Annotated in this window: 47 protein-coding genes, 2 tRNA genes and 2 pseudogenes; 23 read left to right on the top strand and 28 right to left on the bottom strand. The window is 49.9% G+C overall.

The window, feature by feature from the left end:
- Positions 1–97: 97 nt before the first annotated feature.
- Positions 98–1381, top strand: a complete 1284-nt coding sequence (locus DEF47_RS00430) for a hypothetical protein (RefSeq protein WP_012189086.1) — start codon at positions 98–100, stop codon at positions 1379–1381.
- A gap of 126 nt (positions 1382–1507) precedes the next feature.
- Here the strand turns inward: DEF47_RS00430 and DEF47_RS00425 are convergent, their stop codons facing one another.
- Positions 1508–3538, bottom strand: coding sequence for a hypothetical protein (locus DEF47_RS00425; protein ID WP_012189085.1), 2031 nt, complete (start codon positions 3536–3538; stop codon positions 1508–1510).
- Between the two features lie 166 nt (positions 3539–3704).
- Here DEF47_RS00425 and DEF47_RS00420 point away from each other — a divergent pair, with 166 nt between their 5' ends.
- From DEF47_RS00420 to DEF47_RS00410, 3 genes are all read left to right on the top strand, one after another.
- Positions 3705–6311 (top strand): CHAT domain-containing protein, encoded by a 2607-nt coding sequence (locus tag DEF47_RS00420; protein WP_012189084.1) that lies wholly within the window; start codon positions 3705–3707, stop codon positions 6309–6311.
- A gap of 86 nt (positions 6312–6397) precedes the next feature.
- Positions 6398–7177 (top strand): RNA polymerase sigma factor, encoded by a 780-nt coding sequence (locus DEF47_RS00415; protein ID WP_012189083.1) that lies wholly within the window; start codon positions 6398–6400, stop codon positions 7175–7177.
- A 57-nt stretch (positions 7178–7234) separates the two neighbouring features.
- Positions 7235–7834, top strand: a complete 600-nt coding sequence (locus tag DEF47_RS00410; protein WP_287044901.1) for a hypothetical protein — start codon at positions 7235–7237, stop codon at positions 7832–7834.
- Positions 7835–7916: 82 nt separating this feature from the next.
- On the opposite strand, the gene DEF47_RS00405 is transcribed toward DEF47_RS00410, so the two are convergent.
- The 8 genes and pseudogenes from DEF47_RS00405 to DEF47_RS00365 form a co-directional block, all read right to left on the bottom strand.
- Positions 7917–8561 carry an HD domain-containing protein gene (locus tag DEF47_RS00405; protein WP_012189081.1) on the bottom strand — a complete coding sequence of 215 codons (645 nt, stop codon included), beginning with the start codon at positions 8559–8561 and terminating at the stop codon, positions 7917–7919.
- A 1-nt stretch (position 8562) separates the two neighbouring features.
- Positions 8563–9693, bottom strand: coding sequence for a glycosyltransferase family 4 protein (locus DEF47_RS00400; RefSeq protein ID WP_041305758.1), 1131 nt, complete (start codon positions 9691–9693; stop codon positions 8563–8565).
- Positions 9694–9877: 184 nt separating this feature from the next.
- On the bottom strand, positions 9878–11611 hold the full coding sequence (locus tag DEF47_RS00395; RefSeq protein WP_012189079.1) for a zinc-binding dehydrogenase: 1734 nt from the start codon (positions 11609–11611) through the stop codon (positions 9878–9880).
- Positions 11611–13722, bottom strand: coding sequence for a phosphoenolpyruvate--protein phosphotransferase (ptsP, locus tag DEF47_RS00390; RefSeq protein ID WP_012189078.1), 2112 nt, complete (start codon positions 13720–13722; stop codon positions 11611–11613). Before ptsP ends, DEF47_RS00395 begins: the two co-directional genes overlap by 1 nt.
- The gene (locus tag DEF47_RS00385; RefSeq protein ID WP_012189077.1) at positions 13709–14182 is read right to left on the bottom strand and encodes a PTS mannitol transporter subunit IIA; all 474 of its coding nucleotides are present in this window, start codon (positions 14180–14182) and stop codon (positions 13709–13711) included. Before DEF47_RS00385 ends, ptsP begins: the two co-directional genes overlap by 14 nt.
- A gap of 1 nt (position 14183) precedes the next feature.
- Positions 14184–15608, bottom strand: a pseudogene (locus tag DEF47_RS00375) (PTS mannitol transporter subunit IIBC).
- Positions 15609–15961: 353 nt separating this feature from the next.
- Positions 15962–17503 (bottom strand): BglG family transcription antiterminator, encoded by a 1542-nt coding sequence (locus tag DEF47_RS00370; RefSeq protein ID WP_012189074.1) that lies wholly within the window; start codon positions 17501–17503, stop codon positions 15962–15964.
- Between the two features lie 285 nt (positions 17504–17788).
- Positions 17789–18691, bottom strand: a complete 903-nt coding sequence (locus DEF47_RS00365) for a hypothetical protein (protein WP_012189073.1) — start codon at positions 18689–18691, stop codon at positions 17789–17791.
- A 184-nt stretch (positions 18692–18875) separates the two neighbouring features.
- Here DEF47_RS00365 and DEF47_RS00360 point away from each other — a divergent pair, with 184 nt between their 5' ends.
- Complete coding sequence (locus DEF47_RS00360) at positions 18876–19436, top strand: SH3 domain-containing protein (protein WP_012189072.1); 561 nt, start codon at positions 18876–18878, stop codon at positions 19434–19436.
- A 48-nt stretch (positions 19437–19484) separates the two neighbouring features.
- On the opposite strand, the gene DEF47_RS00355 is transcribed toward DEF47_RS00360, so the two are convergent.
- Together DEF47_RS00355 and DEF47_RS00350 are read right to left on the bottom strand one after the other, a co-directional pair.
- Entirely contained in the window at positions 19485–19754 is a 270-nt protein-coding gene (locus tag DEF47_RS00355; RefSeq protein ID WP_012189071.1) for a DUF2277 domain-containing protein, read from the bottom strand.
- Positions 19755–19760: 6 nt separating this feature from the next.
- On the bottom strand, positions 19761–20297 hold the full coding sequence (locus DEF47_RS00350) for a dihydrofolate reductase family protein (RefSeq protein ID WP_012189070.1): 537 nt from the start codon (positions 20295–20297) through the stop codon (positions 19761–19763).
- A gap of 128 nt (positions 20298–20425) precedes the next feature.
- Between DEF47_RS00350 and DEF47_RS00345 the strand changes: the two genes are divergently transcribed.
- The 3 genes from DEF47_RS00345 to DEF47_RS00335 all read left to right on the top strand — a co-directional run bounded on the left by DEF47_RS00345 (position 20426) and on the right by DEF47_RS00335 (position 24404).
- Positions 20426–21082 carry a winged helix-turn-helix transcriptional regulator gene (locus DEF47_RS00345; RefSeq protein ID WP_012189069.1) on the top strand — a complete coding sequence of 219 codons (657 nt, stop codon included), beginning with the start codon at positions 20426–20428 and terminating at the stop codon, positions 21080–21082.
- Between the two features lie 207 nt (positions 21083–21289).
- Positions 21290–23494, top strand: coding sequence for a pectate lyase-like domain-containing protein (locus DEF47_RS00340; protein WP_012189068.1), 2205 nt, complete (start codon positions 21290–21292; stop codon positions 23492–23494).
- Between the two features lie 127 nt (positions 23495–23621).
- A complete protein-coding gene (locus DEF47_RS00335; RefSeq protein ID WP_012189067.1) occupies positions 23622–24404 on the top strand; it encodes a tryptophan 2,3-dioxygenase in 783 nt (260 codons plus the stop codon).
- 12 nt (positions 24405–24416) lie between these two features.
- Here the strand turns inward: DEF47_RS00335 and DEF47_RS00330 are convergent, their stop codons facing one another.
- The 8 genes from DEF47_RS00330 to DEF47_RS00295 all read right to left on the bottom strand — a co-directional run bounded on the left by DEF47_RS00330 (position 24417) and on the right by DEF47_RS00295 (position 32858).
- Entirely contained in the window at positions 24417–25058 is a 642-nt protein-coding gene (locus tag DEF47_RS00330) for a hypothetical protein (protein WP_012189066.1), read from the bottom strand.
- Between the two features lie 64 nt (positions 25059–25122).
- Positions 25123–26898 (bottom strand): right-handed parallel beta-helix repeat-containing protein, encoded by a 1776-nt coding sequence (locus tag DEF47_RS00325; protein WP_287044900.1) that lies wholly within the window; start codon positions 26896–26898, stop codon positions 25123–25125.
- Positions 26899–27005: 107 nt separating this feature from the next.
- Positions 27006–27095: transfer RNA gene (locus DEF47_RS00320), tRNA-Ser, on the bottom strand.
- Between the two features lie 10 nt (positions 27096–27105).
- Positions 27106–27195: transfer RNA gene (locus DEF47_RS00315), tRNA-Ser, on the bottom strand.
- 201 nt (positions 27196–27396) lie between these two features.
- The gene (locus DEF47_RS00310; protein ID WP_287044899.1) at positions 27397–29523 is read right to left on the bottom strand and encodes a serine hydrolase domain-containing protein; all 2127 of its coding nucleotides are present in this window, start codon (positions 29521–29523) and stop codon (positions 27397–27399) included.
- Between the two features lie 288 nt (positions 29524–29811).
- On the bottom strand, positions 29812–30957 hold the full coding sequence (gene dnaN, locus DEF47_RS00305; RefSeq protein WP_012189063.1) for a DNA polymerase III subunit beta: 1146 nt from the start codon (positions 30955–30957) through the stop codon (positions 29812–29814).
- Between the two features lie 81 nt (positions 30958–31038).
- Complete coding sequence (locus tag DEF47_RS00300; protein ID WP_012189062.1) at positions 31039–31668, bottom strand: PNPOx family protein; 630 nt, start codon at positions 31666–31668, stop codon at positions 31039–31041.
- A gap of 14 nt (positions 31669–31682) precedes the next feature.
- On the bottom strand, positions 31683–32858 hold the full coding sequence (locus DEF47_RS00295; RefSeq protein ID WP_012189061.1) for an alpha/beta hydrolase: 1176 nt from the start codon (positions 32856–32858) through the stop codon (positions 31683–31685).
- 254 nt (positions 32859–33112) lie between these two features.
- Here DEF47_RS00295 and DEF47_RS00290 point away from each other — a divergent pair, with 254 nt between their 5' ends.
- Together DEF47_RS00290 and DEF47_RS00285 are read left to right on the top strand one after the other, a co-directional pair.
- On the top strand, positions 33113–33916 hold the full coding sequence (locus tag DEF47_RS00290) for a DUF899 domain-containing protein (RefSeq protein WP_012189060.1): 804 nt from the start codon (positions 33113–33115) through the stop codon (positions 33914–33916).
- A gap of 46 nt (positions 33917–33962) precedes the next feature.
- A complete protein-coding gene (locus tag DEF47_RS00285; RefSeq protein WP_012189059.1) occupies positions 33963–34748 on the top strand; it encodes an alpha/beta fold hydrolase in 786 nt (261 codons plus the stop codon).
- A 46-nt stretch (positions 34749–34794) separates the two neighbouring features.
- Here the strand turns inward: DEF47_RS00285 and DEF47_RS00280 are convergent, their stop codons facing one another.
- Positions 34795–35469: an HNH endonuclease gene (locus DEF47_RS00280; RefSeq protein ID WP_012189058.1), complete on the bottom strand. Its 675-nt coding sequence runs from the start codon at positions 35467–35469 to the stop codon at positions 34795–34797.
- 124 nt (positions 35470–35593) lie between these two features.
- On the opposite strand from DEF47_RS00280, the gene DEF47_RS00275 reads away from it, so the two are divergent.
- The 5 genes from DEF47_RS00275 (at position 35594) to DEF47_RS00255 (ending at position 41585) form a co-directional block, all read left to right on the top strand.
- Positions 35594–36517 (top strand): GNAT family N-acetyltransferase, encoded by a 924-nt coding sequence (locus DEF47_RS00275; RefSeq protein ID WP_012189057.1) that lies wholly within the window; start codon positions 35594–35596, stop codon positions 36515–36517.
- A gap of 130 nt (positions 36518–36647) precedes the next feature.
- Positions 36648–39218, top strand: a complete 2571-nt coding sequence (locus tag DEF47_RS00270) for a winged helix-turn-helix domain-containing protein (protein WP_287044898.1) — start codon at positions 36648–36650, stop codon at positions 39216–39218.
- Positions 39219–39339: 121 nt separating this feature from the next.
- On the top strand, positions 39340–39603 hold the full coding sequence (locus DEF47_RS00265) for a DUF8691 family protein (protein WP_287044897.1): 264 nt from the start codon (positions 39340–39342) through the stop codon (positions 39601–39603).
- A 21-nt stretch (positions 39604–39624) separates the two neighbouring features.
- Positions 39625–40626, top strand: a complete 1002-nt coding sequence (locus DEF47_RS00260; RefSeq protein ID WP_012189054.1) for an NAD(P)-dependent alcohol dehydrogenase — start codon at positions 39625–39627, stop codon at positions 40624–40626.
- Entirely contained in the window at positions 40623–41585 is a 963-nt protein-coding gene (locus DEF47_RS00255; protein ID WP_012189053.1) for an NAD(P)-dependent alcohol dehydrogenase, read from the top strand. The genes DEF47_RS00260 and DEF47_RS00255 overlap by 4 nt, the downstream gene beginning before the upstream one ends.
- Here the strand turns inward: DEF47_RS00255 and DEF47_RS00250 are convergent.
- Positions 41582–43267, bottom strand: coding sequence for an adenylate/guanylate cyclase domain-containing protein (locus DEF47_RS00250; RefSeq protein WP_012189052.1), 1686 nt, complete (start codon positions 43265–43267; stop codon positions 41582–41584). The genes DEF47_RS00255 and DEF47_RS00250 overlap by 4 nt on opposite strands.
- Positions 43268–43433: 166 nt before the next feature.
- Between DEF47_RS00250 and DEF47_RS00245 the strand changes: the two genes are divergently transcribed.
- The 6 genes from DEF47_RS00245 to DEF47_RS00220 all read left to right on the top strand — a co-directional run bounded on the left by DEF47_RS00245 (position 43434) and on the right by DEF47_RS00220 (position 48716).
- Positions 43434–43742: an NUDIX hydrolase gene (locus DEF47_RS00245; RefSeq protein WP_012189051.1), complete on the top strand. Its 309-nt coding sequence runs from the start codon at positions 43434–43436 to the stop codon at positions 43740–43742.
- A gap of 215 nt (positions 43743–43957) precedes the next feature.
- Positions 43958–45283 (top strand): FAD-dependent oxidoreductase, encoded by a 1326-nt coding sequence (locus tag DEF47_RS00240; RefSeq protein WP_012189050.1) that lies wholly within the window; start codon positions 43958–43960, stop codon positions 45281–45283.
- A 197-nt stretch (positions 45284–45480) separates the two neighbouring features.
- On the top strand, positions 45481–47193 hold the full coding sequence (locus DEF47_RS00235) for a formate--tetrahydrofolate ligase (RefSeq protein ID WP_012189049.1): 1713 nt from the start codon (positions 45481–45483) through the stop codon (positions 47191–47193).
- A 123-nt stretch (positions 47194–47316) separates the two neighbouring features.
- Entirely contained in the window at positions 47317–47697 is a 381-nt protein-coding gene (locus tag DEF47_RS00230) for a hypothetical protein (RefSeq protein ID WP_012189048.1), read from the top strand.
- The gene (locus DEF47_RS00225) at positions 47694–47909 is read left to right on the top strand and encodes a helix-turn-helix transcriptional regulator (protein WP_012189047.1); all 216 of its coding nucleotides are present in this window, start codon (positions 47694–47696) and stop codon (positions 47907–47909) included. Before DEF47_RS00230 ends, DEF47_RS00225 begins: the two co-directional genes overlap by 4 nt.
- A gap of 84 nt (positions 47910–47993) precedes the next feature.
- Positions 47994–48716, top strand: a complete 723-nt coding sequence (locus tag DEF47_RS00220) for a hypothetical protein (RefSeq protein ID WP_012189046.1) — start codon at positions 47994–47996, stop codon at positions 48714–48716.
- 25 nt (positions 48717–48741) lie between these two features.
- On the opposite strand, the pseudogene DEF47_RS25245 reads toward DEF47_RS00220, so the two are convergent.
- Both DEF47_RS25245 and DEF47_RS00215 read right to left on the bottom strand, forming a co-directional pair.
- A pseudogene (locus DEF47_RS25245) lies at positions 48742–49041 on the bottom strand (immunity protein CdiI family protein).
- Positions 49042–49049: 8 nt separating this feature from the next.
- Complete coding sequence (locus tag DEF47_RS00215) at positions 49050–49664, bottom strand: TetR/AcrR family transcriptional regulator (RefSeq protein WP_012189045.1); 615 nt, start codon at positions 49662–49664, stop codon at positions 49050–49052.
- 511 nt (positions 49665–50175) lie between these two features.
- Here DEF47_RS00215 and DEF47_RS00210 point away from each other — a divergent pair.
- Together DEF47_RS00210 and DEF47_RS00205 are read left to right on the top strand one after the other, a co-directional pair.
- Complete coding sequence (locus tag DEF47_RS00210; protein WP_012189044.1) at positions 50176–50730, top strand: DUF7010 family protein; 555 nt, start codon at positions 50176–50178, stop codon at positions 50728–50730.
- 407 nt (positions 50731–51137) lie between these two features.
- Entirely contained in the window at positions 51138–51887 is a 750-nt protein-coding gene (locus DEF47_RS00205) for an SDR family NAD(P)-dependent oxidoreductase (RefSeq protein WP_012189043.1), read from the top strand.
- Between the two features lie 49 nt (positions 51888–51936).
- On the opposite strand, the gene DEF47_RS00200 is transcribed toward DEF47_RS00205, so the two are convergent.
- From DEF47_RS00200 to DEF47_RS00180, 5 genes are all read right to left on the bottom strand, one after another.
- The gene (locus DEF47_RS00200) at positions 51937–53631 is read right to left on the bottom strand and encodes a CotH kinase family protein (RefSeq protein ID WP_012189042.1); all 1695 of its coding nucleotides are present in this window, start codon (positions 53629–53631) and stop codon (positions 51937–51939) included.
- Positions 53632–53715: 84 nt separating this feature from the next.
- Positions 53716–54354 carry a DUF4956 domain-containing protein gene (locus DEF47_RS00195; RefSeq protein WP_012189041.1) on the bottom strand — a complete coding sequence of 213 codons (639 nt, stop codon included), beginning with the start codon at positions 54352–54354 and terminating at the stop codon, positions 53716–53718.
- Positions 54351–55193 (bottom strand): polyphosphate polymerase domain-containing protein, encoded by an 843-nt coding sequence (locus DEF47_RS00190; RefSeq protein ID WP_012189040.1) that lies wholly within the window; start codon positions 55191–55193, stop codon positions 54351–54353. The genes DEF47_RS00195 and DEF47_RS00190 overlap by 4 nt, the downstream gene beginning before the upstream one ends.
- A 113-nt stretch (positions 55194–55306) precedes the next feature.
- A complete protein-coding gene (locus tag DEF47_RS00185) occupies positions 55307–56704 on the bottom strand; it encodes a sensor histidine kinase (protein ID WP_012189039.1) in 1398 nt (465 codons plus the stop codon).
- Between the two features lie 8 nt (positions 56705–56712).
- The gene (locus DEF47_RS00180; protein WP_012189038.1) at positions 56713–57399 is read right to left on the bottom strand and encodes a response regulator transcription factor; all 687 of its coding nucleotides are present in this window, start codon (positions 57397–57399) and stop codon (positions 56713–56715) included.
- Between the last annotated feature and the right edge of the window lie 272 nt (positions 57400–57671).

Genomic DNA, 57671 nt, shown 5'->3' with positions numbered 1-57671 from the left:
TTCTCACAACCAAGCCATGTGAGAAAAGTCACGCCATTGCTAGCCACAATTTGCTAGGCTGAAGCATCGGTTAATTGCTTGCTGAAACGAGGATGCGATGCATGTGCCCAGCCAAACCTATAACCACGCCCGCAATGTGTTGACTCTGCTGCTAATTGCTCAAGGATTTTTGCTGGTTTGGGCCAGTTTGCAAAGGCTGATTGCGCCGCAGTTGATTGGCTTCCCCTATAGCCCCAACATCTTAAGTTTGACCCACTTGATCACACTTGGCTGGGCTAGCTTAATTTGTTTGGCGGCCTTATATCAACTCTTGCCAGTGCTGTTACAGCAACCCTTGGCTTGGCGCGGCATGGTCGATTGGAGCTTTGGCGCATTTGTGGTTGGCAGCGGCCTGTTTAGTTGGGCATTTAGTCAAGCGGCAGCTCATTGGCTAATTAGCGGGGCAGTTTTGCTGAGTCTTGGCTTGCTGGGCATTTTGGCGAGTTATGGCCGCACGTTATGGGTTGCGCAACAGTGGGATGTGACGACGATTGGAATCAGTTTAGCATTAACGACCTTAACAATTCAACTTCTCATCGGGATCGCCTTGGTCATCAATCGCTCAATGCTCGTTTGGCCGAGTTTGGTGGCCTATGGTCCGTTGGGTCATGCCACGTTGGGCGTTTTGGGTTGGTTTAGCACGCTCACCTTGGCGCTTAGTTATCGCTTGTTGCCAATGTTTACTTTAGCTCACGGCTACGTTTGCCGTTGGCGCTGGGTCGCGGTGCTTAGCATGAACTTTGCGGCCTATGCGACTGGTTTAGCCTTGTGGTATCAAGCTCCACAATGGATTATGTTGAGTTGTGTAAGTTTAATCGTGCTCAGTATCAGCGCATGGTTGGCTGATGTACAAACTATCCTCAAGCATCGGATTCGCCGCCACGTTGAAAGCCCGATTAAATTGTTTGTTGTAGCAGGAGCATGGCTGCTCATTTGTAGTGGCTGGGCGATTGCTGCTAGCCTAGGTTGGTTATCAAACAGTGGGGTTAAGCAATTTCAGGTGTTATTTATGGCAGCCATGCAAGGCTGGATTGGCCTGGCAATCATGACCATGTTGCACAAAATTATTCCATTTTTGATTTGGATTGCCCGTGCTAATAACTCCAAACAGCATGTTCCAAGCACTGCCCGTGAGCTATTTTGGCCGCAATTGAGCAGCATCTCGATTATAAGTTATGGCTTGGGCAGTGGCTTGGCGATTATTGCGGTGGTAATCAACAATGTTTGGCTTTTGCGCTTAGGCAGTGGGTTGATTGCTGCCAGCGCGATGGCCCTATTGCTCAACTGCTGGCATGGGCTACGCTTAGAGCAAAGCACAAAGCAGATCGGGATGAGGCTATAGGATAAAGGCTATAGGCTATCGCACAAAGAACCCATGCCCTCGCCCGCAGGCGAGGGCATATCAATCGACAGCGTATCACACCCCTCAAGGACAGTTCGCGAGTCGAATTCTATGGGTATGCTGCAATTAAATCGTAAATTGCTGACCATACAATCGAAAGAATTCAGGTGTTGGGTTGCTTGCGAATAAACCGCTAGCACTGGTGGCGTTCAATGCCAAAGCCACATACCCGCGATCAACAAAATGCTTGGAAGCTTCAGCTTGCGGCGTGGCTCCATTAGCACTGTACACCTGCAAAACGCCAGCAATTCCAGCGGTTGTACCAAGGCTGAGCAAGGCCGCATTATCATAGTTCAACACCAGAGTTGGTTTGAGCGGCACACTCGCACCCACATCGCTGGGCAAGGCGGCATTGCTGGCCAGGGCAAAAATATAGCCACGACTGAGAGCGCCACCAGTGGCATTAGGCAAATTACTGCACGAACCATACATCGTGGTGGTAATCACCCGTAGATGGTTAAGTTCACTGGCGCGGCTTTCGGCGGCTTGATTGAAAAAGACCATCAAGTTGCCTTCCGAGGAGCCAGCAGTTAACGGAATCGGCGCAGTTGGATTGTGGCTGGGTGGATTGCCGCCCTCGGAATAGGCTGCGACTGCCAGTTGAATCCCAGTTTGGCCTTCAAACACCAGCAGGGCAGTGCCATCAAGCGAGGGCAAATTGCTGACCACCCCATTGACATCAACCGCATAGGCATTTTGTTCGCCAGCAGCGGCAACATAAATCGCCGTTGGAGTTAGGCCCGATTCAGTTACAACTTTGACGCTATACGAGCCTTGAGTTACTGAGCCATAGGGCATCACCGCCACCAGCGGAAATTGGCTGGGCGTGCATTCAAGCCAGTTACATTCAGGTGGATTACCCTCAAGCTGCGCGACATAGACCGCCGTGGAACCATTCGCTTGATCGCCAATTACCACCACATAATCATCGGAATTTGCGCCCAGCAACTTGAAGCCCTGCGAATTCACCCGCGAATCAAGGCTACCCTGGGGAATAATCGTGCTAGGATCGTTCAGGCTGCCACGCAACACATACACCCAACCATGTTTGAGGCCAGCCAACGGGGTTTCAGCAATTGGTAAGTTGATCACTTCAGCAGTTGGATTGCTGCCAAAACTATGCTGAAACAAGGGCAATGGCAAGGGCAGACGTTCGGGGCCAACTCGTGGCTGATCAAATGGGGCAGTTGCCATGGCGCTATAGGGCAAACCAGCGCCAGTTTGGGCACGGAATGGCTGCCAAACATCATCGCCACCCTCGATCCGCATGACTTCGCTCGAACCAACCAAGTGGGCCATAATCGACTCAGCCGTTGGGTTGAATGAAGGCAGCGCCAAATCTGGGTGCTCAGCATTATTTGAATTGATATATTGATCGCGCAAACCAATGGCGTAGTGCATCCATTCGTGCACAATCACGCGATAGCCTTCTGGCTCGTGCCAAGGAATACTAAAGCTGCCTTGGCGCTCCCACATACCACGCCCCAGGCGAATCGGCATATGCTTGGCATCGGTGTAGAGGCCTTCGCGCCAACTGCGAGGGTGATAGCGGTTTGAGGCCAGAATTTGAATATCGGCAGCTCGCATATGCTGCACACCACCAAAAACCACCTGACCAAAAGCCATCGTGCCGTTGCTCACGTCGAACAAGAAATCTGAAGCTCGCCGAAAAGCCCATTGCAATTGATTGAGTTCGATAGCACTCGGCACCCATTCGATCGCCACCAACACATTAAATAAACAAACTTTGGTTGCAATCGTGCTTTGGGTGGTATTGTGAGTTGCTTGGACTTGGGCATAAGCTAGCGGCGCATTCGGCAAATCATCGGCATTGGCGCTCGTAGCTAATTGTTGTTGAAGATCATAAACACAAAAAGCCCAATTGAGGTCTTGCAGCCCGAGCAAATTGGCATTTGGCAACGACCAATTGGTCAGCAACGCTGTTTGGCTTGGCACGCGTTGAGTCAATTGCGGGTTGCTCAGTTGCATAATTGGTTGGTTGGTGTACCAATCGGTATTGCCGCTTGGGGCTGGGTTGGGCGTAGTGTTAAAAAGATTGTAGCGGTTGAAATAAACTTGGGCGTGTGGTGTGGACATGATCGCATTCCCCCAATGTCACAAAACAAGGGCTACTCTGGTAGCAAAGCCGATCAAAATCGAGTATAGTAGCACTAGAATGTTGCTTCAATTACGCGGATAGTTTGCCTGGCCTCTCACAAACCTAGGCATGCTGGATGGCGTTGCATACACCAAGGGTGATGGTATGGTTTTACTTGATGATGCCTTCGAATCAACGGTTACACCGGCACTTACGTCTTACATCTGGCTCCTGCGTTGGTGTGATTCGGCTCAGTTGGCTCACCTAACGCCTTATTCACCCGAACAGATCGAACGCTTTTGGCAAAGCGCCTTGGTCATTGAACACCCCCATCATGGTTGGTATCAACTACGCGAAGCACCTAGCTTAAATGAACGACCTTATCGTGAGCACGAAGTCTTTGCTGCCGCCTTTGAGTATAGCCAGCAACAACTCAATCGTCTAGAGGCTGAAGCTTGGCAATTTGAACTCCAACGCTGGCTCTACTACCTTGAGGAATATTTGGAAGTGCTTTCGGCTCGCCGCGATTGGCCAACCATCGCCGCAGTGCTCGAAAAAGCCACCAGCATTCCGCAAGTCAATCTGCGCCAACAGCAACTGCTGATGCTCTACAAGGCGATTATCACCATGCGGCTTGAACGTCAGTATGATACCGCCCAAAGCTTATTACAACAATTACGCGATGATATCCAGCTTGAAGCCGATTTAGTGCCGATGGTGATCAACAGTATGGGCACATTAGCATGGTTTCGCGGAGCCTACGATCAGGCGATTCAACATTATATTGAGCAACATCAACACGCTCAGCAGGTGCAAAATTGGCTCTATCAAGGCCACAGTTTGCTCAATCAGAGCATTTTATCCAACCAACTACAACGCCCAGAATACGCCTTGGAGCTAAGTTTACAAGCGCTCGAAGCCTTACAACGGGCGGGCAATCGCTATCGCGAGGCGCATGCGCTCTACGAAGTTGGCTCGAATTTGCTCTATTTGTGCCGTTGGGATGAGGCCGATAGCTATTTTTCACGCTCGGCGGCGCTCTACGAAACCCTCGATACGATCGGCGATTTGGCCAATTTGTATTGGCATATTGGCTTTTTGAAGCATTTAGCAGGCGATTTGCCGGCCAGCGAACAAGCCTATCAAATTAGTATTGAGGCGGCGCGGGCCAGCGTTGTGCCCAATGATGATAGTCTGCGCGATTCGTTGGCATTTTTGGGCTTGCTCTATTGCAGTATGCACGAGTATCAAACGGCCTTGGAAATTTATGCTCAAGCCGAAGCCTTAGCCCGCCAACACAACAATCGCCATGAATTAGCCCTGATTCTCAATCAGCGCGGCGATGCTGAACGGCGGAGCGGGGCAATTGATGCAGCCTACGCCGCCTTTGCCGAATCGATCGCAATTATTGAAGATTTACGCACCTCGTTCGGCGATGAAGATACCAAATTGGGCTTGATTAGTACAGCCCAACAGGTTTATGAGCATATGGTTGTGCTATGTATTGAGCGCGGCGATGCGGCTCAAGCAGTCAATTATATCGAGCGAGCACGTTCGCGAGCCTTCCTTGATGCGCTGCAAGCTGGCGATGAAAGTACCGCAATTGAGCTTTCGCAGCAATGTGCCGATTTGGCCGAAATTCAAGCCCAACTTGACCAACGCACAGCGGTGATCGAATACTTTACGGTTGGCGTATTAGGTCGATCATTGCGTTTCTTGGCAGCGTTGGCCGAACGCAAATCACCCATTTTACATCATTTCAGCCTTGATCCAGCCTTGTATAGTGTGGCAATTACGGCCAACAATGCCACGATTCATCAGCATAGCTTCAATCCATTGAATCTAACGCGCGGCCATGGCGGGCATCATCGCTTGCTACAACCTCGGATTTTGAAGGCCATTTCGCAAGCATTAATCGAGCCATACGAAGCCATGTTGGCGACAGTTGATTTGGTGTATGTTGTGCCGCATGGTCCGCTACACGATGTACCATTTATGGCCTTGCAAACTAGCGACGGCAATTGGTTGGTGCGCGAAGAAAACCCAGCGATTGCCTTGGCTCCTAGTGCCACTATTTTGGTGCGCTATGCCTTAGGTCGCGCCGCCAGCAGCCAAACTCAGCACTATTGTTTTGGCTACAACAGCGTCGGAGCCGAAGCCCTGACCTATGCTGAACACGAAGCCCAAGAAATTGCCAAATTAGTGGGTGGGCAAGCATGGACAGGCGCATTAGCCACCGATCAGTTTTTGCGCTATGCCCACGATGCGCGAATTATTCACATCGCCTCGCACTGTGTGTACGATGCTCAACAGCCATTAAATTCGCACTTGATTCTTGGCCACGAAACGCTAAGCGCCCAAACGATTATGGATCAGGTTGAAATTGACACAGATTTGGTAGTGTTAAGTGCTTGTGTCAGTGGACGCAGTTTTGTGGCGGTCAGCGACGATCAATATGGCCTACAACGGGCATTTTTATATGCCGGAACCCGTAGTTTACTCTGCTCGTTGTGGAACGCCTCGGATGTAGCGGCGTTGTTCGTGATGGATCGTTTTTACCGTGAATTGCAGGCCGGAGTACGCATTGCTATAGCACTCAAACATGCCGTCATCGCTGTACGTGACTTGACGCGGGCTGATATTATTAAACAGTTCCAGCTTTGGCAGCTACCAGCTAGCGCAATTCCGCTCGAACCAGACGGCCAGCACAGCGAAAGCCCTTTGGCAGACCCGCGCTTTTGGGCTGGCTTTATGGTGATTGGCAAAGCCTAAAGTGTAAGCGGCCATTGTTCGTTTGACCATTGTAAAATGTTTACGATGCTTCTCAAAGCATCCGCCTGAAAGCAAAGGTGCGCACCATGTTCGAGACCCAATTATCTGATAGCGAGCAGCTCTATACCGAACGTGCAACTCTTCTCATCAAAAAATATGGATGGACACTGCTCTCAATCGACGAGCTGGTACAACGAACTGTGCGCCGTCGCGCGACCGATTTTCAAGGAACCCTTGATCAAGCCTTGATCTGTACCTACATGGTGTCGTTATACGATGCCTGTTCTGGACGCGAAGGGCTAAGTCGGCGCGAGGATGGCTATACGGAGCTTTTCCGCATGGTCTATAGCTATGCCATGCTTAAACGTTTTGAACCAGCCGAGGAAATCGCCCAAGCTACGATCGAACGTGTCCTCAAACATTTTGACGATTGCCGCAAGCCTGGCGCATTTTGGGAGTTTGTGCGTTTACAAATGAACAATGCCTTGCGCAGCTTACGCCGTTGGACAAAATATCCCGCTGATTCATTAGATCAACCGAGTATGAATGATGAGGGTCAAAACCGTTACGATGTGTTGGAAGACACCCAAAGCATCGCTCCCGCAACGGTGGTGATTCAACATGAAACCAAGGAGCGAATCTCAGCCTGTTTAAATGCATATCTACGTGAACACCCACGTTCACACAATCAATTAGCCGCATTGTGGCTCAAATATATTACTGGCCTTGATGACAATGCGATTAGCCGGACGTTGGAAACTACCGTAAGCCATGTGCATACCCTGCGCAGCCGAGCAATCAAGCGGTTGCGTGACGATCCACGCTGGCAAGCTGTTGCCACTGATCTAGGGATTGCTTACGAATAACTATTTTGGTGAGGAACTACCATGAACACGCCACTTCCGACCGCATCTCACGAGATTATGCGTCAACGTCTTGTTGAGTATGCCCATGCTGTTGCGCTCGGTGCGCCACTTGATGCCGCGCTCCAAGTCGTCGCCGACCATGTTGAAACATGCGCAAGCTGTCGCGCCGAGTTGTTTGATGCCTTGGATGCGAGTTATGCGTTGTACAGCAATTCGCTCTCGCTGGTTGATAACATTCCTGCGCCGTCATTGAAGTTCTTGCGCCAGCATTCGTTGATAACTAGCGCTGCGCCCGAAACCGTGGGCTACCGTTTTATGATTGAGTTCTCCGACGAAATGCTCAAACATATGCAAATTCAATTGCAATATACGGGCCAAATGCGCGGTCAACGTTTGATCGGCACCTATCGCCAATCATCGGTGAGCATTCCCGATGTGACGATTGAAATGTATGAGAGTATGCAACCCAAACATGCGGTTTTGCACTGCTACATTCAAGTGCCCGAGCGCGATCCCTTTGATCAAGCTGGAACCCAAGTGATGGTGGTTTCGCCAACCTATGAAAATAACGGCACAACCGATGCCGATGGGTTTGTCTTGTTTGATCGAATCCCGATTGAAGAATTGGCTCGTTTGAAGATCAAAATTCTCAATTAGCACGCGTGGGTAGTACGGGTTGTGTTGTGTTCTACCCACGGCTACTAAGCGAGCAAAAGCTAAACCAAAGAGAGAATCATTGCTACGATTCCCCAACTTCTTGCGCTAATTGATCTAGGAATTGGTTGAGAATACCAGTTCGTTGTTCTGCTAATGCACGGCCTGTGGCTGTTTGCATTGTTTGTGGCAGTTTTAAGAGTTTGGTATAAAAATGGTCGATACTGTTAATTTGATCATCGGCTGGGCGGGTGCGCGGAATTGGCTGCTGCGGATCGTAGAGCCGTCGGCCAAGCTCAACACTGAGCATCAAACAACGGGCTAAGCCAATCGCGCCAAGCGAATCAAGCCGATCGGCATCTTGAACGATTTGCGCCTCTAAAGTTTCTGGCTGAATGTTGGCAGAGAAGCTGTGAGCAGCAATCGCATGGTTGATCGCTGGCAAATACTGTTCGGGATAGCCTTGGCTGGCCAGCCATTGGGTTGCGTGTTCGGCGGCCATGCGTGAGGCTTGGCTGCGTAACGGCGAGGCCTTAGAAACAACCACACAATCGTGTAACCAAGCAGCCGGAATAATGACCGCTAAATCGCCGCCCGCTTCAGCCTGAATTAATTGAGCATTGCGCACGACCCGCCGAATATGTTCAGGATCGTGCGAAACATCAGCCTGACCAAGCTCTTGCTCAATCCAGGTTGCAAACCGCGCTTGCCATTGGTTCAAATCCAACATTCTATTCGCCCCCAACCTTGCGATAAACCTCAAGCGTGGCTTTGGCCAAATTCTCCCACGAGAAGGCTTGGGCACGCAGCAAACCGCGTTCACGCAGATCGTCGCGCAAACTGGCATCGTTGGCAATCCGCACTAATTCTTGGGCCATCTGCTCAAGATTATCGGGGTCAACTTGAATCGCCGCATCGCCCACGACTTCGGGAATGCTGGTGGCATTGGTAGTCAGCACGGGTGTGCCCGAAGCCATCGCCTCAAGCGGCGGAATCCCAAAGCCTTCGTAGCGCGATGGATAGATAAAGGCTGTCGCGGCGTTATACCACAACGGTAATTCCTCGCCTGGCACATAGCCCAAGAAACTGACACTATCGTGCAATTGTAATTGCTCGTAAGTACTGAAAATTTCGTCAAAATTCCAGCCTTTGCCACCACCAATTAACAATGGCATGCCAATTTCGTGTTTAACTTTGGCATAAGCTCGCAGCAAATTGGGAATATTTTTGCGTGGCTCTAAGGTGCCAAGATACAGTAGAAATTGCTCAGGCAGTTGCTTTTGCTGCTTCCAAGCATGAATTTCAGCGGTCGAACGCGGGTGATACTGCGCTCCAGCCGCATTATAGGCAATGCTAATTTTAGCGGGATCAAGCCCAAGCCGATCGACCATCGCGGCCTTGGTATACTCAGAAACCGCAAATAGATGGGCAGCTTGACGCACACCTTGGCGAGTTGCTGCCGCCAAATAACGCCGATTGGCCTTGCGATGCGAACCAGTCACATCCATAAATGCCAAATCATGAATCGTGACGATGGTTGGTACTGGCGAAAGCAACGGCGAGATATTCAACAAGCCATGAAACAAATTGACTCGGCGTTTGGCTAATAACCAGGGTGCAATCAATTGCTCCCAAGGAATGCGATATTTGGGCTGAATTGTGGGCAAGCGCGATTCGACAATCTCCCAGTTGGCTGGCAAATTGAGGTGTTGGCGCACATTTGGCCCTACAAATAGGGTGTATTGGTTATCGTGGTCGAGCTTGGCTAAGTTTTCAATCAAAAAACGGGTGTGATTAGAAACCCCAGCCTGCCGAAAAGAGCTATCAAATGAGAGCAAATGACCATTAATTGTAAAATGCATAAACTCTATTTCTAAACCTGCAAACAAACGATTATCCAGCGAGTATAACATAACTCACTTTGGCCCTATTCTACGTCAATTGCTCTCATTTCCACGATTGTTAAAAACTCACATTTGGCTGATCCAATGAAATAGCCGCTCGCTAAATCGAATCAACGAGCGGCTATTGTCGATGAATGATCAACTAGCGCTGCCAGAAGGTTTCGATTAAAGCTTGTTCGGCCTCAGGATTCCAAACATTGCCCTCGCCAAGTTTGGCGGCAACTTCGGGGAAATTTTTGTGCAATTCATCAATTCCGGTCAGTGGCAAGCCACTGAGTTGCGGGAAGATCACGACTTTGCCAGCATAGGTTCCGGCCATCATGGCTTTGACCCCATCAAGCGCGGCTTCGATGCCACCAACCGCCGCAACCGAGCGATTAGGCGAGAGTTCACCAGCCACGGTTTTTTGAATCACGGTGGCTTGGTCGATAATTCGCGAACCAGATGTACCAGTGAATTGGGCATTAGCCAAGTAGACATTGCTCAAATTCAATGGAGCAAAGGTACCATTGGGCACGCCTGCAAACAACACCAGCATGCCGTTGGGAGCCATCAAAGTAGCGGCATCGCCCATCAAAGGGCCGCTAGGCACGCTCACAATTACATCATCAGCACCAAGATCGTCGGTTTCGAGCATGACCGTGGCATGCAACGAGTTTTCAACAGTTGGGTTGATCAACAGCAAGCGTTTGCCGCGTGATTCGGCCAAACCACGGAATAAACGATCTAAGGCACGTAAGCGATCATCGTTCACGTCGGTAGCGATAATTGTGCGTGGGCCATTCGGCAATTCAATCGCCCGTTGAACGTGCATTTGCCCCATCGGACCACCAGCACCCACAAACACAGCTACGCCATTTGGCTGCAAATCGCAGCGATTGCGAGCTTCACCATAGGCTGCGCTAATATCTGAGTTGTTTGTGCCAACGTAAGCAATATAATCGTAGTGAATTCGGCCAACATCAATTTCAGGCAAGCCATCAAGCGCAGTTTGGCCAACCAAATTGAATGTGCCACGGCGGGCCACCAAACCCGCAGCAGCACTAACTTGGCTCGCCGAGCGTGGATCAAGCATAACCACGTCATCAAAACCTTGGTTGCTGGTCAGATCGTTGCGTAACTCAAGATAATCGTCAACGCTCAAACCATCGCGCACAATAATTTGGGCTTTGCTGGTTTGCTGCAATTGTTGCTGCAACTGTTGCGGTACATCGGTCAAAATAATGCGGGCTGGAGCATCGAAGCCGCTGCTGAAGCTGTAGCTGCGTTGATCGCCAGTTTGCCCGATAATCCATAATGTGCCACCCTCTTTGGGGTTGAGCCGCCGACGCTGAGTATACGCACCCTCAACACAAGCCCATGGCTCGGTCAAAGCGGTTTCAGCATAGCCCATGCCTTCGCCAACTGGCAAAACATAGGCTCCATCATCGGCATTCAGCACTTCAGCGCCAATCAAGTGAAACTGAGTCAAGCCACCAGGAATGGTATAGCCATAGGCGGTGCTCATGCCATCTTGATAAATATCGGGCTGAATCGCCAAACGCTGGCCTGGTTGATACTGGTTTTGTAAATGAGCGCCAACTTTGAGCACGGTCAAAGCCGCTTCATGGCCCAACCGCGTTGGCTCAGTCGCCAAATCGCGGTTATACAGTTTGGGATGGCGACCGCCTTGCTGAATCAGTTTTACATCGGAGAAACACATGCCCACCGCATCGACCCGCACCAACAGTTGATCGGCGGCAGGCTCAGTGACAGCAAAGGTTTCTGGTTGGGCATTGCGCCCGATATGTTCGACCCCAGCCCCATACATATTCCAAGCAACCGTGGTTGCGGCAATTGGGGCATCAGGGGATCGATAGTCGTCAAACGTTGTCATTAGTCGAACGCTCCTTGGCGTACTTCGGCGGCAGTGGCACAGACCAACGCCCGCCGAGCAGATGTTTGGCACTGAGCAAAGTTCAATGCCCGGATTTGGGCTTTAACAGTTGGAATGGCGGGCACGCTGACGCTGAGTTCATCAACCCCAAGGCCCACCAAAATTGGCACAGCTTGCGGATCAGCGCCCAACTCGCCGCAAACTCCGACCCATTTGCCAGCAGCATGGGCCGCCTCAACCGTTCGAGCAATCAGGCGCAACACCGCTGGATGCAAACCATCGGCTTGAGCCGCCAGCGTCGGGTGCGTCCGATCCATAGCTAAGGTGTATTGGGTCAGGTCGTTGGTGCCAATTGAGAAGAAATCAACTTCAGCCGCCAAAATATCGGTCATCAAAGCGGCTGAAGGCACTTCGATCATAATCCCGATTTCGATTGGAGCTACTTGCAATTCGTTGCGAATCCGCTCGATTTCGGCTTTGGCAGCGCGTAACTCACCAGCATCGGCAATCATTGGGAACATAATTCGCAAGCGGCCAAAGCTGGCAGCACGTAAAATTGCCCGTAATTGGGTTTGTAGCAATTCAGGGTGTGCTAGGCACAAGCGAATGCCACGTTCGCCCAAAAATGGGTTTTCTTCAGCAGGCAAGGCCAGATAGGGCAGTGGCTTGTCGCCGCCAATATCCAAGGTGCGCACAATCACTGGGGCATCGCCCATGGCTTGGGCAATTTCGCGGTAGGTTGCAAACTGCTCATCTTCGGTTGGGGCTTGGGTGCGCTCCAAGAACAAAAATTCGGTGCGCAACAAACCCACCCCATCAGCACCTAAAGTTGTGGCTTGCTGAGCTTCGCTCAGGCCACCAATGTTAGCAACCACTTCGATATGCTGACCATCAACGGTTGTGGCTGGCTCGTTAGCGCTGCGCATAGCCCATGCTTGATGCTCACGCTCGCGCTGCTGGGCAGTTTTGGCCGCCACAATGGCTTCAGGCGCTGGGCAGATCAACAAGGTGCCAGCCGTACCATCGAGAATTACTTCGGTTCCGGTGGCAAGTTCAAGGACGCTTGGGCCAGCACTAATCACCGCTGGTAAACCCAAGGCACGAGCCAAAATCGCGGTGTGGGCATTTGGGCCACCTACCGCTGTGCAAAAACCCAGCACTTTGGCTGGATCAAAAGCAGCGGTTTCTGAAGGTGTCAGATCATAGGCCACGACAATCATCGGCTGATTGGCCTTTGCCCAGTGGGCATCAAGCGTCGAAGCTTCGGCTCCCACCAAAAGGCGCAGCACCCGATCGCCTACATCACGAATATCGCTAGAACGCTCGGCAAGTAGGGCATCGTTGAGTTGAGCAATCGCGTTAGCCTGTTGATTGATCACCTGTTGCCAAGCGACTTCGGCCCCTTGCCCAGCACCAATTGAGCCATGCACAGCCTCAAGCAAGGCAGGATCGGCCAAAATATCGCGGTGAACATCAAAAATGGCGGCTTCGCTGGCATCAGCCCGTAACAATACCTGTTCGCGCAGCGCCACCAATTGCTGTTGGGCGGTGGTCAAGGCCGCTTGCAAACGCTGGAGTTCGTTATCCACCCCACTAAATCGGTGGCTAATTTCGATTCGCGCACGTTCGTAGCGCAAAATTGTGCCAACCGCAATGCCAGGTGCGCCAGCAATCCCTTGGATGATCGCGCCAGCTTTGAGTGGCTCAGCGCGAGTTGGGGCTGGCGCAGGCGGCGGTTCGGCCACAGCAACGGTGGTTTCAAGCTTGGCATGGCCATTGAGATTGGCATGGCCATTGCGAGCCGCAACCAAAGCATCATTAACGCTATTGGCGGCTGGTGTGCCATGACCTTCGCCCAAACCTTCGTGCACCGCAGTTGTAATCGCCTCGGCAGCGGCGGCTTCATCTTCGCCGTTAATCTCGATTTGGATCGCCTGACCACAGACTACGCCGAGGGTCAACAGCGCGATCATGCTTTTGGCATTGACCCGCTTGCCGCCAGCACGAATCGAAATCGTCGATTTGAATTGTTTTGCAAGGTCAACTAAGACTCGGGCAGGCCGCGCATGCAGGCCTGCCGAGTTATGAATGACCAAATCAAGCTCCTGCATGATGCCTTTCCTCGTCGTAGGCTTCTTCCTCACGCGCTCGCCCTAATTGCTCAAGAATCTGCGATGGATCGCTAGTTTGAGCCAATTGCTGCACAATCGCCTCATCCTCGATCACTTCGGCCAAATTTGCTAACACACCCACATGCTCATCGGCGTTGGCAGCAATCCCAATCACCAAATAGGCCAATTCGCCTGGCTCCCACTCAACGCCAGCGGGAAACTGCACCACAGCAATGCCAGTGCGAATCACATCGGCCATATTTTCGTGCTGACCATGGGGAATTGCGACCCCATTGCCCAGATAGGTTGAGATAACTTGTTCGCGTTTCAACATACCATCGACATAGTTGGCAGCGACACAACCACTGGCAACTAACAACGCTCCGGCCTGCTGAATCGCCTCTTGTTTGCTAGCAGCGCTAGCTCCTAGCCGAATCGTTTCGCTCGATAAGATTGCCATTTTAGGCCTCCACAAGATCAGTGCCATCCTGCAAGCTTTGAACCACTTGATCAAACACAGGATCATTGAGGAATTGGGTAAAGGCAATCACGACGGCATTAGGCGCTTGCTTCCGCGCAAAATCGGCTAAGCCTTTGTGCACCAACACCAGCTTGGCATCGGTTGGCAACGAGCGCACCGATTTATGCACCACCGTGATGCTCAAATTGGCTTGTTTGAGTTTCTTTTTGAGTGCCGTAACACCCATAAAACTTGAGCCAATGCCTGCTTCACAGGCAAACACAATCGTTGTAACATCGGCAGCGGCAATTGATTGAGCCATGACATACCTCCTTCAGTTGAGATTCAAGCGCAATTAGTGGGCGGTTGCAGCGGTGCCAGTCATTTCTGAACTGGTTTGCTCATCTGCCACAGTTTCTTCGCCCGGGAAGAGTTTGAGCAACATCGAGCCAGCCACAAACGAGCCAACAATCCCGACGAAAACCCCACCTAAGACCGCAAAGTGACCGCCACGTGGAATAACCGCCAAGTAGGCAAAGATCGAGCCAGGTGATGGCGTAGCAACCAAACCTGCATCAAAAATCACAAACCACAGGTCGGCTAAGATCCCGCCAGCCCACATTGCCACAATCATCACAGGACGAGCCAAAATGTAGGGGAAATAGATTTCGTGAATCCCACCGAGGAAGTGAATTACTGCAGCACCTGGTGCTGATTCTTTGAGGTTGCCTTTGCCAGCAAACCAGAAGGCCAAGAGCAAGCCTAAGCCAGGGCCGGGGTTACTTTCGAGCAAAAAGTGAATCGCTTTACCATTTTCGCCAACTTCAGCCACGCCTAAGGGGCCAAGAATCCCGTGATTGATGGCGTTATTGAGGAAGAGTACTTTGGCTGGTTCAATAATAATATCGGCCACAGGCAACAAGCGTGAGTCGATCAGGAATTGAACGCCAGAGCCTAAGCCCTCACTTAACACTTGGACAACAGGGCCAATCGCCGCATTCGCCAATAGCACCAAGCCCATCACAAGGAAGCCTGCCGAGAAGTTATTGACCAACATTTCAAAGCCAGTTGGCACGCGATCTTCGAGGAATTCGTCAATTTTCTTCATCAGGTAGCCGCCAAGTGGCCCCATGACCATGGCCCCGATAAACATTGGAATATCGGCTCCGACGATTACACCCATGGTTGCGGCGGCCCCAACCACCCCGCCACGGGTATCGTGAATCATCTTACCGCCAGTATAACCAATCAAGGTGGGCAAAAGGTAAGTAATCATTGGGCCAACGAGCTTGGCAAAAGTTTCGTTCGGAATCCAACCAGTTGGGATGAACAGAGCGGTGATTAAGCCCCAAGCGATGAACGCACCGATATTGGGAACAACCATTGCAGCCAAGAAGCTGCCGAAGCGCTGAATATGCTGTCGCATGATGGGCGTTTCTCCTTTGAAGTCATTGTTAATCGTCGTTGATTGCCCCGTGGATTCAGAATGGTGGTTCGTCAGCTAACGCCCGGGTTGTTATCTGCGCAACAGTCACCCACGGTATCGCACACACCGCTAAGAAGAGGTTCGCCGTGGTGTTCTGGCAGTGCCCTACACCAGCCCGACGATCCTATCGTAGGTTGTCAATCGAGGGAGATAGCTCCGGATGGACAGAGGTTTCGATGTGTTTGTGTACTATTAACGTACAAGCGTTTTAGGCCATTGTCAAGCCATAAAACCCATTTTATTAATCTGTCTTTTGGTTGCGCTATTACGACAAAATGCGATGATTTAGCAGGCTAAACCATCCACTGGGTCAGCGCCGCAATATCTTCTGGGTGCAGCATTGGATGCACTTGGATGACATCAATTGGCACACTAGCCAATGCTAAAGGCGCAGTCGTAATCACCAAATCGGCATTGGCTAAACGTTCTGCCGAAAGCTCGCGCATCGAGAGCACTTCAAAAATACCCAGTTTGGGAAACCGTGCTTTGAGCCGTGCTACCAACAGTTGAGTTGTGGCCATGCCGCTCGGGCAAACCACCAGAATATTGCGGGTTTGCACAGGCCGCGCCCGCACCACCGCTGCCCGCAACAACAAAATCAGCTCATCACGGGCATCAATCGGCAAAGCTACACCAATCGTTGCCAGCAGCTTGCGATCAATTAAATCGGCCACCCGCCGCTCAGTTGCATAACGTTCACTCTGCGTTTCGCTGGATTGATGGGTCGGAATCCACAAACCAAAGCGCTGGCGATTGCAGGCTGGCGGAATCAAGGCGGCCAAACCATCACCCAAAAGCTGATCGTTGGCAAGCTCTGCGACATCGTAGCTACTGGCAATCAAATCAATCAGTGCATTGATCAACCGAACGGTTACGTGATCGGTCTCATGCTGATTGGGCCATGGCCGTTCGCGGGCAGCACACACCAATTGCAAGGCTACACCAGCAATTTCAGCAAGATCGATCGTTGCACTGGCCTGCAAACCATAATGTTGCTCAAATTGCGTAGCAACTGACCAAACCAACTGCTGTTCCAGCCAATGTAATGTTTCGGGATGCCAATGGAGATACTGTTGAGCATTGATCCGTTGCTGTTGCAAAGCCAAGGCCAAAGCCAGCAAACTAATTGCCTGATCGCTAAACCGCGCATTCAAGGCAGCTTCGGCCCAGATCGCCTGCTGTTGGGCTTTAGGCAGATCAAGCTCCTGCAAAAAGCTATTGACCCGTTGAATAATCGGTAAGAGGGCTGCATCTTGTTGCAACACAAAATCAAAGCCAAGGCCCGCTTGCACGCTGATAATTGGCAAACTAAAGGGCACATCGCCCCATAACAAGGCTGCCAAGGCTTGGCGTTTCGCCAACTCAGCGCCTTCGATCCAGCAGCCGCGATGTTGTCGCCGCACCACTTGCAAACCAAAACTGGCCAACCAAATCTCCATGACATCGAGATCTTTAAGCACCGTCGTGCGAGCAACTGCTAAATCTTGCTGGAGTTGGTTGAGGGTCAAGGGTTCGGGGGTAATCAACAGCACTAAGGCCAAAAGCTGACCACGTTGTTCGGGCGTGAGAATTAATTGAAATTTGGCATGCGATTCTAGCTCAGCATAAAGCCGTTCACGTTGCTGGGCCGAGCAGATCAGCTGCATGCCAACCCCAGGCACTTGGCGCAAACTGGCATGGCGACGAGCCAACCACAGCTTAATACTCCGTAAACTATAGGAAACTTGGCGTGGTGTGAGATGGAGACACTGACCGAGTGCCGCAGCCCCGATTGGAGTCTCAGTGGTAAGCAACAGATACAACAGATCACGTTGAGCAGTCGTCAGCGACAGCATACGTTTACCCCATAGTCGTAGAGCGAAATAGGTTCCCTACAATCAGAGAGTTAATGTATGCTAGCCGCGTTTTAGCCCATTGTCAAGCGCTAAATCATGGTTTATTAATACATTTTTTATTACTTTAATTAATACAAAAGTGGATGATTTAATAGGGCTACGTTTGAGGCTTGACGATCAATTTCCTTGCCCGCAGCCTCCGCTGCCGCCGAGCGAGTAAGAGGAAATCACCAAGCGAAAAGCCCCTCTCCCGTTCAACGGGAGAGGGGTTGGGGTGCGGGAACCTCACTTTGGTTCTTCATTGACGATGGGTATCTCGGTTGCTTGGGGCTGTGCTGGTGGTTGTGATGCATCCAACTGATTCAAAAAGCGATCGGTATAGGTTTCTTCGTTGGGGTCAAAATGCTTGGCTGCGCGGGAAAAATAGGGAGTGGTTACACGCCGCGCAAATTCAAGCAAACCTTCTTTTTGAATCGAAGTTAAGGCTTCGCGGTAATACTCAAAAATATGCGTATTGCCCAAGCTCCAGCCTGCCTGTAATGCACCAGTCGCCACGACTGCTGAAACATCCAACAATGATTGACCTTCAGTGCGAGCGGTTTCGCGTAATTGATCAAAGGTATCGGCCAAAGCAGTTGGTTCGGGCAAGCTATTAGCATTGGCTTTGATCGTTTCCCACGAAGTTCGCAAGGCTGAAACATCAAGTGGCGGCAGATCAACCGCATCGGCAGCAATACCTGAGGTTCCTTCCAAACTTTCGAGCAACGCATCGACCGAGTTGATGTTAGCTTCAGCTGGCAATAATTGGCGTTGTTGCAACTCGCCAACTAACGCTGCCAAATAAGTTCTGGTGCCGCTCGTCACATCCGAAGCAGCAGCTAAAAGCCACAATGGCGACCAACCAAGGCTCAAAAAGCCGACCAATTCAACCGCATTGCCCGCTAATTTGCGTTTGGTCAGTTCTTCGATGCTCATTTTTTGATCAGCATAAACATTCGGCACATCGCCAATCAACTCAATCGTAATTCGCAGTAAACGATCAAAGGTCACTTGATAGAGCCGCGTATTACGCAAACTCTTGGGAACGATCACATTGCTGGCCTCGTTGACCAAGCCACCAACCAAGGCTGCGCTCGCTCGAAGCGTGCGCTCTGGCAACGAAATCACATAATTTAAGGGTTTTTCCATCGACATCTCCTTTGACAGCGCCTGATCTAGGCTAATGCTAGGACGATTGTTGGCAGAAGTTTGTTTTAGGCTTGGCCTTTGATCCACGAAGAGCACGAAGGGCACGAAGGCTGAGTTAGTAACGATTCTGACAAAACTGGCGTACAGCCTTCACGAATCATCTGTTTAGAGATATCAGGGTTTTATGCGGCAACAGCTTTTTCTGGGGATTGGTTTATTAATTTTGGTTGGTTGTGGGCAGACCAAAGCCCCATTGCGGCTCGTCTCAACCTCAGTTCCCCAAGCGGTAATTATGCAGAATACCCCGCGCCCAACATCAATTCCGCCAGCAGCAACACCTTTGGTTGGCTCAGTTGGTGCAGTATCAAACCTACGTGCCGACCCAAGCACTAATGCCGATATCATCACCACAGTTGATGCTCAAGCTGCGATCATTATTATCGCGCAACAGAATAGTGCCGATCAATTGTGGTATCAGGTACGAGTTAACGATTATCAAGGTTGGATGCATGCCAGTTTGTTCAAGCTATCGGCCCAGCAACAAGCACTATTGCCTTGGGAACAAGCAATGGTTGCACCATCGCCGACGATTCTGCCGACCCAGCGCCCATATGCAACCCAACGGCCAGCAATTAGCCGCCCAAGAGCCACCGCTAAACCGAGCCGTCCATCACGACCAGCAGCGACGAGTCGGCCAACCAAGCCCAAACCACCAACCACCAGCAAGCCACGACCACGCCGTTAAGCCCAGTTAATCAAAACTGGACGTAACATGGCATGCTTAACATGATGATTATTTGCTGAAGCGCTGTGCATTGCGTGCCTGCGCCTTAGCTTTTTCGGCTTCGCGATCTTTGACGGGAGTGCTTGTTTGCAATGCTTCTAGGAGCATTTGGGTATTGGCCGTAATTGCCGCAACCGCCGCCTCAAAGGCCTCACGATTGGCTGCCGAAGGCTGGTTGAAGCCGCTAATTTTGCGCACAAATTGCAGCGCAGCGGCTTCAATTTCGGCCTCGGTGGCTGGTGGCTCAAAGTTAAACAACGGGCGAATATTGCGACACATACGGCCTCACTCTGCGGCTTGCTCAATCCGTTGATATTTTAACATCGCCACGCCAGTGCTCATAGTGCGGGTTTCTACGAGTTTGAGGGTTGCGGTTGTGCCTGGATGAAATAAACGCTGGCCTTCGCCGACCACGACTGGGTAGATCAACAGGCGATATTCGTCGATCAAATTGTGTTTAAGCAGGCTATCGGCCAAAACCGTGCTGCCATAAATCAACAAATTTTGTTCTTCGCGCAATTGGCGAATTTGCGCAATGACATCGCCCTTCAAGAAAGTCGCATTCCACTCAGGCTGCTCAAGCGTGTTGGTTGGCACATATTTCACCAAGTTGTTCATATGTTCAGCGCCTTCATCTTTGGATTCGGGCCAAGCCTTGGCAAAACCCTCGTAGGTCACGCGGCCTAAAAGCAGCGCCGTGCATTCAGCCGATTCTTCAGCTTTGAAAGCCGAAATATCATCAGACCAATAGGGCATCGACCAACCTGGATTTTCGACCACACCATCGAGCGAAACAAACATTGCTAATACAATCTTACCCATTCGTAGATTCCCTTTACAACAGTAGAACACATTTTCTATTTTATAAGCCTTACTTCAAAAAGTCAAGCCTGAATTTCAGGTATACTTAATCAAGAATTCTTTTTTTGAAGCAGACTTGCAGCACGTTTATGAATAATCGCAGCTACAACCAATATTGCGGGCTAGCCTATGCCCTTGAACTGCTCGGCGAACGTTGGACGATTCTGCTCATTCGTGAGTTGGTGGCTGGGCCGCGCCGCTTTAAAGATTTACTGAACGGCTTGCCTGGCATTAGCACCAATCTCTTGACTGAACGGCTTAAACATCTTGAACTGCATGGCATGATCGTGCGCCAAGTCTTGGCTCCTCCAGCAGGATCAACGGTCTATGGCCTAACCGATTTAGGCCGTGGGCTTGAGCCAACGTTGATCGAGCTGGGCAAATGGGGCAGCCAATTTGTGCCTGCAAGCAGCGAGCATGTGCATATTTTGACGATTGGCTCATATGCTTTGACCCTCAAAACTTTTTTTCGCCCCGAGTTGGCTCAATTTCGCGCAAGTTATCAATGGCATGTCGATGGCGAATTGCTGAGTATCACGATTGATCATGGCCAATTACACATTCAGCAAGGCCCAAGCCAACAACCTGATGCGATTATCCACACGACAATCGAGCTTTATTTGCAGCTCTTGCAAGGTGCAATCAGTCCGCAACAAGCAGTTGCTCAAGGTTTGATGCACATCCAAGGCGATTTAGCGGCCCTCGATCGGTTCCTCGCCTGCTGTGCAATTAATACCCCAACTTAAATTGGATACTTATTAATAATATTAAGGGCTTGACAAACCTTTAAATTCCATTAATATAATCGGTATCGTTTCCGGAAACGATACCGATTTTTTATCGTTGTTTATTTGTCCGTGAGCAGGTCACCGTTCCACAAGTTCGCCTAGCGCAGTGTCGGATAGCTGTTTTCGAGGATGAAACTGGGTTCTATCCACGGAGGAACGAATTGAATGGATACTCATTTTTGGCGTAAATTGGCCGCAGTTGGCTTAGCCTGTAGCATTTTGTTTACCTTTATCACGACGGCTCCTCAAGCGGCATTTGCCGCCGCCCCGCTTGGACAAACGATTTGGTTGCGGGCAATTTCAAGTGGGAAATATGTTTCAGCCGATGCCAATCGCGGGGCCAATTCGCCCTTGGTTGCTGATCGTGATACTGCCAATGGTTGGGAACAGTTTCAGGTGGTTGATGCTGGCAATGGCTATGTTGGCCTGCGGGCGTTGGCGACTGGCAAGTTTGTTTCAGCTGATCAAAATTTTGCTAACACACCACTCGTTGCCGACCGTAACACGATTAGCGGTTGGGAACAATTTCAATGGGTCGATGTTACGGCAGGCCAAGTGCAATTACGCTCGATTGGCAATAATAATTTCGTTTCCAGCGATCTTAATCTTGGCACCCACGCACCATTGGTTGCCAACCGACCAACAGCTTCGGGCTGGGAAACCTTCAATTGGGGCGTGGTTGGCACAAATCCAACGCCTAACCCAACCACCCCGCCGGGCACAACCCCCGATTTTGGCCCGAATGTATTGATGTTTGATCCATCGATGTCAACTGCTTCGATTCAAGCTCAAATCAACAATGTCTATGGCATTCAGCAAAATAGCCAATTTGGCTCAGCTCGCTATACCTTGATGTTCAAACCTGGCACCTATAACGGCTTGAACATTCCGGTTGGCTTTTATACCCAATTGCTGGGCGTTGGCGCATCGCCGGATAGCGTCAACATCAACGGTAATGTTTATTCAAATGCCTACTTGGGCAACGATAATGCTACCTGTAATTTCTGGCGCGGCGCTGAAGGCCTTGCGATTACGCCTTCGAATGGCACGATGCAATGGGCAGTCTCGCAGGCTGTGCCATTCCGCCGAATGCACATTCGCGGCAATATGAAACTCAATCAAAATAATGGTTGGTCGAGCGGCGGCTGGATGTCGGATGTCTTAGTTGATGGCAACGTCAACTCTGGCACCCAGCAACAATGGATTTCGCGCAATACCCAATGGGGCAGCTGGACTGGCTCAAACTGGAATATGGTGTTTGTTGGCGTGACCAACCCGCCAGCAGGCAGTTGGCCCAACCCACCATACACCAAAATTGCCCAAACCCCGATTGTGCGTGAAAAGCCATTTGTCACCGTCGATGCTGCTGGCAATTGGGGCGTGCGGGTTCCCTCGTTGCGCACCAACAGCACTGGCATCACATGGGCTGGTGGCTCAACGCCAGGCACGACCATCGCCATGAGCCAATTCTTTATCGCCAAACCAAGCGATAGTGCCGCAACGATCAATGCCCAATTAGCCGCAGGCAAACATCTATTGTTTACGCCTGGAATCTATGCATTAAATGATACGATTCGCGTGAATAACCCCAATACGGTGGTGTTGGGCTTGGGCTTTGCAACCTTGCGCCCAACCACGGGCTTGGCCGCGATGACTGTCGCTGATGTTGATGGCGTGACGATCGCTGGCGTATTGTTTGATGCAGGCCTGATTAACTCGCCAGTTTTGCTGGAAGTTGGGCCAAATGGCAGTAATGCTAGCCATGCTGCCAACCCAATTGTCTTGCACGACGTGATTTTCCGCGTTGGTGGGGCCGCCGCTGGCAAAGCCTCAACCAGCTTCCGAATTAATAGCCACGACACGATTGTTGACCATACTTGGGTTTGGCGGGCCGACCACGGCGACGGCGTGGCCTGGAATAGCAATACAGGTGCCAATGGAGTGATCGTCAATGGCAATAATGTCACGATCTACGGCCTGTTTGTCGAACACTATCAACAATATCAGGTACTTTGGCAAGGCAATGGTGGCCGCGTCTACTTCTATCAATCGGAAATTCCCTACGATCCGCCAACTCAAGATAGCTGGCGCAGTGCAGCGGGAGTCAACGGTTGGGCCTCATACAAAGTTGCCGATAATGTAACCAGCCACGAAGCTTGGGGACTCGGCATTTACAGCGTTTTCACCAACCCTAACATCTGGCTAGCTCGGGCCATCGAAGCACCAAACAACCTCAATGTTCGCTTTCACAACATGATTTCAGTGGCAATTGGGGCCAATGGCGGCATTAGCAACGTGATTAATAATACTGGTGGCTCAACCCAACCAAATGTCACCTACACTCCGAAAGTAACCAATTACCCGAATTAATCCGCTTTGTAGCCCAAACCACCGCTTGGTTGATTGCCAGGTGGTGGTTTTTTGTAGACGACGATCAAGGCCTGTGTTAAACTTGCGCCGCAACCCCAATTGAAACGCCGCATCCAAGGAGTGTGCCATGTCTCAGGCCTTAACCTATGCTAGTTATTTAAAAATTGACGAACTGTTGAATTTACAAACGCCCCGCAGCCATGGCCCCGAACATGATGAATTATTGTTCATCGTGATTCATCAGGTTTATGAGTTGTGGTTTAAGCAAATTTTGCACGAACTTGATTATTTGTGCGATCTGTTGCGAGCCAACGATACAGGCCGCGCCAACCAAAGCATCCGCCGGATTTTGACCATTCTCAAAACTATCGTGGCCCAAGTCGATGTGATGGAAACCATGACTCCCCTGCAATTCAATGCCTTTCGTGGCTCGCTTGAATCGGCCAGCGGTTTTCAATCATTGCAATTTCGCGAAATTGAGTTTGTGCTCGGCTACAAACGCCCAGCAATTTTGCAACATTTTGCCGCATTACCAAGCCATGAACGGCTCGAACAGCGCTACCAAGAACCAAGCCTGTGGGATAGCTTTTTACACTATCTACAGCTGAATGGCTATGCGATTCCCAGCGAGCAAATCGGGCGTGATGTCACCCAATCGCTTGTAGCATCACCCGCAATTCAAACGATCTTGATCACGGTGTATCGCCAAAATCCTTTGGTCAGCAACCTCTGCGAACGGTTGATCGACCTCGACGAGGGCTTTCAGGAGTGGCGCTATCGCCATGTTAAAATGGTGGAACGCACGATTGGCATGAAACAAGGCACTGGTGGTTCAAGCGGTGCGGCCTATCTTGCCAGCACGATCAAGCCATTCTTCCCCGATTTGTGGGCGATTCGTGCCGATTTGTAATTAACTAGTTGCCTATTGCGGAGCCTGCCAAGCATAACCCAAACGGACAGCAATTTGGCCAAACAAGCCAGCATGATCAAGTTCATATGGGTTGCTAAAACTCAAATCGTGCTGCGCTAGCACTATGTTTAAATCGTAGCGAATCTGGCCACAGGCTAAAAATAAGCCAGTTTGGGTTAAATAATCGATCAAGCCTTGCTCATTCAAGGTTTGATCGCTGGCTTCTGTCTGGTCAGGCAATTGCTCAAAAGCTGCCACAATCATGGTCAACGTGTGCCACCATTGCCATAATTTATAGAGTGGAAGAGTGGCATGATTGGGGCGAGGCGCTTGCGGCGGATGCTCATTCCAAAAATAGCCCAGCTCTGTCGAAAGCAATTCCAAAAGATCATGGTAATCAGGATTTGGTTTTTCTAAACCTGTTGGTAGCTGTTGCCCAATAAAAAAGCGTAGATCAGCGCAGCTATGCCGTAATTCGCTGATCAAGCCACTGTGTTGCAGATAGCGCAGAAAATCATGGGTAGCAGTTGCTCGATACTCCTCAACGATCGCTGCGCCAAGCCGATCAGAGCCAACAACCAACATATTGAGGGCTTGCCACCATTTCACAAGATTAAACAACGGAATATAGGCCAGTTTCGATGGTGTTTGCATCACGTAGACCTCAAAAAGTAAAAATGCCCTGATTCTTCGTAGATCAGGACGTTATTGTGTCAGATTAACGCCGAGCTAATGGCAGGTAAACCCGAATATTGCTTGGAATTTGATAATCGATGCGTGGGCCATAGTGCGGCAGCGGCTTGCCCAATTCAAACGCACCTAAATCGGGCTGACCATCGGTGACAAATGGATCATTGAGGTTGGCAATTACTGCACCTTTATTAATCGCCACCGAGCTGTTTTGCAAACGTAAATCGGCTTCGCCAATCGGCGAGGCCACATCGACCGAGGCTGGCAGCGTGGCATTATAGACATCATTGAAACTCACGGTTACGCCATGGGTTTCAACCCCAATTTGTTGCAAATTGCTCAACCGCAAATAACGTTCATTATTCCATTTAAAATCAGGTGCTGAAGGCGAATCGCTGGCGTGGTTGGTTCCCCAGCCGTTGTAATCGACATCGCGAAAGCCTTCGTCGGCAATCGTCATAAACTCAAAGGCATAGCGTGTGCCAAGCATGAAATTATTGCGAATAATGGTATTGCGCCACTGCTGACCATCATCACTCAGCGCATTGCCGATTCGTGCCGAGCTATTGTGGGCGATAAACAAGCCAGTTGGTTGATTGTGCAATTTGAAGGGCGCACCAGCAATATTAAAAAAGTTATTGCGAAACATGTAAGCTGGCCCGCCATAAATTGGCTGAATGCTGACCCCAGTGCGAGCATTGGTCACCCGATTATTCCAAACTCGCGTATTAGCTTGGTTATAATCGATCTCAATTCCATCATCAACACAAAATGCCGCTTCGTTATGGTAAATATCTTGGCCATAGCTGCTTTGGGCATTCCACGGCTGCACCGAGATACAATCACCAAAATTCATCACGCTGTTATAGGCCACCACATTGCCAGTACCACGTAAATCGAGGCCACGCTCGCTGGGAATGCCTGTGCCTGGCCAGGTCGTGCGGCCAGTAATCACATTATCGATCACGGTTTGGTTGTATTCTTGATGGGTTTGGCGACGGTTGTAAATGCCAAAGCCAACATCACGAATCACATTACGGCTAATCAGAATATCGTGCGTATGTTGGGCATCGATGCCCCAAGCACCGTTTTGAATCGTCAAGTTCTCCAAAATCACAAAGCCAAGGGTTTGATTGCTCTCGCCAAGCGTGACAACACCACGGGTCGTATTGGCTCCATCAATAATCGCCTTGCGATTGAGCGGCCCGCTGATCCGAATTGGTTGGGCTTGCGTGCCGCTGGCCAGAATCTGGAAGGGCTGATAGGTTCCGGCTGCCAAGGTGAAGGTATCGCCTGGTTCAGCATTATCGACTGCGGTTTGGATGCCTTGATATGGATTATTGAGCGTACCATCACCACCGCCATTGCCAGGAACCACAAAGCGTGTGCGCACAGTTGGGCCAAAATCGGCAAGGCTACGGGTACGTTTGGTGATCGTGCGGGTTGTGTTACCGCCATCGGGATCGGTTAAAGTGGCCCGTAATTCATACTCTTCGCCATCGCTGAGCCACATTGCGCTGGCGGCGTGATAATTGCGATTGAGCGCTACGCCCTCAACAATCGTGCTAGGATTGGCTCGCATGGCTGGAGCAGCAGCTCGCCAAGTTGAGCTACCAACCAAACGATATTCCAAGGTTAGCGTACTATTGCGATTGGTATCGCCGCTAATCGCCCACGAGACTCCAATGTGGCTAAATGTCGCGTCGGCGCGTAATTCGCCTGCCACAACCGCACTTTGCGGTGCGGCTACGCCAACTTGGGCCAACAACAACCCCAGAAAAAGAGCCATAAGAATAGATTTCAAGCCTGCCTCCTTAAAAATTAATAATGGTTAGGCAATAAGGGCAGGATTATAGCATGCAATTGCGGAAGTTAAAACAAAACAACGTGAGGGATACTCACGTTGTTGTTTGGCGGGAAGGGAGGGATTCGAACCCTCGGAGGGTGTGACCCCTCGACGGTTTAGCAAACCGTTGCTTTCGTCCACTCAGCCACCTTCCCGTATCTATGGTGGAGGAGCAGGTGGGATTCGAACCCACGAGGGCTTTGACACCCTAACTATTTTCAAGACAGTCGCCTTCAACCGCTCGGCCACTGCTCCGGACGAAATCTCATTCAGTTGTTACGAGGCGTAAGTATAGCAGCGATAGGCTTGTTTGTCAAATTCGACGGTTCTGGCTTCCTTCGTGGAATTCATGTAATGTAAACAAGCGTAAATAATTCTTTTAGGGTATTTTGGTCACTGAAGCTCAATTATCGCCCAGCTAGGCTTCTGCTACTAGCTGGGCGGTTGTGGCTTAGTTTATGGTTTACGGGTAAAGAGATAGGTTTCGCTGCCAAGATCCATGGTCAAGGTTGGTTGGTTATTGGCATCAACTCCGGTTTTGAAGGGAATTCCAGTAAACGGTGGCGTTACTGAGAGATAGCCATCTGGCTGGCCTTGTTCGTTCAAGACTGGCTTGAATTGGGTCTGAATTGCACCAATATCCAGCCACAATTCCTCGCCACTGAGTAGCAAACTCACATCACCCAAGGCGGCATTGGTATAGCTGCCCAACAATGGCTCAACGCTCGCCAAATCCAGCTCAGGCACGATATTTTTGGCGATTTCGCCCAACGATTGTTCGATGCTTTGAGCAGTGTAGGCTGAGGTTTCAGCAGCCTTGCTTGGCTGATCAAAGGCTAATTCAAAGTAGCGGTCGCTAATACTTGTAGCAATATGGTTGGCGTATTGGCCATTAGTCAACACCACAATCCCAATGTTGGCCTCTGGAATAAAGGCAAACTCTGATGAGAAACCAAAGGTCGTACCGCCGTGAGCAATAAATTCCAAGCCATGGTAGTCGCTGATCATCCAACCAAGCCCATAGCTCGATTTAGCATCGATGGCAATTTGCGGCTCCCACAACACAGCTAAATTTTCGTCGGAAACTAAGCGTTGACCACTAGGCGTAATGCCATGATTGAGCAGGGTAATCAGATAATTGCCCATATCGTTGGCAGTTGACCACTCGGTTGCGCCTGCTGGAGCTACTCCTTTGATCGCAAATTCCATGCTGATTGGCAAGGTTTGGTAGGTTGCGTTGACCAAATCCAAGCCATGGGGCAGCGCATGGTTAGGGCTGGCCTCAACGGCTGCTTGATCAAGCGTGGTGCTGTTCATACCCATTGGTTTGAGCACCCGTTCGGTTAATGCTTGAGCAAAGGTTTGATCAAGCTGCGTTAGCTCGCCGCCACTGGCCGCCGCTGCCGCAAAGCCGCCAATCGCCACCATCTGATTGCTATATTGAAAAGCTTCGCCAAAATCGGTAAAGAACTCAAAATCAGCAACCGAAGCGATAATGCCTTGGGCATCCAAATCCTCAGCATTGAAAATCATCTCATAATCACGGCGTGGCACGCCAGTACAGGCACAAACCAAATGGCGCACCGTGATTTGCTTGGTAATTTCCGGATCTTTGACCTTGAAATTGGGCAATAACTCGACAACCGGGGTATCCCAATCCAGCTTGCCTTGATCGACCAAAGTTGCCATTAATAAGGTCGTTAAGCTCTTGCCAGTTGAGCCAATCATCATCTGGGTATCAGCATCCATGGGGGCTTGCGAAACAACATCACGCACGCCAAAACCCTTGCTATAGACAATTTGACCATCTTGGACAATCGCCACACTCACGCCAGGAATTTTATATTCGGCTTGTTCGGCTTGGATAAAGCTTTCTAATTCGCTGATCAGTTCTGGCCCAACATCGACCCGTTGATCAGCGCTAAGCGTGGTTTGATTGAGCGCCAAAATCGTAAAGCCCGATTGAATAATGCCAACTTGCGATTGACGCTTGGCAATTGTGGTATTTTCGCCTTGCACCAGCATCAAATACGCCATGCCTTCATGTAATTGGGCCAAGGCAATCGTCGTTTGAGCCGTGTTCTTGGTGTCATATGCCGCAACTAAGGCTTTTTCCACACCATTTGGCGCTGGCATTTCTTGGCTATCATCGGGGGTAAGCGTAAAACTTGGGTCGGCTTGCTGCCAGCCTAATTCAATCGCCTTGGCCAAATCGGCTTCTTCAACACTCAGCAGGGCAATCGTAATTTTTTGATCGGGATCGTTCAGCCGCACAATACCAGCTTGTTCCTCAAGTTGCCAATTAGTGGGAATCGGCACTGAGAATAATTGACTCGTGCTGGTATAGATACTACTGCTTTCGACACCTGCGCTGGCCTTAGTTGGCGCTGCGGTGACAGTGGTGGCAGCAGTTGGTTCGGCAGTTGCCGCACTCAGGCTGGTTGGCGCAGGAGTGGCGGTTAATGCACTGGTAACGGTGGGTTGGCTGGTAGCATTCGTACAACTAGCCAAAAGAACTGCGGCCATTCCGGTCAGCAAAATCCAGCGTTGCCAGCGTGGCAAGAATTTCGCAACATTCATCATACACAACCTTTCAACCTAACATATTACAACAATCACTTACTTTCAAAAGAATGTTTAGAATGATTGGAGTGATTGCTGTTAGGATAGTTGGTTGGTCGGGTTGAGCCTAGGTTAATAATACTGAATTAAACTCGCCCAAAAGCCAAGCTCAATTGCTCAATTCAACAGGTAGCTGCTCGTACCAAAGATCGAGCTTGACTCATCTGACTCATCATGGAGCACAACTTACGCATAACGAAAAAGCAAGCAGCCTCACAGCTACTTGCTTAAATCCTATAGATTGCCAATTTAGGGAATACGCATCGGCATCACCAAGTGCAGGTATTCATCGCCGCCAATTGGCCGAAATACGCCTGGTGAGTTGGGAGTTTGGGTTTCCAAAGCTACTTGATCGGTGTCGATTGCGCCAAGTGCTTCTTGCAAATAGCGCACATTCAAGGCCAATTTGCCATCATCGCCATCAATTAAGGCGCTAATGGCCTCGACCGATTCACCAATTTCTGCAGCATTAGCATTCAAGAGCAAACGCCCAGGTTCGCTGCCATCGCCGCGTTCCATCGTCAAGGTCACGATGTTGCCAGCAGCCTGCGAGAACAGTGCAATCCGTTTGACAGCGCGGCTAAATTCAGCAGTTGAAATCACGCTGCGGGTTGAGGTATTGCTGGCTGGTGGCACAAAGCGCTCGTAATCGGGGAACTTGCCGTCGATCACCCGCGAAACAAAATCAACAGTATCGCTATGAAAAATAACTTGCCCACCATTGGACGTAATACTCATGGCAATTGGGGTTTCGCTATCGCCAAGGGTGCGGCCCAGTTCAGCCATAGCCCTAGAAGGAATCACCAATTCGGTATCGTAAGCGGCTGGTTCAGGTAATTCGATCGTGCGCACCGCTAAACGATAGCCGTCAATCGCGGCAAAGGTCGCTTGGGTGCCACTCAAACGAATCAGCACACCTTGCAAAATTGGATTGGGATTGGTATTTTCAGCCGCTGCTGCTACCTCTACTTGGCTAACAACCTTGCGCAAAAGCTCAGGTGGTAGATAGGCCAGCACTGGCTCATTACCAGGCACAGCCATCGCCGGAAATTCATCAGCATCGATGCCTTTGATATTGGCTTTGGTGCCACGGCATGTCACAGTTAAGGTTTGCGTCCGTGGATCAACTTCTAATTCGACGGTATCATTGGGCAAATTGCCAACTAAATCCGATAATAATTTGGCTGGAATCGTAATCGCCCCATCTTCATCGACTTTTGCGCCGACGAGTGCGGTAATGCCAATTTCGAGATTATTTCCAGCCAATTTCAGCCGACCACTTTCGGTTGCCAACAAAATATTTGCAAGTACAGGCAAGCTAGAGCGGCCTGCAACAGCATGGCCTGCCAAGGCTAAACCACGCTTTAGATTTTCTTGTAAACACGCTAGGCGCATAGAAAACTCGGTCTCCTTGCCGCGATGCGGCAACCATAACATCGCTAAAATGAACTAGCTCGTTATTATAGCATACTCGTTCTAAGGTGTGACCCATTGGGAAGTGTACGAACCATCGTCAGCCCAAGCAAATTGGGCACGATAGTTGCCAGTAAATTGGAGTTGCAACCAATCCAAATTGCTAATTGTGCTTGAAATAACACAAAAATTGGCGCGACCCACTTCACTTTCGGCCAAGGTTGGCTGACGATCAAGCAATTCTTGGTTAAGGCCATGATTTGGCTCAGCACTAATTTGGCCTGGCGCAATCCCACAATAGCAGCGTCGCCCAAGGACTGCGCTATTCTGCCAAGCCGTATCAACCAATGTATCGTTGATATGCACTTCAGCCAAGCCGCGCAGGCGCAGTTGCAACCGCGCCGTCGGATGATAGAGCAACCAACTGACCCGTGGATCGCGCTGCAACACGGCAATTTTGGGCGAACGCAAATCGCTATGAAACCACAAACGCCGCGTCGTCGGATCAAAGCCGCGTAACACCACCACCCGCTGATCGCTGCCATGCTCGTCGTTTGTGCCAAAAACTGGCGTATGCATTGGATCATTGCGATCATGGACTGCATCGGCAATCAACTGCCAAGCATGTTGCAAAAGCAGTTCAAAAGTTACGGGCTGGCTAAAATCGAGTAGTTTATAGACAGATTCATTCATAGGCTAGCTCCTGATTATTGCAACGCTTCGGCCAAAAATTGAGCCACGTAAGGCTGCACTTGCTGGTTACTCACGCCATTTAAGTTGAAATCAAAGCCATGATTGGCCAAGGGTAATTCAATCATGGTAAATGGGCGGTTAGCTTGCTCCAAGGCATCAGCCATCAGATCAGCGTCAATTGGACGAATAAATTGATCACGCCCGCCGTGCAACAACAAAGTGGCTGGGGTATTTTGACCGACCCAATTGGCTGGGCGAGCTTGACGATAGGCTTCAGCATGAGCTTCGGGCGGCCCACCAAGGTAATCATCCAACGCGCCAGGCGCTAATTCAGGCTTGATCACATTGTAATAATCAAGCCGCGTCGGGGCGTAATAGCTGACCACCGCTCGCACGCTGGTATCAGGTGCATCACAACTTGGAGCAATTGTGGCATCGGAATAGGCCGCAATCAGCACCAATTGTGCTCCGGCTGAACGCCCAACCAACCCCAAGCGCTGGGGATCGATCCCGAATTGCTCGGCGTTGCGGCGCACATAGCCAATTGCACATTTAACATCGCTGACTGCTGCCGGAAACTGAGCTTGGGGCGCTAAACGATAGCTGACATCAAATACCACATAGCCTTGACCAGCGGCCCAACGATTCCAAGCAGGAATATCGCCTTTCGTGCCACCGCGCCATGAGCCACCATGCACCACAATTAAGGCTGGAGCATTGACTGGCGCAGTCGGCGGCACATACACATCAACCAACAACGATTCACCTGCAACCTCAGCATAAACGGTGTTTTGCTCACGCAGCAGGCCTTGCGGCGCAGGATCACCCAAGGCAAATTGGCTAAGCCGAAATGTACCAGGCCCAGCTGCAACCACCGTCGGCTGATTCGAACGCACTCGCAGATCGGTCATTAGTCCACGCACCAACATCCCAGCAATCACAATAAAACTCAGCATCGCTCCAAAACCAACTAGTCGATTGAGCAAACGAGCCAAGCCAGTGGGCGGCGCAAAGCCAAACAACAACCCCAGACTAACCAATAAGACCAGTAAAAACCATGGTGCCCATTCTTGGGCGGCAATTCCTAGCTGGAAAAAAATAAAATTGGGAGCTGGCAAGACCAACATCGCGGCGCTTGCCAAGGCCAGCAGCACAATCGGCAGAATAATGATGGTTAAGGCTAGACGCACACAGGCTCCTTTGCAGCCATGCTTGTAGCGGATCGGCGTTATTGTACCGCCTTTTGAGCCAGAATTATAGCAACGATCATGCCCAAATGCTGTCACAAATCTTCGTTTTAAATTTGCACTTCTTTTTTTGAAGCCATCACTTGCATTTCCAAAGTGTATTTGCTAGAATAATCGCACAAATGTTTTATTTCATTCAAACACTACGGTTAACCGAGCTTGATCACCGGATCGTTGCATAGCCCAAGGAGAGCATAATGACCAAGAGTGAACCACAGCCCATCGCCTTCGTCACAGACAGCGCTTCCGCCATGCCCAATATTGTTGATCGGGCAAATTTCCAAGCGACCGTTGATCGCTTGCGAAGCCGCGAGAAGGCCCATACTCGCGAGGCTGATGCAATTGCCGCTGAGCGTCGCCGCCTGCCGATGGTTGAGCTTGATCCATTAACTCCGTTGGTTGGCAAAAACGGAACGGTTCCGCTAATTGAAGCTTTTGAAGGTCGCCAGCAACTGATGGTCGCCTATATGATGTGGCACGAGGGCAAAACCGCCGCTGAACAATGCCCAGGTTGCACAATGGTCATCAGCCATGCCAACCAATTAGGCTACCTGCATACTCGCGATGTGACGCTGGCCGTGTTGTGCCAAGGGCCGTTCGAGCCAAGCAACCGCTACCGCGAATTTATGGGCTGGACCATGCCATGGTATTCCGTTCCTGAAGCCTCAGTGGAAACCTTGATCGCTGGTCGCCATTTTGGCATGTGGGCTTGTTATTTGCGGAAAGGCGATCGCGTGTTTGAAACGTATTGGACTACCGACCGTGGCTGCGAGTTGATGGGCAGTTCATTCGCGATGCTCGATATGACGGTGTATGGTCGCCAAGAAGTTTGGCAACAGGTACCAGCAGGTTGGCCACAACCATTTGATAACACCATGTGTCTGCCAAACACACTCCAGAACGATAATCCTTTGGCGCATCGTCCAATTGCGCAATGGTCGCGGGTTGCCGAAGGTCATGCTGATAATCTCCAACCCGCAGCGAACGAAGCCGCAATCTAGCAAATACCTTAGTTCATTCACGATATATTTAAGGAGTGTAAGGCACATGTTGGTAAAAAGTGGCTATGCCCCAATTCACGATCTTCAGCTCTACTATGAAATTCATGGCAGCGGTCAGCCGTTAGTTTTGTTGCACGGCGGATTGGGTGGAATTGGCATGTTTGCAGATTTACTACCAGCGCTGGCTGAACAATATCAAGTGATCGGCGTTGAACTTCAAGGCCATGCCCGAACGAATGATATACCACGACCATTAAGTTATGCTGCTATGGCCGATGATGTCGCAGCATTAATCCAATATCTTGGTTTTAGCCAGGTTGATGTAGTAGGTTTCTCGCTAGGTGGTGGGGTTGCACTCCAAACTGCCATTCGTCATCAGCAGTTGGTAGGCAAATTGATCGTCATCTCCGCAACATTCCGTGATACTGCCTGGTATCCAGCAGTCCGCGCGGCCATTGGCCAGCTCGATGAAGTTGCGGCAGCAGCAATGGTCGAATCAATACCCTACAAATTTTATCAGGAATATGCGCCGAATCCGGCTAATTGGGTGCAACTCGTTTGCAAAACAGGGGCAATGGGCAAGCAATCTTTTGATTGGAGCAGCGATGTCGCTAAGCTCCAAAGCCCATGTTTAGTAGTCCAAGGTGATGCAGATAGCATTCCGCTCCGTCATGCGATTGAATTTTTTGAACTGCTTGGCGGACCACAGTCCCATGATCCAGAGCAACGCAGCCAGTCGCAGTTAGCAATTTTACCGAATATCAACCACTTCAACATTATCGACCGCATCGATCTGCTAATGCCAGTTATCAATCAATTTTTAGCTAGCTAATATCATTGGGGAGTATTTTGCCCAAAACACTCCCCAACTTCCAAGATTAACGCTTGAGCAAAGCCCGTAATTCTTCGATAGTTAGCGGTTGCTCTTTACCACGATGCAGCATGGCGTGACAATTTGGGCAAACGGGACGGAGATCGTTAATCGGATCAACCTGATACCCTGCATTAATCGAGGCTAATGGCTTGATATGATGCACATGAATGAAACCTTCGCCAATTGGGCCATAACGCTCGACAAAATCAAGCTCACAAACCAAACAACGTGTGCCATATTGGGCAATACCGCGTTGGCGAGCCTGTGCATTACGTTCATATTGATTAACCAAAACTTGTACTTTAGCGCCTTCCCAAAGTTCAGCTCGTGAATCAAGCTCAACTTGCGAATCAAGCTCGTCAGGATAAAATAAGAATTGCTCAAGAACAGATTTTGCTGGCTTACAGTCACTACAGTATTTAACGGTAGCATCTGGACGATACTTGTTACGCCATCGAATCAATTCATCAACCACAAACGCCGCAATTTTAATCTGGTCACGCCCAGTAAATGCACCTTCAGCCAATCCACGCCGAATATGGCCACAATTCGAGCAATGCAATACCACAGGTAATGATTTAGAAACGCGCTCAACATTCAAAATAAACCCATCTAAATGTTGCTCCATCCACCGAAAATATTTCTCATCATCCCCATTGTCAAAAACTTGATAACTCATCGTCGATCACTCCCTAATACTGAACTTACGATCAGTCGCTTGAATGATGCGATACCTGCGATCATAGCAGCATAATGGATCTATTCTAAGATCAATTAGCCCAGAAACTCCAAAGGAGTTCATTATGCACCTTATTCAGCGGGCTTTTCAGCCTGAGCACGACCAATCTGCAATGCTCGCCTTAGCTAGTGCCAACCCCGATCAACACATGCGAAGCATCGATCTGCCTTATCGCCTAAGTTCGTGGACACTTGATGACCCCGCCAATATTGCTATTTGGCAGACGGACACAGGCCAAATCGTCGGTTGGGCTGCGTTGCAAGTACCATTTTGGATGATCGATTTGGTTTGGCATCCAGATACACCGCTTAGTTTATATCGCGCAATGCTCGAATGGGCCGATCAGCGAGCACAATCATTAATTGGTACAAAACATGCCCGACCAGCCTGGTTTGTGAGTGTTTTTGAGCATCAACACGAATTACGCGAAGTGCTAACGTCCCAAGGGTTCGCTGATCAAAGTGCTGTTGAACAAGACCCGTGGTCGAAATATCTATTTCGGCGTGGCAACCAAGATCCAAGCCCTGTTTCTTTGTCCACAGGTATTAGCATTCGGACACTTGCAGGAATGACTGAAATCGCTGCCTATACCAGTTTGCATCGAGCGGTTTTTGAAAGCACCAGCATGACCGAAGGCTGGCGAGCCAACACGCTCAAACAGCCAAGCTATCGCGCTGAATTAGATTTAGTAGCCGTCGATCAAACTGGCGCTTTGGCTGGCTTTTGCATCGGCTGGTTCAATCAACAAGGCTTTGGTGGACAGCCTAGTGGTCAAATCGAGCCGCTTGGAGTGCGAGCGGATCTGCGGCAGCAGGGCGTTGCCCAAGCCTTACTTGCTGAAAACTTCCGGCGCATGCTAGCCCTCGGAGCCGAACAGATCTTCGTCGAGACCGATAATTATCGCGGAGCAGCCTTTAATTTATACGAAACTGTTGGTTTTGCAATTCATGCGCATGCCTTGGTGTATCGCAAAGATTATGCAGCCTAGTTCATCAATGCTAATACTCTGTGGCTCGTTAGAGGATTGACGGAGCAAAATGCCATTCTATAATTGAGCCATGCCAATACCAATTCTTGCCACCAAGCTACACATTCCGCAGCTTCGCCCAAATGGGGTGATGCGATCGCATTTAATTCAACGTTTAGATGCTGCCAGTCATGCCAGCCTGAATTTGATTTCGGCTCCAGCCGGTTTTGGCAAAAGTAGCTTGCTCAGCGCTTGGCATGCCACAAGCCAACGCCCAATGGCGTGGTTGGCGCTCGACGAACGCGATAATGACCCAAGTCGCTTTTTCAGTTATTTCGTGCATGCCTTGCAAACGCTGATTCCAACATTAAGTTCGGCAAGTTTAAGATTAATTCACACCCAACCGCCAGCTATCGAACAAGCGCTGACGAACTTGATCAACGAATTAAGCGTTGTTGGCAGCTCGGTTAGTTTGGTACTTGACGATTATCATGTGATCGAAAACCATGCGATCGATCAAGCCCTCAGCTTTTTACTGGAACACTTGCCAGCTTCGTTGCGCTTGATCATTGCTACTCGCGAAGATCCCAATTTGCCCTTGGCACGGCTCCGTGCACGCGGCCAATTGCACGAACTGCGCAGCGCTGATCTACGATTTAGCCTCGACGAAGCCCAACTTTTTCTTAATCAAGCGATGGGTTTAGCGCTAAGTCCTGCTGATGTAGCAGCCTTAGAAAACCGAACCGAAGGCTGGATCGCTGGCTTACAATTGGCGGCGCTTTCAATGCAACAGCAAACTGATCGCAGTCGTTTTATCGCTTCGTTCAGTGGTAGCCATCATTTTGTGATGGATTATTTGCTGGAAGAAGTCTTGCAACAGCAAACTCCAGCAGTTCAGCAATTTCTTTTGCAGACCTCAATTCTCAATCGGATGTGTGGATCGTTGTGTGATGCATTGGTTAGCAATGGCACAAATTCAGGCCAACAGATGCTCGAACAGCTTGAACAGGCCAATATGTTTATTGTGCCGCTCGATCATGAGCGGCGTTGGTATCGCTATCATCATTTATTTGGCGAATTGTTGCGCCAGCGGCTCCAACGCAGTTTGGCCCAACAAGCTACTACCAGCCTTGAACAATTACATATTCAGGCCAGCATTTGGTTCGAGGCAAATGAACTTGAGCTTGAGGCCTTCGAACATGCCGCCGCCGCCAACGATACCGAACGAGCCGAACGCTTGATCGAAGGTAAACGGGTTCCGCTGCAATTTCAAGGAGCGCTCTTGCCAATTATGGCTTGGTTGCAAGCGTTACCAACCAACGTGCTCAACCAACGGCCATCACTTTGGGTTACAGCAGCCGCAGTTTGGTTGGCAACTGGCCAGGTGAATGGCATCGAGCAACGGCTGCAAGCGGCGGAACAAGCCATCGATCAACATCCATTAACGCCTAAATTACACGATTTAATTGGGCGAATTGCCGCAATTCGGGGCACGCTCGCACTCAGCCAAAACGATGCAAGCCAAATTATCGCTCAATCCAAACGTGCCTTGGAATATCTCGCGATTGATAATCTCTCGTTTCGCACCTCGACGGTTTGGAAATTGGGCTATGCCTATCAGTTGCAAGGCAAGCGCAGTGCTGCCAAACAAGCCTATGAGCAAGCGATTAGCATCGGTCAACGCTCGGGCAATCTGGTCACGGTTGTGTTGGCATCAATCGGCTTGGGCAATCTCCAAGAAAGTAACAATCAGCTCAAACTCGCGGCCACAACCTACCAACAGGTGCTTGAGGCTAGTCGTCAATTGGCCTTGCCTGCGGCTAACTGCGGAGCCGAGCTAGGTTTAGCCCGCATTTATTATCAATGGAATCAGCTCGACCAGGCTGAGCAGCATTATCAACGAGCCTTGCAAGCAGCTCAATTATTGCAACACACCGATCGCGAGGTGGCTTGTTATGTGATTAAAGCGCGATTGTTGATTGCCCAAAATCAGCTTGACCAAGCAAGTTTATTGTTAGAGCAGGCCAGCGCTGCCGCCCACCAGCATCGCCATACCACCCAACCAGCCAAAATCGCCGCCGAGCAAGTACGAATTGGATTAATGCGTGGCCAAGTACAACAAGCGAGTCAAATAGCGCAAACGCATCAGATTCCAATCAGCCAAGCCCAAGTCTTTTTGGCGCAACAGCAACCAAGCGCAGCCTTGGCGCTGTTACAACCAGCCCTCACGATCGCCCAAACCAATAGCTGGCATGATCAAAGTTTATGGATTAAAGTGTTGCAAAGTTTAGCGTTGGCTGCACTTGAAGATTACGCCCAAGCCCAACAAGTGCTCAAACCAAGCTTAATCAGTGCTGAACCTGAAGGTTTTGTGCGGGTGTTCCTCGATCAAGGGCAGGCAATCCAAAATCTGTTGAGCCATATCAATTTAACGACTTCCTCAAAAAATTATGTCAATCAAATCTTAGCTCATTTTACAACCGAACGAATGCCCCAGCTTTATCCCACAACTCCAAGCTTGCCTGAAATGCTCAGCCAACGTGAGCTAGAAATATTGAGCTTAATCGCGCAAGGCCACTCCAATCAAGCGATCTGCCAACAATTACACCTCGCTTTGGATACGGTTAAAGGCCACAATCGGCGAATTTTCGAGAAACTTCAGGTTCAGCGTCGCACCGAAGCGGTGGCGCGTGCCCGCGAATTAGGCTTGCTCAACCAATAAACTTCACTTCAACCACAACAACACTTTGGTGTCTAACCAAGCTCACAGCAATTGAGTATGCTAGTTGGCAGTTGAGCCGTTGACATTTGTCGCGGTATGTGCCCAAAAAACTGAGACAGTTATGACCAATCAAAACCCACCAGCAAACGAAGCAATGCAATATCAAATTTGCCTGCGCGGCCAGCTTAACCTAGCTTGGGCTGGGTGGTTTGAGGGCATGCAAATCGCGCTCGATGCCAACGGCAATACCTTACTGGTCGGCACAATCGTTGATCAAGCGGCACTCTATGGCCTGATCAAGAAAATTCGCGATTTGGGCATGCAATTAATTTCAATTATGCCCGTGCCGCCAACCACGCTCGAATCCGATTCAACTGAGCAATAACAAACAACCTGGAGTTTTACCATGCAAGCAATTATCTATCGTGAATATGGCTCAGCCGATGTGTTGCGGCTCAGCGAAGTAGCTCGCCCAACCCCTGCTGAAAATCAAGTTTTAATTAAAGTACATATGACAGCCCTTAACGCCGCCGATTGGCGCTTGATGTCTGGTAAACCCTTTCCTGTACGCTTTATGACGGGCTTATTCAAACCCAAAAAAGGTATTCCTGGCACCGATGTGGCTGGAGTTATCGAAGCCGTCGGGCGTAACGTCACTCAATTTAAAGTCGGCGATGCGGTGTTTGGCGATCTTTCGGGCTGCGGAGCTGGTGGCTTAGGCCAATATGTTTGTGCCCCCGAACATGTGCTGGTGCTCAAGCCCGAGCAGCTAAGTTTTGAACAAGCTGCTGCCGCGCCCATGGCCGCGGTCACAGCCTTGCAAGGCCTGCGCCAAGGCGGCATCGCCGCAGGCCAAAAGGTCTTGATTTATGGAGCTTCAGGTGGAATTGGCACATTTGCGGTGCAGCTTGCTAAACATTTTGGCGCAATCGTTACCGCTGTTTCCAGTGCCGCCAAGCACGATTTGCTACGTTCGCTCGGCGCTGATCAGGTGCTGGATTATGCTAAGGATGATTTTGCTCGCAATGGTCAGCTGTATGATCTGATTTTGGGGGTCAATGGTCATCGCTCAATTTTCGACTATAAACGCAGTTTAGCGCCTCAAGGTCGCTATGTGATGGTTGGCGGCGAAATGAGCCAGATTTTTCAGGCGATCGCCTTGGGCAAATTGCTCTCAATTGGCAGCCAAAAACAGCTGAGTAACCTGTTCGCCAAGCCCAACCAAACCGATCTCGCCAAAATTGGCTTTTTGCTGGCCAACGGCGATATCAAAGCGGTGATCGATCAGCGCTACCCGCTGGAAGAAGCTCCTGCCGCAATGCGTTATCTCCAAGCTGGCCATGCCAAAGGCAAAATTATGATCGAATTGCAACCCACCACAGCTCAAAGCTTGGAGCAAACCGTATGAAAGCAATGCTCTGCACAGGTTATGGCTCGCCCGATGTCTTACAATTTGGCGAAGCTAGCAAACCAGCCCCCAAAGCCAATGAATTATTAATTCGAGTGCAAGCCGCTTGCGTTACACCGTCCGATTGTGCCTTTCGCAAGGGCGATCCATTTGTAGTCAAGTTGATGTATGGCCTGCGCCGACCAAAATTTCAAATTCTGGGTGTTGAATTTGCTGGCACGGTCGAGGCGATTGGCCCAGCAGTCCAGCGCTTCAAGGTTGGCGATCAAGTCTTCGGCATGAGTCCCAATAGTTTTGGCAGCTACGGCGAATATCTATGTTTAGCCGAAGATAAGCCGATCGCCAAGCAACCAAGCAACGTGAGCGCCGCCGAAGCTGTGGCCATTTGCGATGGAGCAAGCACCTCGTTACTTTTTCTGCGTGATGCAGCCAAACTGCAAGCAGGCCAACAGATATTGATCAATGGTGCTTCGGGGGCAGTTGGCATTTACGCAGTGCAATTGGCTAAATACTATGGCGCGACGGTTACCGCCGTGTGTAGCGCCGCCAACCATGAGCTAGTCAAGCACTACGGTGCTGATTACGTGATCGACTACACCAGCAGCGATTTTACCCAAAGCCAACAACGCTACGATGTGGTCTTCGATGCAATTGGCAAAAGTTCGTATGGCCGTTGTAAACAGTTGCTTACGCCCAACGGCATTTATCTTATGACTGTGCCAACCTTGGGAATTATGCTGAATATGCTTTGGACCAGCTTTGGCAACGGTAAAAAAGCCAAATTTGCGGCAACTGGCCTAAATCAAAAACCAAGCAACATCGAATTTTTGGCCGAATTAATTGGCGCGGGCCAGCTCAAAGCCGTGATCGATCGACGTTATCACTTGGCCGATTTAGTCGAGGCCCATCGCTATGTTGAGACTGGCCGCAAAAAAGGCAACGTGGTGATTGAGGTTTAGGTATTCAAGGTTAGTGGCACAAGCACCAAGCTCTTGGCACTCTCGATTGAGTAAATTTCCAAGGGCTGGGTGCGGCCACGAATCGGAATTTCGCTCAAAGCTAAATTGTGTAAATCTAAGGCACTATGTTGCATCACCGCCCGCGAAACGACCAATTGGGTTTGCAAAGTTTTGGTGGCTTCTTCCAAACGGGCGGCAATATTGACTGCATCGCCGATCGCTGTCAGATGTTTAGCGCGTTTATAGCCCAAATCACCAACAATTACATGGCCACAATGAATGCCAATGCCCATGCGCAATGGCTCGTTGACATCATGTTCAAGGCGCTGATTGAGCACATCAAGTTGATAGGCCATAGCTTGGGCGGCAGCTAACGCATTATGACAAGCTTGTTCGAGCGTACCATCCAAACCAAACAGCGCCATAATCCCATCGCCAATAAATTTATCGAGATAACCACCGTTGGCCTCGATGACTTGGCCCATCGATTGAAAATATTGATTCAGAATAAAGACCGTATCGTAGGGCAACTTGCCCTCGGAAAGGGTCGTAAAGCCGCGCAAATCGGCAAACATAATCACAATTTGCTTATCGGCACCATGGCTAATCATGGTTGGTGCGCCTGGTAGCGAACGATCATGATGGTGGAGCAATGGCCGCACCACGCAGGCAGCAGTTGGGATGGTTTGGCATGCTAAGCGAATATCGCCACTTGCCCCAAAACGCTTGAGCAAACGCAACTCGGTTTCAGTCGGCGGATTCAGCGCTTTCACACCTTCGATAATTTCGATCCGGCAGGTTGAGCAACGCCCGCGCCCACCACAACTATGGGCATGGGGAATTCCATTGGCAAGGCTGGCTTCAAGCAAACTCGTTCCAGGGGCAATTGTCACTGTGGCAATGCCCTTATATTCCACCGAAATTAAATAATGCTTACGGCGCAAACGCAAGATGATTGCCCGCCCACCACCCAAGCCAAGCAGCAAAGCTAAATAGCCTGAGCCAAACCAACCCATAAATTCCGCAGTCGCGGCTGCTACATCAATATTCTGTGGATTGGCAAATTGCCACACTTGCTCCAGCCATTGTGGGTCTTGTTTAAGCTGATTCACCTCGCGATGAGCCACCACAATCCCCACCAAGGCCAACAATGGAATCACAATTTGGGCAATCAGCAAGGGCTGTTTGATGCGGGCAAACCATGGTTTATGCCAAAGATACGCCATTAAGCCAAGGTTGCCATGCAGCCAAACCACCACCAACATCAAATAGAGATCAACGGCAATCGTCGCTTGGCTGAGCAATACATAGCTATAGGTATCGCGAATTCCATACAAGATTGTGGCAAAACGAGTGGCATAAATGTGCGAGGTAATCAGCAACGGCATGATCAAGCCCAAGCCAATTTGCAGCCATTCGTTCCAGTGCAAGCGTCGCCAACTGGTAATTGTCAATAATTTATAGCTGACCAACAGAACATGGATCAATAAACTAGCTGGCACAACCCAAAAGACCGCTGGATGCCGCCAAAAACTTAAAAAGACCCGCCGCGACGATTCCAAGGCAGCTAGGCCAAAGATGCCCCACGCATGGTTCAGCAGGTGAGTTGTAACATAGAGCAGCAGCGTCAAACCAGCATGCAGCCGCAAGCGGGGAATCAGAGCTTGAAACGAGCGAGCCATGCAGCCAATCTCCGTAAAGCCAGCAATAGAGGGAGTATACCATCTATCTGGGTTGCAGGCTTGGGGGATAAAAGACACAGCTAAGCAAGGTATCAGTTGGCTACGATTGAACGAAGCAGTGCTCTCAGGCAAACTCCATGCAACAAGATTTAATTGAGGAGTTGTCATGAACCAGATTCCACCACGCCATATCGTAACCGTTGCTGGTTGTGTTGTTAACCATAATGGTGAAATTTTGCTTTTGCAAAGCCCGCGAGGCGGTTGGGAATTTCCTGGTGGGCAGGTTGAAATTGGTGAGAGCCTGACCCAAGCGCTGACTCGCGAGATTTTTGAAGAAACTGGCGTGCAGGCTAAAATTGAGCACTTAGTCGGCGTATCTTCCAATCTAGCCTTGGGTAGCGTTAATCTCGATTTTCGTTGTAGCTATCAATCTGGACAATTAACCACTAGCGCCGAAAGTTTAGCAGTTCAGTAGATAGTACCTGAGCAAGCGCTTGATTTAGTTCAACGGCCATCAATCCATGCGCGGTTGATGACCATGCTCAATCCGACAAATCAAATCTTGTATCGCTCCTACAGTGTTAACTCCCGATCTATTGATGCCCTCTATGAATTGCATGAAGAAAGAAACTGTTAGTTTTTTCGTCAACTAACAGCATTAGCAAGCATCAAGCGATTTAGGAGGGTGTTATGCAACGACAACGAGCTGTCGTGATCGGCGCAAGTATGGCAGGCTTAGTCGCAGCACGCGCCTTAGCCAATCATTTTCAAACGGTAACCATCGTTGAGCGCGATGCCATGAGCGATGAAACCCAACCACGCAAGGGCGTGCCGCAAGCCAATCATGTTCATATTTTATTAACTGGCGGATTTAATGTCTTGCAACATTATTTCCCGAACTTTACCAACGATTTACATAGCGCAGGCGTGCCAGAGTTGAATTGGTCGCGTGACGTGCAATGGTTTCAGGGCGGTTCATGGAAAACGCGCCAACCCTGCAAGATTAGTTTTTATCCGCAAGCGCGGGTAACCTTAGAAAGCCGCATTCGGGGCTATGTCCACCAGCATCCTAAAATTGAGTTTCGCAGCCAAACCAATGTTGAGCAATTGCTGTTTGATCCCAGCAAAACCAGCGTAACAGGTGTGCTGTTGAAGCATGCTGATCAAACCAGCGAACTTGCAGCCGATTTGGTGGTTGATACGACTGGCCGTGGTTCACGCACCAACCAATGGCTCGAAGCCGCTGGCTATCCAGCCCCGCCCAAAGAAGTTATGCCGATCGATTTGGTCTATGTCAGCCAAATCTTCAAAAAAACCAATTCGCCGCGCAATTGGCAATGTTTGGCTTGCCATCCTTCAGCCGATTCGCCACGTGGGGCAATTATTGCCCCGATCGACGATGAACATTGGATTGTAACGTTGTTTGGCTATCTTGGGCAGCACCCAACCCCTACCAGCGAAGGTGTATTGGAGTTTGTCAAAACCTTGCCAGTGCCCGATATTTATACCACGTTGGCCGAGGCAACTCCTGCCGGCGAAGCTATGCGTTTCGGCTACCCACAGCAAGCATTTCAACGTTATGACAAATTAAAGCGTTTTCCCCAAGGGTTTTTGGTGCTTGGCGATGCTTTATGCAGCCTTGATCCAGTTTTTGGTCAAGGGATGACGATCGCCTGTAAAGAGGCCCATACGCTCGATCAAGTGCTGGCTTCGGCCCAAGGCCAACAAGCAGCAACGTTGGCACAAGCCTTTTTCAAACAAGCGCAGAAAATTATTGATGTACCATGGCTGATTACCCAATCAGAAGCCTTGCGCTTCAAAGGTATGCCAGGCTCGCGCAACCCTAAAATTCGCTTTTTGCAATGGTATACCGATCATGTTTTTTGGCTGAGTGCCCAATCGACCGAAATTTACCAAGCCTTTTTGGATGTGATGCATCTTTTGGCAGGGCCAGAAGCTTTGTTACGACCCAAAGTCGTGCGCGGCGTGCTCGGGCGGATGTTTGGTCGCGCCTAAATCGTTGCGATTTGTCAACCTCTGTTGATAAAAATAACTATAATTTATCCAGCAAAACACCGCTACAATACCCATGATTAGGGCAAAGCCACCAATCAGCGGGATAAGCGGTGGCTTTGCTTTAATCGCCTGCTATTGCATGCAGTAGCAACCGTACCAACGGCGGTACGGACAATTCATACAAGGACACAGCGTTCATGAAAACTAGTTTACAAATCGCTGCCGAGGCTACGCCACGCCCCATCACCCAAATTGCCGAAGAATTAGCGATTGCTGAGCAATTTGTCGAACCGTATGGCCGCTACCGTGCCAAAATTAACCTTGATCTGCTTGATGCGAGCCATGATCGGCCTCGCGGCAAGCAGATTTTAGTGACCGCCATGACTCCAACACCACTTGGCGAGGGCAAAACTGCCACGACGATCGGCCTTGGAATGGCCTTAAGTCGCTTGGGCAAACGCGCCATCTGCACGCTGCGCCAAAGCTCGCTTGGCCCAGTTTTTGGGATTAAAGGTGGTGGCTCAGGTGGCGGCTATTCGCAAGTTATCCCCTTAGAAGATAGCTTGATGCACTTAACTGGTGATATTCACGCCGTGACCCAAGCCCACAACCAAATCGCCGCCATGACCGACAATAGTTGGTATCAAAAAAATCGGCTGGGCATCGACCCTGAGCAAATTCAGATTCGGCGAGTGCTAGATGTCAATGATCGCTTTTTGCGCTCGATCACAATCGGCCAAGGCGGTTCGCAACATGGCATTCCACGCCAAACGGGCTTCGATATTACTGCTGCTAGCGAATTAATGGCTATTTTAGCCTTGGTCAGTGGCGAAAACCATGCCGATGTGATGCGCGATCTCCGCCAACGCATCGGGCGCATGGTGGTGGCGTTCACTCGTCAAGGCCAACCAATTACTGCCGATGATATTCAGGCGGCGGGTGCAGCCACGGTGATTATGCGCAATGCCATTCATCCAACCTTGATGCAGACAATTGAAAATACGCCTGTGTTGATGCATGGCGGGCCATTTGCCAATATCGCTCACGGCAACGCCAGCGTCGTCGCCGATCAAGTTGGCCTGCGGATCGCCGATTATGTGGTGACCGAGGCTGGTTTTGCCATGGATATGGGCGGCGAGAAGTTTTTCGATATCAAATGTCGCGCCTTTGATGCCAAACCTGCGGTCGTGGTGTTGGTCGCTACAATTCGTGCGCTCAAAGCTCACAGCGGGCGCTGGAATATCAAACCAGGTCGCGATTTGCCCACCGATTTGTTGCAAGAAAATCCTGATGCGGTTTATGCAGGCGGGGCCAATCTGCAAAAGCATATTCGCAATGCCCAATTATTTGGCCTGCCAGTTGTCGTTGCGCTTAATTCGTTCCCTGATGATCATCCCTCGGAAATCGAGGCGGTACGCGAAATCGCGATGAGTGCCGGAGCCTTTGATGTAGCGGTGAGCAAGGTATTTAGCCAAGGCGGGGTTGGCGGCGAAGAATTGGCAGAAAAAGTGCTAGCCGCAATTGACCAAGCAGGCCAAGCCCAATTTTTATACGAACTTGAGCAGCCGTTGACCGCTAAGATTGCCACAATTGCCACCAAAATCTACGGAGCAGCGGAAGTTAGTTATAGCGAAGCAGCCAGCGAACAATTAGCCAAACTTGAGGCCAATGGCTTTGGCAATTTGCCGATTTGTATGGCCAAAACTCACTTGAGCATCAGCCATGATCCGGCGCTCAAAGGTGCGCCAACGGGCTATAGCTTCCCAATTCGTGAAGTGCGGGCCAGCATTGGAGCAGGCTTTATCTACCCCATTGCTGGCGATATGATGACCATGCCAGGGCTTAGCGCTAACCCTGCTGCCCAACAAATTGATATCGATGAACATGGCAATACAGTTGGCTTATTCTAGCTACATGTCAATGTTCAATGTCTTTTTGTAAAACAAGCATTTCTTTTTGTAAAGCATCCTTGACTTAATCAACATACTGATCTATACTCAGGTTAGTCAAGTGATTAAGTCAAGGAGCTTTCAATGAACACCAAATCATCGGCATTACGTCAACTTATTATCGCCTTCGTGTTGTTCCCAATCTTGCTGATGGGCGTGATGTTAGCGTTGCCAAACTTGCCTGAATCGCCATGGCGAGCGCTGTTGGCAATCGTGCCCTTGGTTCCAGTTGGCTTGGGCATTCAGGCAATGTATCGGGCAATCAGTGGCCTAGATGAATTTCAACGCCACATTCAGTTGTTAGCCCTAGCGTTTGCCGTAGGCGCGACTAGCTTTCTAACCTGTGGCTATGGATTGCTCCAAGTGTTGGTTGATTTGCCACAACTTTCGTGGCTGTGGATTCTGCCATTATTGACAACCTGCTGGAGTTTTGGTTTAGCCTTCGCCAACCGGAGCTACCAATGAAAAACCGTTTGCGGGTGTTACGAGCCGAGCGTGAATGGTCGCAAGCCGATTTGGCTCAAGCCTTGGGAGTATCGCGCCAAACGATCAATGCGCTAGAAACTGGCAAATACGATCCAAGTTTGCCGCTAGCCTTCAAAATTGCCGACTTGTTTGAGCTAGCAATTGAGCAAATTTTCGAACGGCCAAGCGCTGATCAAGCAACTGAGGAATAACCAACATAGTCAAGTAATTGAATAGCTGAGGTTTTAGGCTAACACTCCAGACTTCAGCTATTCAATGAGTTTTGCGGAGAAGGTATGGATAAACAACAGATCATCGAACAGATTAGCCTAGAACTGTATACCCTCGAATCTGAGGATGCTCACTGGTTTGGATCTGAGGCAAATAACCCCAATCAACTCTGGTATAGCTCGGATCTAGCGCATACGATTGACGACTTGATTTGGGATGAATCGAATGGATTAACCAATCTCCAAAAAGTACAGCTTTTGTTTTCAATCTACGAAGATCTCCCTTGCTATACGCTACTTTCCCTCAATTGGAGTCGGTATCAACAGTTTGATGGCGCGACCCAAGAACTCTATTGGTCCGAAGTTCGCCGAATTTTGTTACAGGGCAAGCTAGCATGGTCAGGCCCACTCGAATATCATCTCACTACAGATTGGTTCGAATTATGTGATAACTGCCAGGATATCTGGAATAGATTAACCCACAATCCAAATTCAGCGCTATTAGCAAGTATCCTCAATAGTTCAGCAACGGCGGCTTGGTATTTAAAAGCACCAATCTATGCTCAATTAATTGCAGATCCTCATTGGCATCCAGCAATTTATCAGAGCTTATATGCCAGCTATTATGCACTTTATGGACAAATTGATAAACATGAGGCGTTAGTTTTATTACAAGGTTTAGTTGTTGATGAATCACGCCAAACCGAATTAGCTACATTGATCAGGAAACTACAAACAGGCGATCGTTATACCAATAGCGCTGGCGTTAAAGGTCTACAAGCTACCTAATACTAAGTGGTTAGCAACTTAGACGTTACACGCGATAGCTATAACAAATATGATATTCGCAGCCTAATTCAGTTTGGAGTTGTTGGGCTAAAACTAAGCCTTGTTCGGCAAATAGCCGCTCCGCTGCAAGGCTTACAAAGCTGGCCGTAGCCGGATCATCAAGATTGTAGATTGCATCAAATTGCTCAGACCAATCGATTAACGCTTGCTATAATTGTGGGCTAATTGGTAATTCGCTGGGATCAAGCTCACCAAACTGAACACCATCGTCCCACCAGAGCGGAAAGCAAGCATACTCAGCTGCTAAACGTAATTTTTTTATCATTTAGGATGTTATACCAACAATCCCCGTAGCCCTTGCAAAAACAAATCAGCCGCTTGATCAAGCTCAGCTTGGGTTACCCCATTGATACTTTGAATCGATAAGCCATTGGAAAAGGTCATAATGCAGCGGGCCAGCGCCAACGGATCAACCGATTCGTGCAGCTGGCCTTCACGTTGGGCACGTTGCAAACGTTCGCTCAAAACGTGCTCTTGGCCCAAACGCCGCTCAATTACATCGTGATGAATTGGCTCGGTTTGCGAATTGCAGACCGGCACACCACGAATTAATAAACAGCCAGCAGGCACTAATGGGTTGGTAATTTGGGCCACATTAGTCCGCAGCAATTGCTCAAGCGCAATAGCAATTTGGGGGTGATCTAAGGCTGCCAGAATTGAAGGCAAGCTCAATTCATAGTAGCGATTCAGCACTTCGCGAAAGAGGCTCTCTTTATTACCAAAAGCTGCATACAAGCTAGGGCGATTAATCCCCATCGCCTCGGTCAAATCGCTCAACGAAGCGCCCTCATAGCCCAAATTCCAAAAAACTTCTAAGGCCTGGTTCAAGGCCACATCACGATCAAAGGCCCGAGGCCGCCCAACTTTTGGTTCATTTACTGCTTTCATCGTCGCTAACCAATCTATCTTTATTGACCATAATGATCATACGCTAAACAGGTGCTTAACACAAGCGCAGATAAAGGATAACGACCAGAATGCCCTCACCCCCAGCCCCTCTCCCACGGCGGCGGGCGAGGGGAGCGCTGCTAGAGCGGTTCCCTCTCGCCTCGCGTGCGGGTTAGGGGGTGAGGGCACGTTACAATTGGTTGTTAACCCAATGAATCATTACATATAGCCGATAGCCTTACCACAATGCGTGCAATTCGTAGCCAAAAACTTAACCTTTCGTGCCCTTCGCGTTCTTCGTGGTTGCATATGGGGATTGGTCGTTGGGGATCGGGTTTTAAACGCAGAGATATAGCGCAATCAACGACTCATACCATCTTTAAAATTGTAACGCTAGCGCCTAATGTTTGCTATTCTATTCAGACTGAGTAACCTGCTCAGAATTTAATGAAGCCTGCGACCGAGGCATTGGTCGTTATAGTGCACATGATGCACAAGGGGATCTGGACGCATGGACCAATCAATTTCTGAAGCCCAAGCAGACATGCGTGATGGCTATTATAGTGGGGCTGCTGGAATTTTGGCTTCAGCACTGGCATGGTCAATTGCGGCAGGTGTGGCACTTACTGGCTCAGCCGAACGATCAATCTGGGCACTACTACTGGGTGGTATGCTGATCTTCCCAGTATCGATTCTGATCAGCAAGGCGCTTGGCGCACGAGGAACGCACACCAAAGGCAATCCGCTTGGGCAACTCGCGGGCGCTAGCACTTTCTGGCTGGTCTTTTCTATGCCGCTTGCCTATGGTTTAGGTCAGCAAAAACCAAGCTGGTTCTTTATGGCAATGCTGTTGGTCATCGGGGGACGCTATCTTGTATTCGCAACGCTTTATGGCATGCGGCTCTACTGGGTTTTAGGCCTTGTCCTTGCGGCAGTAGCAATCGCACTGGCATTTCTAGCAGCAGCTCCTGCTATCGCAGCAAGCGCCGGAGCCGCAACCGAAATGGTCTTTGCGATTATTTGTCTCGTACAACACCGTCAGTCACTGCGCCAAGCTGTTCGCTAAAATCCTACCTGCATTAGCCTTTGTATCCCAGCATAGTCATTCATGGTTGCATGTGGGGATTGGTCGTTGGGGAACGAGGATCGGGTTTTAACCCAGAGGCGCAGAGCGATTAACGGCTATAGGCTATTGACTATCGGAGATTGATTGGCATGCCAACCTGTATTCCGCTAGCCTATAGCCGTTCTGTAATTCGTAGCCAAAAAACTTAACCTTCGTGACCTTCTCGTTCTTCGTGGTTTCAGTACAACGTTCCGCTAGCCTAGAGCCACATGCCTGCCCTTCGTGCTCTTCGTGGATCAAAATCAGGCTTGACAAACCAGCGAATTCTCTATATAGTACCGATCAGTACAAAATATATGTACTAATCGGTACTATATTATTCTAATTGAAATTTAGAAGGATGTTCGATGAGCAAGCCATTAGCCGGAAAAGTTGCCTTGGTCACTGGTGGTTCACGCGGAATTGGCGCAGCCAGCGCGGTTGCCTTGGCTGAACAAGGCGCAGATGTCGCCATTAGTTATGTCGCCTCAGCCAGCAAAGCCGAAGCCGTGGTTGAGCAATTGCAAGCCCTTGGGGTTAAAGCTGTGGCCTTCCAAGCCGACCAAGCCGATAGCGACCAAGTAGCCGCCTTGGTCAATAAGGTTGTGTCACATTTTGGCAAGCTCGATATTTTGGTCAATAACGCTGGAGTGATTCAATTAGCTCCATTGAATGATGCTAACGCCGATTTGGAAGCCGTTGAGCATATGTTTGCCGTGAATGTGAAGGGTGTCGCCAGCGCAGTGCGGGCAGCAACCCCACTTTTGCAAGATGGCGGACGAATCATTTCGATTGGCTCAGTCTCGGCAGATACCGCTCCAATTCCTGGTTTTGGCGACTATTCAGCGACCAAAGCAGCGGTCGCAGGCTATACCCGCGCATGGGCCAATGAGCTAGGACGACGTGGCATCACGGTTAATAATATTCAGCCAGGCCCAATCGACACCGATATGGGACCAGGCGATGGCCCAATGCTCGATATGATCACTCAAGCAATTGCGCTCAAACGGCTTGGCAAGGCTGAAGAAGTTGGAGCAACCGTGGCATTTTTGGCCAGTCCTGGCGCAGCTTTTATCACTGGCGCGACGATTAATGTTGATGGCGGATTGTTGGCCTAAATCAATAAAGGCCTGTGAGTTAATCCCAACTCACAGGCCATCCATTTAACTATTGGGTTGCTAGGAAGGTTTTCAAATCAGCGCTACGGGTCTTAATGCGCTCCATCAACGTGGTCACTGCGCTGTTATAGTCGTCGAGGCTGATTGTTTGGGCGGCGCTTGGGCTGATCGTTGCTGCCAAGGCTGTATATTTTTGGACCAAGGCTTCAGCATCAAATTGGTTGCTGGTTTCGCGCAACGCCGCAATATAGGCCGCATAGTAAGTCGGATCATCAAGCAAATAGCGAATTAATGGCCAATCGCTGGTAATGCTAGCTTTATCAAAGGTATTATTTTGGCCCCCAAAGCCGCCTCCTGGCCCACGCATGCCACCGGCATTGGCATTATTCGGCATTTGGTTACCAGCACCAACAGCTGGATTCGCTACATTTGGTATGGCTTGATTGCCACGCATACCACCGCCGCCCATCGCACCCAAAACAAAGTTGTGATCCCACGAAATCCAGGTTAGTTTGCCAGTCGCTGGGTTGTTGTAAAGATAATAATTATGGGTCATGGCTCCATAGGTATCCCAATGCTCCAGCAGCGTACTAACCCCCAGCCATTTGAGAAAACTTGGCACATCGAAAATCGCTTCCAACTTGGCTCGCCAAGCCGCCGGATCACTGGTGCGTTCGCTGGAATGCAATACATCGTACAAGGCTTCAACATCAGCCCAATCGGTGGTATCGTTATTTTCTTTCTGAAAACTTTCCTCGATTGCATCCTTTGTGCCTGCGGCGAAGCTGGCGGCGCTGCCATCACCCTCGTAAATATTGCCGCTATCATCGCCAAATACGCGGGCAATCGCCGTATCGTCGATCACCTCAACCGCCGTATACAAACCCAGACTTTCAACCCCATCGCCATGATTAATCAACACTTCATAGGTGGCAGTTTCAGCAGCAGGCAAGCCCATTTGCTCAAACACATCGTAGGCCAGCGTTTCGCGCATGGCCGTCGCATCGCCTAAATTGTTCGAGAGCGCCAATTGTTTGAAGCCATAAAAACGTTGGTTCTCAATCTCAGGATAGCTTTTTTCAAATTCATCAAAATCAATTTTAAAGGGCAAATTGGCTTGTTGGCTGTTCCAAGCGCTCATCAACGACGAATTGCCTTTGTAGCGCACGCCCACATTTGTCCAGGTTTGGCCTTCGAAGGTCAATGTTGCCGTGACCCACATTGGGTTTTCGATTGAAAAATTGCCCATATTGGGCATTCCGCCGCCAAAACCACCAGGCATTCTGTTTGTATCAGTAAAAGCACCACCTGGTAGCATTGGCATTCCAGCAGTATCAGTAAACGCACCATTTGGTCGCATCGGCATGCCCAATGTATCAGTAAACGCACCGCCTGGCCGCATTGGCAAACCTGCCGTGTCGGTAAATACGCCACCAGGAAAACCACCGCCCATCTGACGGCTGCCTGGCTCGCCCAACAGCTCGGTCATATTATCCTGCATTGCTTGCCACGAGGCTGAATCGATCGTGATGGTTAATTGATTGACCTTATTTTGGGCAAAAACCACTGCATAATTTGGCTCAGCGCTATCACCATGCGATGCCTCGTTCCAGCCCACTGGCCGAGTGACTGCCGCATCCTCGGCGGTCGGTTCAGCAGTCACAACGGTCGTGGGAGTCGAAGTCGCACAAGCGGCCAAATTTAATCCAATAGCCAATAAGCAAAGCCAACGCCAAAATTTCATGGGAACCTCACAAACGTTACAACATCAAGCAGAGCGCCGCCGTGTGACGACGCTCTGTGACACATTCCAAGTTTCAAAAATCGCTTAGGGCAGTTGATGCTGATCGCGCAGCACGCGGGTGGTGGTTGATTGGCGTTTCGCACTCAGACGAGGCATTTCATCGTAGAAAATTTTCAAATCGGCCATATCGTGCAGTAAATCGATGCGGCCAATTTCAACCCGCTTGACGGCAATTCCGGTGCGTTCGCGCAAATCGGCTAACAATTCTTCGCTACGTGCAGGCCCAATCAGTTCAATTTTGTCGTAGGCTACGCGCTTGTTGGCTTCAAATTGAAAGCCCCAACCTTTTTCGAGCACAAACAAAATCACCAAAATCACAGCGTTAGCGATGCCAATTTGCAGCAAACTGCCACTATGCATCAGCGAATTCATCACGCCCAGCGCAATCAAAATAAACAAATAGGTCATTTCGCGAATCGGAATCTCGTCGGTGCGATAGCGCAGCAACGAGAAAATTGCAAATAGTCCGAAGCCCACGCCTACGCCTACCTCGACGCTAGTCAGAAAGCCCAGCACAAAGTAGATGATCATATTGAAGCCAATAAAGGTAAAAACAAAGTTTTTATCTTGGGTCACGGGATAGTATACGCCGCGCACAATCAGCAGCGTTACCAATAAATTAAAGCCCGCTCCCAGCAAAAATTGCGTTAAATCAGTTGTCATTGGGCATACTCCATCAATGTATTCAGATAGCGCAGGGTTGGTTTAAAGCTATTGCGTGGTAAATCGGGATAGAGCAACGCCGCCCCACTGCAATATTTACTCATGCCAATCGTGTGCAAATGTTGTCCGCGAATGCCTTGGATAAACGGCGAACCACGATTTATCCCAGCTTGTTTGACTTCGGCAATCACCACACCCGTCAGTTCAACTGAATGCGAATCAGCTTGAAAGCCAATCCCAATATCCAAGGTTACACGCTCTTGCTCAGCGATATTGACCAAGGTGATGCGGCTGAAATTGTTGGTCAAGGTTGGTTGCAATAAGCTCACTTCAAATGGCACAATGCGTTGTAAAAAGCTGGAACTGGCAGCTGTAAACGTTTCCACGGCATAGGGTGTTGCAAGCCGATGCTTGATCGTGCGATATTTATTCACTTTATGTTTAACTTCGAGAAAATAGTTCTGCGTATCGAGATAGGTTCGGCTACGCACTTTGTAGCGATTGCGGCCACCAGCGTGATGCCGACGGTACAAGGCAAAATCGGCAGTATCGAAATAGAGCGTATGATAGCGATGCATGCGCCGCCCAGCGATCTCCAACACCCGATAATCTGCTGCCAAATCGGGTAAGATTGCAGCCAATTGCTGAATCGAACATACATATTTGCTATCGGTACGATTGAGCAAGGCCACCGAATCCATCTGTTGGAGACTAATCGAGCGAAAGCCAGCCAACCTTGGCTGAATCAAGGCTTGTGGCTCGGTGCAATCTGGTTCATAGGCCAGAGTTAGCTCATTTGGCCAGATTAAAGTTGGTTGATAACGCAATTGTTGCAGCATAATCGTTGTTCCTTCGCAAGCCGCAACGCCAGAGCGGTCGGCCATCAGTGTTAGCTTCTGATTAAGAGTTTATCCAAGAATTGTTATAAAACTGTTAGGAGATCTCGCATTTGCTATGTAGTTTTGGGGCGAATTTGCGCGTGAGGGTTTGCAACTGGTAGGCTAATCGTAAAAGTCGTGCCGCTGCCCACCCAAGAATCGACGCTGATTGTGCCTGCATGAGCTTCAACAATCGCCTTGGCAATCGCCAACCCCAAGCCCGAAGTGCTACTCGCGTTGCGCTGCCGCGCTTTATCGGCACGATACAGCCGATCAAAAATAAACGGCAGATCGGCGGCATCAATTCCACTGCCCGTATCCTGCACCGTGATCACCACCTGATCTCCACGCAGCTGTGCTCCCAAGCTAATCGCGCCAGCGCTGGCATAACGCAAGGCATTCGAGACCAAATTGTTCAGCACTTGGGTCATGCGATCAGTATCGACATCAATTGAAGGTAATTGCTCGGATGCTTCGACCGTTAGCGCAATGCCTTGAGCCTCAGCCTGCATAATATGAGCGAGACCAACCCGCTCTAAAATAGCACGCGGATCGATCATCCGCCGATTGAGCACTAACTCGCCTGCATCAGCCAACGAAAGCACCCGCAGATCTTCGACCAACCGTTGTAAATGCTCAACTTCTTCGTGCAGCACGTTATAAATAGTTGGCGAACCAACAAAACGTTGATCTTTCAGGCCTTCGGTGTAGCTGCGTAAAATACTCAACGGTGTGCGAATGTCGTGGGCAAGATCGGCGGTCATTTGTTGGCGCTGTTGACTAGCACGGGCCAATTTGGCACTCATCTGGTTAAATGATTGGGCTAATTGACCAACTTCATCGTGCGATTGCACCGTCACCCGATGATCAAATGTCCCATCAGCCAATTTGTGGGTAGCAGTAATCAGAGCCCGAATTGGCCGCGTCAAGGTTTGGGCTAGCAATGCACCAATCAACAAGGCCAAAAGAATTGCTGCGCTGGCGCTGGCGGTTGCCGCCCACGTCACTCGCGCCAAAAAATCTTGTTCAGGCGAGGGTGGTGGCAATTCAGGGTTTGGCACAGTCATCGGATGCGGCAGCATATAGCCAACCGTCTGTTGATTGACTACAATTGGCTCGCCGGCAAAACGCAAAATATCTTGCATGGTTTGGGTTGCGGTTGATTCTTGCAGGCTATTGATGATCGCACCGTTGGCATCGACCAACACCACATTTTGGCGCAATTCAATTAATCCAGGTTGGGCATCAAGCGCTTGGCTCAAGCCTTGCCAACTGCCAGTTGCTGCATAATGCTCAGCGAGCGCATTCGCCAAAGCCGTGCGATCACGTTCTGAGAGAAAGCGACTGAACTCTGAGCGGGTACGCACAACCACCAATAGCGCCACTAAGGAAATTCCAATTAAGCCGACCAACAAAAAAGCCAAGATCAGCTTGGTTGCCAACGAGTGGCGCAGCTGCCAGATTCGGCGCATAGCTCACCTCATTGTTTTTTAAAGCGATAGCCCATGCCATACACCGTCTCGATATAGCGTGGCTGACGTGAATCTGGCTCAATTTTAGTGCGCAGATTGCGAATATGCACATCGATTGAGCGCTCATAGCCTTCGTAGGCATCGCCAAGCGATAAGCGATCAAGCAAATCGAGCCGCGAGAAAATCAGGCCAGGCGCAGTCATAAAGGTGGCCAAAATTTCAAGCTCGGAGCGAGTTAGGCTTAGTTGTTGCTCACCGACCAAGACCGTTGCCGACCCGCGATCGAGCACCAAATCGCCAGCCCGAATCAGATCTGGCTCAAGCGTTGGTTTATGGGTGCGACGCAGCACAGCGCGAATCCGCGCAATTAATTCACGCATATTAAACGGCTTGGTTATGTAATCGTCAGCGCCCAATTCCAAGCCAATAATTTTATCGTGGTCTTCGACCCGCGCTGTGAGCATAATCACTGGCGTGTTGGATTCTTTGCTAAAGGCCAGCAAAAATTCAGTTCCATTCATCTCAGGCATCATCAGGTCAAGCACCACCAAATCGGGCTTTTCAATCCGTGCCCGATACAGCGCTTCCCGCCCATTACTAGCCTCAACCACGCGATAGCCCTCTTGCTCAAGCGAGAGCCGAATCACTTGGCGCAGTTTAGCTTCATCATCAATTAATAAAATGGTATAGTCCATCAGCCAAATCTCCATTCGCTAACCAGCCCAAAACAGCCGCAGTAAGCGCTAGCATAGCAGCCAATTATGGAGAAATTGTGAGGATCGGAGGGGAATTTTGCGGTTTATAGCGTGAGCATGCCCTCACCTCAACCTTCCAAGGGTAGGTAGTTAAAAAGACACTCCGCTACAAACCAAGTGATGCTAGTTTGATCGTTAGATTCGTGCCCTTCTTAAATTGTACTTTAGGGGGTTGCAGGGGGATTAAAGCCCCCTGCGTCTCCCGCCTTGAG

Origin of the sequence: Herpetosiphon sp. (assembly GCF_003512625.1) — a bacterium.
GTDB lineage: Bacteria > Chloroflexota > Chloroflexia > Chloroflexales > Herpetosiphonaceae > Herpetosiphon > Herpetosiphon aurantiacus.
This window is presented reverse-complemented; position numbering and strand designations above follow the sequence as displayed.

What these genes read in the sequence shown, in the direction of transcription:
- DEF47_RS00430 (WP_012189086.1), top strand. Translation starts at nt 98, where the DNA reads ATGCATGTGCCCAGCCAAACCTATAACCACGCCCGCAATGTGTTGACT.
- DEF47_RS00425 (WP_012189085.1), bottom strand. Translation starts at nt 3,538, where the DNA reads ATGTCCACACCACACGCCCAAGTTTATTTCAACCGCTACAATCTTTTT.
- DEF47_RS00420 (WP_012189084.1), top strand. Translation starts at nt 3,705, where the DNA reads ATGGTTTTACTTGATGATGCCTTCGAATCAACGGTTACACCGGCACTT.
- DEF47_RS00415 (WP_012189083.1), top strand. Translation starts at nt 6,398, where the DNA reads ATGTTCGAGACCCAATTATCTGATAGCGAGCAGCTCTATACCGAACGT.
- DEF47_RS00410 (WP_287044901.1), top strand. Translation starts at nt 7,235, where the DNA reads ATGCGTCAACGTCTTGTTGAGTATGCCCATGCTGTTGCGCTCGGTGCG.
- DEF47_RS00405 (WP_012189081.1), bottom strand. Translation starts at nt 8,561, where the DNA reads ATGTTGGATTTGAACCAATGGCAAGCGCGGTTTGCAACCTGGATTGAG.
- DEF47_RS00400 (WP_041305758.1), bottom strand. Translation starts at nt 9,693, where the DNA reads ATGCATTTTACAATTAATGGTCATTTGCTCTCATTTGATAGCTCTTTT.
- DEF47_RS00395 (WP_012189079.1), bottom strand. Translation starts at nt 11,611, where the DNA reads ATGACAACGTTTGACGACTATCGATCCCCTGATGCCCCAATTGCCGCA.
- ptsP (WP_012189078.1), bottom strand. Translation starts at nt 13,722, where the DNA reads ATGCAGGAGCTTGATTTGGTCATTCATAACTCGGCAGGCCTGCATGCG.
- DEF47_RS00385 (WP_012189077.1), bottom strand. Translation starts at nt 14,182, where the DNA reads ATGGCAATCTTATCGAGCGAAACGATTCGGCTAGGAGCTAGCGCTGCT.
- DEF47_RS00370 (WP_012189074.1), bottom strand. Translation starts at nt 17,503, where the DNA reads ATGCTGTCGCTGACGACTGCTCAACGTGATCTGTTGTATCTGTTGCTT.
- DEF47_RS00365 (WP_012189073.1), bottom strand. Translation starts at nt 18,691, where the DNA reads ATGGAAAAACCCTTAAATTATGTGATTTCGTTGCCAGAGCGCACGCTT.
- DEF47_RS00360 (WP_012189072.1), top strand. Translation starts at nt 18,876, where the DNA reads ATGCGGCAACAGCTTTTTCTGGGGATTGGTTTATTAATTTTGGTTGGT.
- DEF47_RS00355 (WP_012189071.1), bottom strand. Translation starts at nt 19,754, where the DNA reads ATGTGTCGCAATATTCGCCCGTTGTTTAACTTTGAGCCACCAGCCACC.
- DEF47_RS00350 (WP_012189070.1), bottom strand. Translation starts at nt 20,297, where the DNA reads ATGGGTAAGATTGTATTAGCAATGTTTGTTTCGCTCGATGGTGTGGTC.
- DEF47_RS00345 (WP_012189069.1), top strand. Translation starts at nt 20,426, where the DNA reads ATGAATAATCGCAGCTACAACCAATATTGCGGGCTAGCCTATGCCCTT.
- DEF47_RS00340 (WP_012189068.1), top strand. Translation starts at nt 21,290, where the DNA reads ATGGATACTCATTTTTGGCGTAAATTGGCCGCAGTTGGCTTAGCCTGT.
- DEF47_RS00335 (WP_012189067.1), top strand. Translation starts at nt 23,622, where the DNA reads ATGTCTCAGGCCTTAACCTATGCTAGTTATTTAAAAATTGACGAACTG.
- DEF47_RS00330 (WP_012189066.1), bottom strand. Translation starts at nt 25,058, where the DNA reads ATGCAAACACCATCGAAACTGGCCTATATTCCGTTGTTTAATCTTGTG.
- DEF47_RS00310 (WP_287044899.1), bottom strand. Translation starts at nt 29,523, where the DNA reads ATGATGAATGTTGCGAAATTCTTGCCACGCTGGCAACGCTGGATTTTG.
- dnaN (WP_012189063.1), bottom strand. Translation starts at nt 30,957, where the DNA reads ATGCGCCTAGCGTGTTTACAAGAAAATCTAAAGCGTGGTTTAGCCTTG.
- DEF47_RS00300 (WP_012189062.1), bottom strand. Translation starts at nt 31,668, where the DNA reads ATGAATGAATCTGTCTATAAACTACTCGATTTTAGCCAGCCCGTAACT.
- DEF47_RS00290 (WP_012189060.1), top strand. Translation starts at nt 33,113, where the DNA reads ATGACCAAGAGTGAACCACAGCCCATCGCCTTCGTCACAGACAGCGCT.
- DEF47_RS00285 (WP_012189059.1), top strand. Translation starts at nt 33,963, where the DNA reads ATGTTGGTAAAAAGTGGCTATGCCCCAATTCACGATCTTCAGCTCTAC.
- DEF47_RS00280 (WP_012189058.1), bottom strand. Translation starts at nt 35,469, where the DNA reads ATGAGTTATCAAGTTTTTGACAATGGGGATGATGAGAAATATTTTCGG.
- DEF47_RS00275 (WP_012189057.1), top strand. Translation starts at nt 35,594, where the DNA reads ATGCACCTTATTCAGCGGGCTTTTCAGCCTGAGCACGACCAATCTGCA.
- DEF47_RS00270 (WP_287044898.1), top strand. Translation starts at nt 36,648, where the DNA reads ATGCGATCGCATTTAATTCAACGTTTAGATGCTGCCAGTCATGCCAGC.
- DEF47_RS00265 (WP_287044897.1), top strand. Translation starts at nt 39,340, where the DNA reads ATGACCAATCAAAACCCACCAGCAAACGAAGCAATGCAATATCAAATT.
- DEF47_RS00260 (WP_012189054.1), top strand. Translation starts at nt 39,625, where the DNA reads ATGCAAGCAATTATCTATCGTGAATATGGCTCAGCCGATGTGTTGCGG.
- DEF47_RS00255 (WP_012189053.1), top strand. Translation starts at nt 40,623, where the DNA reads ATGAAAGCAATGCTCTGCACAGGTTATGGCTCGCCCGATGTCTTACAA.
- DEF47_RS00250 (WP_012189052.1), bottom strand. Translation starts at nt 43,267, where the DNA reads ATGGCTCGCTCGTTTCAAGCTCTGATTCCCCGCTTGCGGCTGCATGCT.
- DEF47_RS00245 (WP_012189051.1), top strand. Translation starts at nt 43,434, where the DNA reads ATGAACCAGATTCCACCACGCCATATCGTAACCGTTGCTGGTTGTGTT.
- DEF47_RS00240 (WP_012189050.1), top strand. Translation starts at nt 43,958, where the DNA reads ATGCAACGACAACGAGCTGTCGTGATCGGCGCAAGTATGGCAGGCTTA.
- DEF47_RS00235 (WP_012189049.1), top strand. Translation starts at nt 45,481, where the DNA reads ATGAAAACTAGTTTACAAATCGCTGCCGAGGCTACGCCACGCCCCATC.
- DEF47_RS00230 (WP_012189048.1), top strand. Translation starts at nt 47,317, where the DNA reads ATGAACACCAAATCATCGGCATTACGTCAACTTATTATCGCCTTCGTG.
- DEF47_RS00225 (WP_012189047.1), top strand. Translation starts at nt 47,694, where the DNA reads ATGAAAAACCGTTTGCGGGTGTTACGAGCCGAGCGTGAATGGTCGCAA.
- DEF47_RS00220 (WP_012189046.1), top strand. Translation starts at nt 47,994, where the DNA reads ATGGATAAACAACAGATCATCGAACAGATTAGCCTAGAACTGTATACC.
- DEF47_RS00215 (WP_012189045.1), bottom strand. Translation starts at nt 49,664, where the DNA reads ATGAAAGCAGTAAATGAACCAAAAGTTGGGCGGCCTCGGGCCTTTGAT.
- DEF47_RS00210 (WP_012189044.1), top strand. Translation starts at nt 50,176, where the DNA reads ATGGACCAATCAATTTCTGAAGCCCAAGCAGACATGCGTGATGGCTAT.
- DEF47_RS00205 (WP_012189043.1), top strand. Translation starts at nt 51,138, where the DNA reads ATGAGCAAGCCATTAGCCGGAAAAGTTGCCTTGGTCACTGGTGGTTCA.
- DEF47_RS00200 (WP_012189042.1), bottom strand. Translation starts at nt 53,631, where the DNA reads ATGAAATTTTGGCGTTGGCTTTGCTTATTGGCTATTGGATTAAATTTG.
- DEF47_RS00195 (WP_012189041.1), bottom strand. Translation starts at nt 54,354, where the DNA reads ATGACAACTGATTTAACGCAATTTTTGCTGGGAGCGGGCTTTAATTTA.
- DEF47_RS00190 (WP_012189040.1), bottom strand. Translation starts at nt 55,193, where the DNA reads ATGCTGCAACAATTGCGTTATCAACCAACTTTAATCTGGCCAAATGAG.
- DEF47_RS00185 (WP_012189039.1), bottom strand. Translation starts at nt 56,704, where the DNA reads ATGCGCCGAATCTGGCAGCTGCGCCACTCGTTGGCAACCAAGCTGATC.
- DEF47_RS00180 (WP_012189038.1), bottom strand. Translation starts at nt 57,399, where the DNA reads ATGGACTATACCATTTTATTAATTGATGATGAAGCTAAACTGCGCCAA.